56 protein-coding genes (1 of these 56 only partly in view) are annotated in these 55,824 nt (G+C 67.6%); 28 read left to right on the top strand and 28 right to left on the bottom strand.

The features are described from left to right. The 7 genes from PCQ86_RS17665 to PCQ86_RS17695 all read right to left on the bottom strand — a co-directional run. Positions 1-1,096, bottom strand: partial view of a protein-glutamate methylesterase/protein-glutamine glutaminase gene (locus tag PCQ86_RS17665; protein WP_011806873.1) — the 5' portion only. The gene continues 17 nt to the left of window position 1, outside the view; 1,096 of the gene's 1,113 nt are visible here — the first part of the coding sequence; its start codon is at positions 1,094-1,096; its stop codon lies off the left edge, out of view. A 37-nt stretch (positions 1,097-1,133) separates the two neighbouring features. Continuing rightward, positions 1,134-1,871 carry a chemoreceptor glutamine deamidase CheD gene (gene cheD / locus PCQ86_RS17670; protein WP_196994917.1) on the bottom strand — a complete coding sequence of 246 codons (738 nt, stop codon included), beginning with the start codon at positions 1,869-1,871 and terminating at the stop codon, positions 1,134-1,136. 39 nt (positions 1,872-1,910) lie between these two features. Next, positions 1,911-2,804 (bottom strand): CheR family methyltransferase, encoded by an 894-nt coding sequence (locus PCQ86_RS17675; protein ID WP_172208667.1) that lies wholly within the window; start codon positions 2,802-2,804, stop codon positions 1,911-1,913. Positions 2,805-2,852: 48 nt separating this feature from the next. Next, the gene (locus PCQ86_RS17680) at positions 2,853-3,341 is read right to left on the bottom strand and encodes a chemotaxis protein CheW (protein ID WP_011806876.1); all 489 of its coding nucleotides are present in this window, start codon (positions 3,339-3,341) and stop codon (positions 2,853-2,855) included. A 33-nt stretch (positions 3,342-3,374) separates the two neighbouring features. Then, the gene (locus tag PCQ86_RS17685) at positions 3,375-5,507 is read right to left on the bottom strand and encodes a chemotaxis protein CheA (RefSeq protein WP_270174338.1); all 2,133 of its coding nucleotides are present in this window, start codon (positions 5,505-5,507) and stop codon (positions 3,375-3,377) included. A gap of 51 nt (positions 5,508-5,558) precedes the next feature. Continuing rightward, positions 5,559-5,921 (bottom strand): response regulator, encoded by a 363-nt coding sequence (locus PCQ86_RS17690; RefSeq protein ID WP_011806878.1) that lies wholly within the window; start codon positions 5,919-5,921, stop codon positions 5,559-5,561. Positions 5,922-5,989: 68 nt separating this feature from the next. Continuing rightward, entirely contained in the window at positions 5,990-6,436 is a 447-nt protein-coding gene (locus tag PCQ86_RS17695) for a hypothetical protein (protein ID WP_015914337.1), read from the bottom strand. A gap of 149 nt (positions 6,437-6,585) precedes the next feature. On the opposite strand from PCQ86_RS17695, the gene PCQ86_RS17700 reads away from it, so the two are divergent. Both PCQ86_RS17700 and PCQ86_RS17705 read left to right on the top strand, forming a co-directional pair. Further along, a complete protein-coding gene (locus PCQ86_RS17700; RefSeq protein WP_270174339.1) occupies positions 6,586-7,707 on the top strand; it encodes a hybrid sensor histidine kinase/response regulator in 1,122 nt (373 codons plus the stop codon). Beyond that, positions 7,704-8,333, top strand: a complete 630-nt coding sequence (locus tag PCQ86_RS17705) for a response regulator (protein WP_252101919.1) — start codon at positions 7,704-7,706, stop codon at positions 8,331-8,333. Before PCQ86_RS17700 ends, PCQ86_RS17705 begins: the two co-directional genes overlap by 4 nt. A 98-nt stretch (positions 8,334-8,431) precedes the next feature. On the opposite strand, the gene fliR is transcribed toward PCQ86_RS17705, so the two are convergent. From fliR to fliF, 13 genes are all read right to left on the bottom strand, one after another. Then, the gene (gene fliR / locus PCQ86_RS17710) at positions 8,432-9,202 is read right to left on the bottom strand and encodes a flagellar biosynthetic protein FliR (protein ID WP_011806882.1); all 771 of its coding nucleotides are present in this window, start codon (positions 9,200-9,202) and stop codon (positions 8,432-8,434) included. A gap of 5 nt (positions 9,203-9,207) precedes the next feature. Further along, entirely contained in the window at positions 9,208-9,477 is a 270-nt protein-coding gene (gene fliQ / locus PCQ86_RS17715; RefSeq protein ID WP_015914340.1) for a flagellar biosynthesis protein FliQ, read from the bottom strand. A 10-nt stretch (positions 9,478-9,487) separates the two neighbouring features. Then, positions 9,488-10,243, bottom strand: coding sequence for a flagellar type III secretion system pore protein FliP (fliP, locus tag PCQ86_RS17720; RefSeq protein ID WP_011806884.1), 756 nt, complete (start codon positions 10,241-10,243; stop codon positions 9,488-9,490). Continuing rightward, positions 10,236-10,598, bottom strand: coding sequence for a FliO/MopB family protein (locus PCQ86_RS17725; RefSeq protein WP_270174340.1), 363 nt, complete (start codon positions 10,596-10,598; stop codon positions 10,236-10,238). The genes fliP and PCQ86_RS17725 overlap by 8 nt, the downstream gene beginning before the upstream one ends. A gap of 7 nt (positions 10,599-10,605) precedes the next feature. Further along, positions 10,606-11,055, bottom strand: coding sequence for a flagellar motor switch protein FliN (fliN, locus tag PCQ86_RS17730; RefSeq protein ID WP_270174341.1), 450 nt, complete (start codon positions 11,053-11,055; stop codon positions 10,606-10,608). After that, positions 11,045-12,049, bottom strand: coding sequence for a flagellar motor switch protein FliM (gene fliM / locus PCQ86_RS17735; protein ID WP_011806887.1), 1,005 nt, complete (start codon positions 12,047-12,049; stop codon positions 11,045-11,047). Before fliM ends, fliN begins: the two co-directional genes overlap by 11 nt. A 15-nt stretch (positions 12,050-12,064) precedes the next feature. Beyond that, the gene (locus PCQ86_RS17740; RefSeq protein ID WP_088888282.1) at positions 12,065-12,637 is read right to left on the bottom strand and encodes a flagellar basal body-associated FliL family protein; all 573 of its coding nucleotides are present in this window, start codon (positions 12,635-12,637) and stop codon (positions 12,065-12,067) included. Between the two features lie 215 nt (positions 12,638-12,852). Then, on the bottom strand, positions 12,853-14,160 hold the full coding sequence (locus PCQ86_RS17745; protein ID WP_270174342.1) for a flagellar hook-length control protein FliK: 1,308 nt from the start codon (positions 14,158-14,160) through the stop codon (positions 12,853-12,855). A 2-nt stretch (positions 14,161-14,162) separates the two neighbouring features. Further along, positions 14,163-14,627: a flagellar export protein FliJ gene (fliJ, locus tag PCQ86_RS17750; RefSeq protein WP_103738844.1), complete on the bottom strand. Its 465-nt coding sequence runs from the start codon at positions 14,625-14,627 to the stop codon at positions 14,163-14,165. Between the two features lie 27 nt (positions 14,628-14,654). Further along, on the bottom strand, positions 14,655-16,058 hold the full coding sequence (gene fliI / locus PCQ86_RS17755) for a flagellar protein export ATPase FliI (protein ID WP_270174343.1): 1,404 nt from the start codon (positions 16,056-16,058) through the stop codon (positions 14,655-14,657). Then, entirely contained in the window at positions 16,048-16,782 is a 735-nt protein-coding gene (locus PCQ86_RS17760) for a FliH/SctL family protein (protein WP_270174344.1), read from the bottom strand. The genes fliI and PCQ86_RS17760 overlap by 11 nt, the downstream gene beginning before the upstream one ends. A gap of 9 nt (positions 16,783-16,791) precedes the next feature. After that, a complete protein-coding gene (gene fliG, locus PCQ86_RS17765; RefSeq protein ID WP_011806893.1) occupies positions 16,792-17,787 on the bottom strand; it encodes a flagellar motor switch protein FliG in 996 nt (331 codons plus the stop codon). A gap of 33 nt (positions 17,788-17,820) precedes the next feature. After that, positions 17,821-19,515, bottom strand: coding sequence for a flagellar basal-body MS-ring/collar protein FliF (gene fliF, locus PCQ86_RS17770; RefSeq protein ID WP_270174345.1), 1,695 nt, complete (start codon positions 19,513-19,515; stop codon positions 17,821-17,823). 173 nt (positions 19,516-19,688) lie between these two features. Here fliF and fliE point away from each other — a divergent pair, with 173 nt between their 5' ends. Then, positions 19,689-20,000: a flagellar hook-basal body complex protein FliE gene (gene fliE / locus PCQ86_RS17775; protein ID WP_270174346.1), complete on the top strand. Its 312-nt coding sequence runs from the start codon at positions 19,689-19,691 to the stop codon at positions 19,998-20,000. Between the two features lie 182 nt (positions 20,001-20,182). Here fliE and PCQ86_RS17780 read toward each other — a convergent pair whose 3' ends face one another. From PCQ86_RS17780 to PCQ86_RS17795, 4 genes are all read right to left on the bottom strand, one after another. Beyond that, positions 20,183-20,482 carry a flagellar protein FliT gene (locus PCQ86_RS17780; RefSeq protein WP_015914351.1) on the bottom strand — a complete coding sequence of 100 codons (300 nt, stop codon included), beginning with the start codon at positions 20,480-20,482 and terminating at the stop codon, positions 20,183-20,185. 3 nt (positions 20,483-20,485) lie between these two features. Further along, entirely contained in the window at positions 20,486-20,926 is a 441-nt protein-coding gene (fliS, locus tag PCQ86_RS17785) for a flagellar export chaperone FliS (protein ID WP_270174347.1), read from the bottom strand. Between the two features lie 65 nt (positions 20,927-20,991). Then, positions 20,992-22,440, bottom strand: coding sequence for a flagellar filament capping protein FliD (fliD, locus tag PCQ86_RS17790; RefSeq protein ID WP_270174348.1), 1,449 nt, complete (start codon positions 22,438-22,440; stop codon positions 20,992-20,994). A 230-nt stretch (positions 22,441-22,670) separates the two neighbouring features. After that, positions 22,671-24,152, bottom strand: a complete 1,482-nt coding sequence (locus tag PCQ86_RS17795) for a flagellin (protein ID WP_270174349.1) — start codon at positions 24,150-24,152, stop codon at positions 22,671-22,673. A 333-nt stretch (positions 24,153-24,485) separates the two neighbouring features. Between PCQ86_RS17795 and PCQ86_RS17800 the strand changes: the two genes are divergently transcribed. The 10 genes from PCQ86_RS17800 to PCQ86_RS17845 all read left to right on the top strand — a co-directional run bounded on the left by PCQ86_RS17800 (position 24,486) and on the right by PCQ86_RS17845 (position 35,646). Next, positions 24,486-25,961, top strand: coding sequence for a flagellin N-terminal helical domain-containing protein (locus PCQ86_RS17800; protein WP_270174350.1), 1,476 nt, complete (start codon positions 24,486-24,488; stop codon positions 25,959-25,961). 206 nt (positions 25,962-26,167) lie between these two features. Continuing rightward, complete coding sequence (motA, locus tag PCQ86_RS17805) at positions 26,168-27,028, top strand: flagellar motor stator protein MotA (protein ID WP_270174351.1); 861 nt, start codon at positions 26,168-26,170, stop codon at positions 27,026-27,028. Between the two features lie 26 nt (positions 27,029-27,054). Further along, the gene (gene motB, locus PCQ86_RS17810) at positions 27,055-27,996 is read left to right on the top strand and encodes a flagellar motor protein MotB (RefSeq protein WP_270174352.1); all 942 of its coding nucleotides are present in this window, start codon (positions 27,055-27,057) and stop codon (positions 27,994-27,996) included. A gap of 61 nt (positions 27,997-28,057) precedes the next feature. Further along, entirely contained in the window at positions 28,058-28,444 is a 387-nt protein-coding gene (gene cheY / locus PCQ86_RS17815; RefSeq protein ID WP_011806904.1) for a chemotaxis response regulator CheY, read from the top strand. 2 nt (positions 28,445-28,446) lie between these two features. Further along, positions 28,447-29,076, top strand: coding sequence for a protein phosphatase CheZ (locus PCQ86_RS17820; protein WP_270174353.1), 630 nt, complete (start codon positions 28,447-28,449; stop codon positions 29,074-29,076). 222 nt (positions 29,077-29,298) lie between these two features. Beyond that, on the top strand, positions 29,299-30,471 hold the full coding sequence (locus PCQ86_RS17825; RefSeq protein ID WP_270174354.1) for an EscU/YscU/HrcU family type III secretion system export apparatus switch protein: 1,173 nt from the start codon (positions 29,299-29,301) through the stop codon (positions 30,469-30,471). After that, on the top strand, positions 30,468-32,552 hold the full coding sequence (flhA, locus tag PCQ86_RS17830) for a flagellar biosynthesis protein FlhA (protein ID WP_088888272.1): 2,085 nt from the start codon (positions 30,468-30,470) through the stop codon (positions 32,550-32,552). The genes PCQ86_RS17825 and flhA overlap by 4 nt, the downstream gene beginning before the upstream one ends. Continuing rightward, positions 32,549-34,141 carry a flagellar biosynthesis protein FlhF gene (flhF, locus tag PCQ86_RS17835; protein WP_270174355.1) on the top strand — a complete coding sequence of 531 codons (1,593 nt, stop codon included), beginning with the start codon at positions 32,549-32,551 and terminating at the stop codon, positions 34,139-34,141. The genes flhA and flhF overlap by 4 nt, the downstream gene beginning before the upstream one ends. Continuing rightward, the gene (locus PCQ86_RS17840; protein WP_270174356.1) at positions 34,131-34,928 is read left to right on the top strand and encodes a hypothetical protein; all 798 of its coding nucleotides are present in this window, start codon (positions 34,131-34,133) and stop codon (positions 34,926-34,928) included. The genes flhF and PCQ86_RS17840 overlap by 11 nt, the downstream gene beginning before the upstream one ends. Before the next feature lie 4 nt (positions 34,929-34,932). Continuing rightward, positions 34,933-35,646, top strand: a complete 714-nt coding sequence (locus PCQ86_RS17845; protein ID WP_011806910.1) for an RNA polymerase sigma factor FliA — start codon at positions 34,933-34,935, stop codon at positions 35,644-35,646. 210 nt (positions 35,647-35,856) lie between these two features. Here PCQ86_RS17845 and PCQ86_RS17850 read toward each other — a convergent pair whose 3' ends face one another. From PCQ86_RS17850 to flgA, 3 genes are all read right to left on the bottom strand, one after another. Beyond that, positions 35,857-36,204, bottom strand: a complete 348-nt coding sequence (locus PCQ86_RS17850) for a hypothetical protein (RefSeq protein WP_103739125.1) — start codon at positions 36,202-36,204, stop codon at positions 35,857-35,859. A 57-nt stretch (positions 36,205-36,261) separates the two neighbouring features. Continuing rightward, entirely contained in the window at positions 36,262-36,585 is a 324-nt protein-coding gene (gene flgM / locus PCQ86_RS17855) for a flagellar biosynthesis anti-sigma factor FlgM (RefSeq protein WP_196994899.1), read from the bottom strand. A 93-nt stretch (positions 36,586-36,678) separates the two neighbouring features. Next, the gene (flgA, locus tag PCQ86_RS17860; RefSeq protein ID WP_220638065.1) at positions 36,679-37,431 is read right to left on the bottom strand and encodes a flagellar basal body P-ring formation chaperone FlgA; all 753 of its coding nucleotides are present in this window, start codon (positions 37,429-37,431) and stop codon (positions 36,679-36,681) included. Between the two features lie 226 nt (positions 37,432-37,657). On the opposite strand from flgA, the gene flgB reads away from it, so the two are divergent. The 15 genes from flgB to PCQ86_RS17935 all read left to right on the top strand — a co-directional run bounded on the left by flgB (position 37,658) and on the right by PCQ86_RS17935 (position 54,221). Continuing rightward, positions 37,658-38,074, top strand: a complete 417-nt coding sequence (gene flgB, locus PCQ86_RS17865) for a flagellar basal body rod protein FlgB (protein ID WP_041836110.1) — start codon at positions 37,658-37,660, stop codon at positions 38,072-38,074. Between the two features lie 22 nt (positions 38,075-38,096). Further along, positions 38,097-38,501, top strand: a complete 405-nt coding sequence (gene flgC, locus PCQ86_RS17870) for a flagellar basal body rod protein FlgC (protein WP_011806915.1) — start codon at positions 38,097-38,099, stop codon at positions 38,499-38,501. 21 nt (positions 38,502-38,522) lie between these two features. Continuing rightward, the gene (locus PCQ86_RS17875) at positions 38,523-39,173 is read left to right on the top strand and encodes a flagellar hook assembly protein FlgD (RefSeq protein ID WP_270174357.1); all 651 of its coding nucleotides are present in this window, start codon (positions 38,523-38,525) and stop codon (positions 39,171-39,173) included. 28 nt (positions 39,174-39,201) lie between these two features. Further along, the gene (locus PCQ86_RS17880; RefSeq protein ID WP_270174358.1) at positions 39,202-40,818 is read left to right on the top strand and encodes a flagellar hook protein FlgE; all 1,617 of its coding nucleotides are present in this window, start codon (positions 39,202-39,204) and stop codon (positions 40,816-40,818) included. 26 nt (positions 40,819-40,844) lie between these two features. Continuing rightward, entirely contained in the window at positions 40,845-41,585 is a 741-nt protein-coding gene (gene flgF, locus PCQ86_RS17885; RefSeq protein ID WP_103738056.1) for a flagellar basal-body rod protein FlgF, read from the top strand. Between the two features lie 18 nt (positions 41,586-41,603). Continuing rightward, complete coding sequence (gene flgG, locus PCQ86_RS17890) at positions 41,604-42,386, top strand: flagellar basal-body rod protein FlgG (RefSeq protein ID WP_011806919.1); 783 nt, start codon at positions 41,604-41,606, stop codon at positions 42,384-42,386. 23 nt (positions 42,387-42,409) lie between these two features. Next, positions 42,410-43,126, top strand: coding sequence for a flagellar basal body L-ring protein FlgH (locus PCQ86_RS17895; protein ID WP_270174359.1), 717 nt, complete (start codon positions 42,410-42,412; stop codon positions 43,124-43,126). Beyond that, positions 43,127-44,107 carry a hypothetical protein gene (locus PCQ86_RS17900; protein ID WP_088888266.1) on the top strand — a complete coding sequence of 327 codons (981 nt, stop codon included), beginning with the start codon at positions 43,127-43,129 and terminating at the stop codon, positions 44,105-44,107. Positions 44,108-44,284: 177 nt separating this feature from the next. Next, complete coding sequence (locus PCQ86_RS17905; RefSeq protein ID WP_011806922.1) at positions 44,285-45,409, top strand: flagellar basal body P-ring protein FlgI; 1,125 nt, start codon at positions 44,285-44,287, stop codon at positions 45,407-45,409. Positions 45,410-45,491: 82 nt separating this feature from the next. Further along, complete coding sequence (gene flgJ, locus PCQ86_RS17910) at positions 45,492-46,436, top strand: flagellar assembly peptidoglycan hydrolase FlgJ (RefSeq protein WP_270174360.1); 945 nt, start codon at positions 45,492-45,494, stop codon at positions 46,434-46,436. A gap of 26 nt (positions 46,437-46,462) precedes the next feature. Next, positions 46,463-48,481: a flagellar hook-associated protein FlgK gene (gene flgK, locus PCQ86_RS17915; protein ID WP_270174361.1), complete on the top strand. Its 2,019-nt coding sequence runs from the start codon at positions 46,463-46,465 to the stop codon at positions 48,479-48,481. An 11-nt stretch (positions 48,482-48,492) separates the two neighbouring features. Next, positions 48,493-49,755 (top strand): flagellar hook-associated protein FlgL, encoded by a 1,263-nt coding sequence (gene flgL, locus PCQ86_RS17920; RefSeq protein WP_270174362.1) that lies wholly within the window; start codon positions 48,493-48,495, stop codon positions 49,753-49,755. A gap of 88 nt (positions 49,756-49,843) precedes the next feature. Next, positions 49,844-51,085, top strand: a complete 1,242-nt coding sequence (locus PCQ86_RS17925; protein ID WP_270174363.1) for an HDOD domain-containing protein — start codon at positions 49,844-49,846, stop codon at positions 51,083-51,085. Positions 51,086-51,155: 70 nt separating this feature from the next. Beyond that, positions 51,156-52,562, top strand: coding sequence for a sodium-dependent transporter (locus PCQ86_RS17930; RefSeq protein ID WP_172208735.1), 1,407 nt, complete (start codon positions 51,156-51,158; stop codon positions 52,560-52,562). Between the two features lie 180 nt (positions 52,563-52,742). Next, on the top strand, positions 52,743-54,221 hold the full coding sequence (locus tag PCQ86_RS17935; RefSeq protein WP_270174364.1) for a nitronate monooxygenase: 1,479 nt from the start codon (positions 52,743-52,745) through the stop codon (positions 54,219-54,221). A 49-nt stretch (positions 54,222-54,270) separates the two neighbouring features. On the opposite strand, the gene PCQ86_RS17940 is transcribed toward PCQ86_RS17935, so the two are convergent. Then, positions 54,271-55,728: an aminotransferase-like domain-containing protein gene (locus tag PCQ86_RS17940; RefSeq protein WP_270174365.1), complete on the bottom strand. Its 1,458-nt coding sequence runs from the start codon at positions 55,726-55,728 to the stop codon at positions 54,271-54,273. Positions 55,729-55,824: the final 96 nt, after the last annotated feature.

A 55,824-nucleotide genomic window follows, 5' to 3' on the forward strand; every position in this document is an offset into this window, starting at 1 on the left:
ACCGGTCGGTGGAACCGCGCAGGCGCGCAATCAGCGCCTGTGCAATCTGCGACAGCGGCAGCACCTCGTCGGCAGCGCCATGGGCGATGGCCTCGCGCGGCATGCCGAAGACGATACAACTGGCTTCGTCCTGCACGTAGTTGTAGCTGCCTGCGTCGCGCATCTCACGCATGGCAGCAGCGCCATCGCCGCCCATGCCGGTGAGCATGATGCCGTAGGCATTGCGCCCCACCACGGCGGCTGCCGACTTGAACAGCACCTCCACCGAAGGCTTGTGCCGGTTGACCGGCGGGCTGTCATCCACCACCGCTACATAGTTGGCGCCGCTGCGTGCCAGGTAGAACTGCCGCCCCCCCGGCGCAATATAGGCATGGCCGGGCAGAATCCGCTCGCCGTTCACCGCCTCTTTGACCGTGATCTGGCACAGGCTGTTGAGCCTCGCTGCAAAACTGGTGGTGAACCCTGGCGGCATGTGCTGGGTGATCACGATGGCCGGAGAGTCCGCCGGCATATGGATCAGGACCTCGCGGATGGCCTCGGTGCCGCCGGTCGACGCGCCAATGCAGATCACCTTTTCGGTAGAGACGCGCCCCAGCAGAGCCGACGCCGTGGGAGCGGGGGCCGCCGCGGGAGCGGCACCTGCATCGGGGTGGACAATGGCGGCAGCGCTGCGCGCGGGGGCGCGCCGCACATGGGCCACGGCCGCAACGCGGATCTTGTCCACGATCTGAGCCGCCAATTCGTTCAGTCCGCTGGACAGCCCCACGCGTGGCTTGGCGACGAAATCCACGGCCCCCAGTTCGAGCGCCCGCATGGTCACTTCGGCGCCGCGCTCGGTCAGGGTCGAGATCATCACCACGGGCATCGGCCGCAGGCGCATCAAGCGCCCCAGGAAGTCGATGCCGTCCATGCGCGGCATCTCCACATCGAGCGTGATCACGTCGGGATTTTTCTCGCGGATCATCTCGCGCGCAATCAGCGGGTCGTTGGCCGTGCCGATGCACTCCATGTCGCTCTGGCGGTTGATGATCTCCGACAGCAGGCTGCGCACCAATGCCGAATCGTCCACCACGATCACCCTGATCTTGCCGCTCATGCCTTTCAAATCCTTGCTGTGTTGTTAGTGCCGCCGATCAGAACAGATCCACGGAGCCTCCGCTGGTGGCGCGCGCCACGGTAGCTGCGTTGCCGCGCACCACTTCCTGCTCCAGCGTTTCGGGATGGGCATGCGCCAGGCGCTTGACCATCACCTTGCCCGTCACCGGAAAGAACACCACTTTGCGCGGATAGATGTCGAGCACGTCCTCCGACACCACCGGAATGCGCTCCGTAGCCAGATAGTCTTGCACAAAGCGGGTGTTGCGCTCGCCCACGTTGAGCGTGGTGAAGTTGTGCATCACCTGGGCACCGCCGAAGATCTTGGCCTGCAGCGTCTCGCGGCGAGCGCCCAGCTTCATCATCTCATTGATGAGCAGTTCCATGGCGTAGGAACCGTACCGGCCCGACGCATCGGCGCTGTCCCCCTCGGGCAGCATGAAGTGGTTCATGCCTCCCACGCGCATGCGGCTGTCCCACAGGCAGGCGGCAATGCACGATCCCAGCACCGTCATGATGGCCAGGCTGTCGTGCGAGACAAAAAACTCGCCTGGCAAGACCTTCACCGCGTTGTGCTGGAAATGGTGATCGAAAAAGAAGAACGATGCCTCACCCGGCCTGCGCGGACAGGCCTTGAGCTCCTGGAGCGTCATGGCAGGCGCGGTACCTGCGGAGGCATTCACAGGCAGAGGCGTGATGCGGGGCGTGCGCCGGCGCTCCAGGCCCCCGCCCGGCAAGGCAGAGGGCCGTGGATCAGCTCCGGGTGTGATGCTCATGGATGGCCAGCGCCTCGCGGTAGGTCAAAAATGCCCGCATCAGATGCGTTCGTACACCGTCTTGCCCCGCAGGGCAAAAAGGTCGCGCGAATCGCTGAAGTTCTCGGCATGTCCCACGAACAGCATGCCGCCGGGCTTGAGCACACGGTGGATGCGCTCCAGCACCCGTCGCTGGGTGGGGCCGTCAAAATAAATCATCACGTTGCGGCAAAAGACCACGTCGAAGGGCTCGCGGAACGGCCAGTCGTCGCGGATCAGGTTCACGCTCAGGAACTCGATGGGTTTGCGCAACTCGGGGCGCACACGTGCCAGCCCGGCGTTGCCGCCCTTGCCGCGCAGAAAGAAGCGCTGCAGACGCTCTTGGCTCAAGCCCTTCAGACCGTCGAGGCGATAGACCCCGCGGGCGGCCGTGGCCAGCACCCGCGAATCGATGTCGCTGGCCGTCAGCTTGAAAGACGCGTTGTTGCCCAGGGTTTCCAGGACGGTCATGGCGATCGAGTAAGGTTCTTCGCCGGTCGAAGCCGCATTGCACCAGATGTTCCATGGCCCGGCAGAGCGCATGCGCAGCAGCGACGCCAGGATCTCGAAATGGTGTTGCTCGCGAAAGAACGCCGTGAGGTTGGTGGTCAGGGCGTTCACGAACTCCTGCCACTCCGGCCCGTCGTGGCCTTCCAGCCAGCTCAGGTACTCATGAAAGCTGTCGTACCCGGTATCGCGCAAGCGGCGCGACAGGCGGCTGTACACCATGGCGTGCTTGCCATCATGCAGGCTGATGCCGGCGCGCTGGTAGATCAGGGACTGCACCCGCGCGAAGTCCTGATGGGTCCAGGCGAACTCGCGCCCTTCGCCACTCTCGGCCACGGGAGCAGCAGCCCCCGCAGCGGGGCGGGCCGGGCGCCGTGGCGCGGCGGTGGGGCTGGCGGTCAGGCTCATGGCGCGCTCGTCAACGTGTGTATAGCGGGAAGGCTGCGGCTCGCCGCATCAGTCCCCGGCCATGGCAAGGCCCATGTCCATGCCGGCCATGAGTTTTTCAATGTCCAGCAGGATGAGCATGCGGTCGCCCACCGAGCCAAGCCCGCGGATGCACTGCGCGTCGATGGAGCTCTCGATGTCCGGGGCCGTGCGTACCTGCTCGGGCGTCAGCTCCATCACGTCGCTCACGGAATCCACCACGATGCCCACCACCCGCTCGCGCAGGTTCAGGATGATGACGACCGTGAAGCTGTTGTACTCGGCCTGCGCACAGTTGAAGCGCAGCCGCATGTCCACGATCGGCACGATGGTGCCTCGCAGGTTGGTCACCCCTTTGATGAAAGCCGGCGCATGGGCGATGCGCGTGGGGTTTTCATAGCCGCGGATTTCCTGCACCTTGAGGATGTCGATGCCGTATTCCTCCTGGCCCAGGCGGAACGTCAGGTATTCCCTCGCGCCCGCAGCCGTGGTCTCTGCGCCCTTGTCCACCAGACTCATGCCCTCACTCCTCGTCGTTCAGCGTTTCGCAATTCAGTGGCGCGCACGGCGCACCAGGGCAGCCGTGTCCAGAATCAAGGCCACGGTGCCATCCCCCAGAATGGTGGCGCCCGACACGTTGGGCACCTTGCGGTAGTTGGTCTCCAGGTTCTTCACCACCACCTGATGCTGCCCCAGCAGTTCGTCGACCAGCACCGCCACGCGGCTGCCATCGGCCTCCACCACCACCATGATGCTGCTGGTGGAATTCGCGTCGGGGCGCGGCACCTGGAAGATCTTCTCCAGCGCCACCACGGGCATGTATTCGTCGCGCACCTTCACCAGTTGGGAGCCCTGGGCCACGGTGTTCACTTCGCCACCGTTGACCTGGAACGACTCCACCACCGACGACAGCGGCAGGATGTACACCTCGTCGCTCACGCCCACCGACATGCCGTCCATGATGGCCAGCGTCAGCGGTAGGCGCACGGACACACGCATGCCGTAGCCTTCAGCGGAATCAATCTCCACCGAACCGCCCAGCGCGGTGATGTTGCGCTTGACCACGTCCATGCCCACGCCGCGGCCCGAGACATCGGTCACCACATCCGCCGTGGAGAACCCGGGCGCGAAGATCAGGTTCCAGACCTCGCTGTCGGGCATGGAGTCGGAAACATCCAGCCCACGCTCGCGCGCCTTCTTGAGGATCTTCTCGCGCGACATGCCCTTGCCGTCGTCGCGCACCTCGATCACGATGGAGCCCCCCTGGTGCGATGCCGACAGCGTGATGGTGCCGTGTTCTGGCTTGCCCGCAGCCAGGCGGTCGGCGGGCATCTCGATGCCGTGGTCGCAGCTGTTGCGCACCAGGTGGGTCAGCGGGTCGGTGATCTTCTCGACCAGGCTCTTGTCCAGTTCGGTCGCCTCGCCGTGGGTGACGAAATCCACCTTCTTGCCCAGCTTGCCCGCCAAGTCACGCAGCATGCGCGGGAATCGGTTGAACACGATCGACATGGGAATCATGCGGATCGACATCACGGATTCCTGCAGGTCGCGCGTGTTGCGGTCCAGGTCGGCCAGGCCTGCCAGCAGTTGCTGGTAGACGCCCGCATCCAGGCCACGGCTGTTCTGCGCCAGCATGGCCTGGGTGATGACCAGTTCGCCCACCAGGTTGATGAGCTGATCCACCTTGCTCACCGCCACGCGGATGGTGGACGATTCCATGGAGGCCTGCGCGCCGCCCTTGGCCTCGGCGGAGGCGGCACGCGCGGCGGGCCGCTCAGCAGCACTGGCCGGTGCGGCGGCAGGAGCGGCCTCGACAGGCACGCCCGGCGCGCCGGCAAAGAAGCCGTACGGCTCGGCCAGGGCCGCAGCGGATGGCTCCAGCGGCTCATGGGCCTCTTGCGCGGCAGGCGCCGCGGAGGTCGCCGCGTCGTGGATGGCCACCTGCTCCTTCGCCACATGGAATGCGAACAGGTCCAGCAGATCCTCGTCCGTGGACGTGGTCTGCACTGCGAACCGGCGCATGCCGGGGCGGTCTTCCGGCAGATCGTTGATGCTGCCCAAGCCCGGGATGTCGCGGAACAGGTCCTTGATCGCATCGGCCAATGTCACCTGGGCCAATGGACCGATGTGGATCTCCAGCGAGCGAGCGCCGCCGGGGACCGCCGCAGCGGGCACCACCGGCGCCACCGCGGGCGTGGGCGCAGGTGCCGCAGCAACCACAGGCGCTGGAGCGGGTACCGCTGCGGCGGGCGCTGCCGCTGGCACGGCGCCGGCTGCCAGTTCGCTGATGCGGCGCACGAGGTCATGCGTGGAAACCGCCTCACCCTGCCCGCCCGCCTGATGGCGTGCCAGCAGGCTGCGCGAGGCGTCCGCCGACTCCAGCAGCACGTCCACCATCTGCGGGATCAGCTGCAGTTCGTGGCGACGCAGCCGGTCCAGCAGCGATTCCATTTGGTGCGTGAGTTCCGCCACATCCGAAAAACCGAAGGTGGCCGAGCCGCCCTTGATGGAATGCGCGCAGCGGAAGATGCCGTTCAGCTCTTCGTCGTTGGCGGCATCCACGTCCAGGTCCAGCAACATCTGCTCCATCTGGTCCAGGTTCTCGCCGGCCTCTTCGAAGAAGATCTGATAGAACTGGCTGAGGTCAAAGTCCGCGCCTGCGCCCTCTTGGTAGGTATCCGCCATGGTCCCGAGTTCCTGTGTGCTACGTCGTAGGTGTTGGTGTGGCCGGCGCGATCAGCGGATGACCTTTTGGATCACTTCGATGAGGCGCGTGGGGTCGAACGGCTTGACCAGCCAGCCGGTGGCGCCCGCGCTGCGGCCGGCCTGCTTCATCTGGTCGCTGGATTCCGTCGTGAGGATGAGGATGGGAATGCTCTTGAAGCGCGGATGCTCGCGCAGCTTGCGCGTGAGGCCGATGCCGTCCAGGCGCGGCATGTTCTGGTCGGCCAGCACCAGATGGATGTCGTGGGTCTCGGCCTTTTCCAGCGCGTCCTGGCCATCCACCGCTTCCACCACGTGGTACCCCGCTCCGGTGAGCGTGAAGGAAACCATTTTCCGCATGGACGGAGAATCATCGACCGCAAGAATGGACTGCATGTAAAGCTCCAACGACTTTTGATTTGAATAAGGTTAATGGGTTGGGAGATACGGGAACCGCGCCTGGATCAGAACAGCTCGATCGAGCCGGCCTCCATCTCGCTTTGCGTGACAGGGTTGGGCCGATCGGGCACCACGCCCTCCAGCGGCGCGGCGTCCTCCCCCTCTTCTTGTCCCATGGTCTCGGCCGCCAGGCGAAAGGCGCATCCCTGCAACACCTTGGTAGTGTGGATGATGAGCTGGGTCGCCATGTCGTGAAACTGCAACTCCGTCACTGCACTGCGCAAGGCGGTGCGCAAATCGGCCAGCTCTGCCGACGCGCCGATGAGCTCATCCGTCAGCGAGGCGTTGGCCTCGCCGAAACGCGCGAGCAGGTTCTCGGTGGCGTGGTTGAGCAGCCCTTCCAGCCGGTGCAGGTCGTGCATGGCCATCAGCAGGGAATCCTGCAACTCGGCCGCCACCATGACGGGCACCTGCACGGCAGGCCCATCTGGCGTATTTAGCGTAGATTGCATCGTTTCTCCATTGCTGCTGGCGCACAGCCGGCGGCACCATCGTCCGGGGCCCAATCCTGCCGCCTGTGCTGCAGCATTACGGCATCCGTTGTACCGCGCCACAGGCTGGAATGACCGTTTCGGGCCCAATTTGTTCCAATATGTATCCTATGATACCCACTCCCACCGATCTTGAGGTCCCGAAAAGACCCGTGCGAGTGCTGCATCTCGAGGACTCAACCGCCGACCACGCGCTGGTGCGGCTGACGCTGCGGCGCGCCGGGCTGTCCCATGAGATCCACCAAGTGGACTCCCTGGAGGCCTTCACCGGGTGGCTGGAGCGGGAATCGTTCGACGTGATCCTGGCGGACTACCGCCTGCCCGGCTTCACGGCGCTGGATGCCTGGCGCATCGTGGACCAATGCCCGGGGCACCCGCCCTTCGTGCTGTTGTCCGGCGCGATCGGCGAGGCTGCGGCGGTGGACGCCATGCGGCTGGGCTTTGCCGACTACCTGCTCAAGGACGACATGGCGCGCCTGCCGCATGTGCTGGCGCGAGCGATGGAGGTCGCGCAGGCCCGCCGCGCGCGCGAGGAGGCCGCGGCCGAGTTGGCCGAGTCCCGGCAGCAGTTGGCCGACCTGGCCGAGCACCTGCAGACCTCCATCGAGGAGGAGCGCGCCGCCATCGCGCGCGAGATCCATGACGACATCGGCGGCGCTCTGGCCGCGGTGAAGTTCGACCTGGCGTGGATCGGCCGCCACGCCGGTGAGGACGGCCTGCGCGAGCATGCCAGCACCGCCACCGAGATGCTGCAGCACGCCATCGACGCGGCACAGCGCCTCATGATGAACCTGCGCCCGCCCGTGCTGGACCAGGGCCTCGTCGCCGCCGTGCGCTGGCTGGCCGAGACCTTCGAGCGCCGCACGCGCATCCCCGTGCGCGTCACCGCCAGCCGCGAGGCGCTGGACGTGCCGCCCGCGCTGCAACTGGTGGCCTACCGCACCGCGCAAGAGGCGCTGACCAACGTGCAAAAGCACGCGCAGGCCGGCCACGTGCGCATCGATCTGTCGGACCACGAGGACGTGCTGACGCTGGAGGTGGCCGACGACGGCCGCGGCATGGCGCCCGAGATGCGCAAGAAGCCCCGCTCCTTCGGCCTGCAGGGCCTGCAGGAGCGCGCGCGGCGCGCGGGCGGCTGGCTGGACATCAGCAGCCGGCCGGGGCATGGCACGTCGGTGATCATGACCGTGCCGCTAACATCGCCCGCAGGCAAAGCAGGAGATGTGCAGTGATCCAGGTGGTGCTATGCGATGACCATGCCGTGCTGCGGCGCGGCATACGCGACACGCTGACCGAGTCGCCCGATATCCACGTGACCGGCGAGGCCGGCAGTTATCCCGAGTTGCGCGAGGTGCTGCGCACGGCCGCCTGCGACGTGCTGCTGCTGGACCTGAACCTGCCCGGGCGCAGCGGCCTGGAGGTGATGGCCAGCGTGAAGGAGACGCACCCGGACATCAAGGTGCTGATCGTCTCGATGTATCCCGAGGACCAGTACGCGCTGCGCTGCCTGAAGGCCGGGGCGCACGGCTACGCCAACAAGGCGGGCGACCCGGTGCAGCTCATCGCCGCGGTGCAGACCATCGTGCAGGGACGCAAGTACCTCACGCCCGAGGTGGCGCAGTTGCTGGCCGACAGCCTGGCGCAGCCCACGCTTGAGCTGCCGCATGAATCGCTGTCGGAGCGCGAGCTGCAGACGCTGGTGAAGATCGCCTCGGGCAAGCGCCTGTCGGACATCGCCGAGGAGCTGATGCTCAGCCCCAAGACCGTGAGCGTGTACCGCGCGCGGGTGCTGGAAAAGCTCAAGCTGGCCAACAACGCGGAGCTGACGGTGTACGCGATCCGCAATCGGTTGGTATGAAAACAATAGCTACTACCGCTTGATACACAAGCATTTCAATATATTTTGATATTGGGAATGGCTTGCAGCAAGCGCTGGCAGCTCTCTTTTTTGACCGGCTAACGCGGCGCGGCGAACAGGTCGATGGACTGCTGCAGCAGCGCCAGCATGGGTTGCTCCAGCATCGGCAGCGTGGCCGTGATGCCCAGCATGCCCACCGTGAGCGTGACCGGGAAGCCCACGGCATAGATGTTCATCTGCGGCGCCACGCGCGAGATGATGCCCAGGGTCAGGTTCACAAACAGCAGCAGCGCAATCATGGGCAGCGCGATCCACAAGGCGCTGGAGAACAGCGACGCGCCCAGCTCGTGCAGCCGCATCTGCCCGATGGCCTGCAGAAAGTTGCCGCCCACGGGGAAGCTGTCGAAACTCTTGACCACGGCCATCAACACCATCAGGTGGCCGTTGATCACCACGAACAGCAGCATGGAGATGTTGCCGAAGAAGCGCGCCACCGCGCTCACCTGCGCATTGCTCGCGGGGTCAAAGAACGAGGCAAAGTTCAGGCCCATCTGCAGGCCGATGATTTCGCCGGCCAGTTCCACGGCCGCGAACACCAGACGCACCGCAAAGCCCATCGCCAGGCCAATCCCCACCTGCTGCACCACCGCGCCCGCAGCCTCGCGGCTATTCAGGCTGATGACCGGCTGCTCGGGCAGCACAGCCTGCGCGCACACCGCCACCAAAAAGGCCAGCCCGATGCGCGTGCGCACCGGGATCACGCGCATCGAGAACACCGGCGCCGACGTGAACAGCGCCAGCACGCGCAGGAACGGCCACAGCACCGGCGACAGCCAGGCCATGATCTGCGCCTCGGTGAAAGTGATCAAGATGCCTACCCGACGACGGACGGAATGGCCTCGATTGTGCGGCGCAGGAAGTCCACCAGCGTGGTCAGCATCCACGGCCCGGCGATCGCGAACACCACCACGGCCGCGATCAGCTTGGGCACGAAGGCCAGCGTGGCCTCGTGGATCTGCGTCACGGCCTGGAAGATGCTCACCAGCAGGCCCACGGCCATCACCACGCCCAGCACCGGCATGGAGATCATCAGCAGCAGGGTGAGCGCATCGCGGCCCATGGTGAGCACGAACTGGGAGGTCATGCGGAATCCTTCACGTCGCGAAGCTCGCGGCCAGCGAGCCAATGAGCAGGTTCCAGCCATCGGCCAGCACGAACAGCATGAGCTTGAACGGCAGCGCCACCAGCACCGGCGACAGCATCATCATGCCCAGCGACATGAGCACGCTGGAGACCACCATGTCGATGATCAGGAACGGAATGAAGATCATGAAGCCGATCTGGAAGGCCGACTTCAGCTCGCTGGTCACGAAGGCCGGCACCAGCACGCGCAGCGGCGCGGTCTCGGCCGTCACGCCCTCGTCCAGCTTGGCCAGGCGTGCGAACAGCGCGAAGTCGGACTGGCGCGTCTGCTTGAGCATGAAGCCGCGCATGGGCGCCTCGGCCTTCTGGATGGCCTGCTCGAAGGTGATGGCGTTGGTGGTGTAGGGCACGTAGGCCTCCTGGTACACCTTGTCCAACGTGGGCCCCATGACGAACAGCGTGAGGAACAGCGACAGGCCGATGATGACCTGGTTGGGCGGCGCGGACTGCGTGCCGATGGCCTGGCGCAGCAGCGACAGCACGATCACGATGCGCGTGAAGCCCGTCATCATGAGCAGCACGGCCGGCAGGAACGACAGCGCCGTGAAGAACAGCAGCGTCTGGATGGGCACCGAGTAGCTCGTGCCGCCCGGCCCCGAGCCGATCACCAGCGGCAGCGCGCCCGCGGGCTGCTGCTGCGCCCAGGCGGCGCCCGCCAGCAGCAGGCCTGCCGCACCGGCCGCAATGCCGCGCACGGCCTTATGCATGGCCGGCTCCGCCCGCATGCGCCGGCTGTACGGTCTGCGCGCGCGCGGCCGCCATCTCGGCGGCAAACGAAGGCGCTGGCGCCGACCCCGGCGCTGCAGCCGCCGGCAGTACATGCAGGCAGTTGATCTGCTGCGCGGTCACGCCCAGCACCAGCAGTGTGCGCTGCTGCGGCGGGCCGACCTCCACGGTCACCACGCGCTGCTGCGGCCCCACGGCCACCGCCGAAAGCACACGCGAGGCGCCTCCCGCATGGGCCTGCAAGCCGGCTTGGCGCTGCTGCAGCCGGCGAATCAGCCACGGCAAGGCCGCCAGCGCGCCGACGAACAGCACCACCAGCAGCAGCGTCTGCGTCATACCCACGCTATCCACGGCTGACGCGGCGCAGCCGCTCCGAAGGCGTGACCACGTCGGTCAGGCGGATACCGAACTTGTCGTTCACCACCACCACTTCGCCCTGGGCGATGAGGTAGCCGTTGACCAGCACGTCCATGGGCTCGCCGGCCAGCGCGTCCAGCTCCACCACCGAGCCCTGGGCCAGCTGTAGGATGTATTTGATCGGCACCTTGGTGCGGCCCAGTTCCACCGACAGCTGCACCGGAATGTCCAGCACCATGTTGATGTCGTGCACCTGCGGCTCGCCGCCGGCGGCATAGGGGCGCGCGGGCTCGCCCGACAACGGGCCTCCCTGCTCGGCATCGATGGTCTGCCCGTCGACGCGCTTTTGCTCTTCCAGTGCCTCGGCCCAGCCGGCAAACGGGTCGTCCGCAGCGGACCCGCCAGAGTTGTCGTTGTTGTCGGATTCAGTTGACATTCTTTTCTCCCATCCAGTGCGCTTCGGCACCGCGCAGGCATTCCTCGATGCGGATCGCGTACTTGGAGTTGTGCGTGCCGTACTGGCACTCGAAAACGGGCACCCCCTCGATGGAGGCGCGGATGCGCGGCTCGCGCTCCAGTTCGATGAAGTCGCCCGGCTTCATGGCCAGCAGTTGCTCCACCGTGGCGTCGGCGCGCGCCAGCTCGGCCACCAGGGTGACCTCGGCGGCCTGGATCTCGCGCGTGAGCACGCGCACCCAGCGCCGGTCCACCTCGATCGCGTCACCCTGCACCGACGAGTACAGCACGTCGCGGATGGGCTCCAGCGTGGCATACGGCATGCAGATGTGGATCGCGCCGGCCAGGTCGCCGATCTCCAGCTGGAAGGCGGTGGACACCACGATCTCGCTGGGCGTGGCGATGTTGGCGAACTGCGGCTGCATCTCCGAGCGCTGGTAGGCCAGCTCCAGGGGGTAGATGCCTTGCCAGGCCTTCTTGTACTCTGCGCAGATCACGTCCACCAGGCGGTTGATCACGCGCTGTTCGGTGGCCGAGAAGTCACGCCCTTCGATGCGGGTCTGGAACTTGCCCACGCCGCCGTACAGCGTGTCGATGATGCCGAACACGAGCGACGGTTCGCACACGACCAGGCCGCTGCCGCGCAGCGGACGAATAGCGACGATGTTGAAGTTGGTCGGCACCACCAGCTCGCGCAGGAAGGCGCTGTAGCGCTGCACCGACACGGTGCCCACGGAGATCTCAGGGCTGCGGCGGATGAAATTGAACAGGCCGATGCGGAAGTTGCGCGCAAACCGCTCGTTGACGATTTCCATCGTCGGCATGCGGCCGCGCACGATGCGCTCCTGGCTGGAGATGTCGTAGTTGCGGACGGCGCCGGCCTCGATCTCCTCCTTGACGGTCTTCTGGCTTTCGCCCGTCACGCCCTCCAGCAGGGCATCGACTTCTTCCTGGGACAGAAAGGACTCACTCATGGCTGCAACCTTTCCTCACTGGATGATGAAGCTGGAGAACAGCACCTGCCGCACCGGATTGGTGTCGGCGCGGGGACGGGGTTCTTCTTCTTCGACATCCTCGTCCAAGGGATCGCGGCTGGCCGAGCGCTTGCGCGGCTTGGGCACGCTGTAGCCCAGCGGGCGCGACACTTCTCGGCGGATGTCCACCGCCAGCTTCTCCTTGCCCTCGCGCGTCAGCAACTCGTCGGTCGTACGCTGCGACAGCAGCAGCAATACGCCGCTGCGGATGGTGGGCATGTAGGCCTTTACCTGGTCCGCCGTCTTGCCGTCGGCCAGCTCCAGCGTGATGCCCACCTGGGCAAAGCGGTCGCCACCGGGGTCGGCCAGGTTGACCACCATGTTGTCCATGGGCAGGAAGGTGGGAGGTGTCTTGGGCGTGCCTGCCTGGGCGACCGCCCGGCCGCCGCCCTCCTCGTCCTCGGCCGCGTGGCGCTGGGACAGCATCATCCAGGCTGCGGCGCCGCCCGCCACCAGCACCAGGGCGAGAACGGCCAGGATGATGATCAGTTTCTTGCTTTTGGCCGGGGCAGCAGTGTTGTCGGACACGTTGGGGCTTTCTTGCGCAACAAGGGCAGGGGAAGTGGGCTGCGGGCGGCGGGCCGAAAGGCCCTTCCCCGCAGTGATGGCCGATTATTGAACGCCCCGGCACCCGCGAAAGCCCGAATAAGCGCCCAAAACCCGGGTTTTCAGCCGCATGCGCCCGGTGCGCGCCGCTGCCGCCGGTGCCCCCGGTGCGGCACAGGGGCCATCCGGGGGATGCGTCAGACGAAGATATCCACCGAGCGCTCGGCCACGCCCCGTCCGCCGCCGGCCTGCCCCGCAGGCGCGGCGGCCTGCACGGCGGCCTGGCGCGCGCCCGGGCGGCCCTCGTCCCGCCGGCCCTGCCGGTCGGCGGCACCGCCACCCGCCGTGTCCACCGTCACGCCGGCGAGCTGCAGCCCCTCGCGCTGCAGCATCTCCCGCAGCTGGGCCGTGCTGCCGTCCAGCCACTGGCGCGCATCGGCTTGGTCGCTGCGGAAGGTCACATGCGTCTCGTCGCCCGTGAGCGCCACCCTTACCTCCACGGGCCGGCCATCCTGGTCCAGCGTCAGTTCGGCATTCTGGGTTTTCTGGTGCACCCAGTAGGCCACCTGCTCGGCCAACTGATCCGCCAGGGCGTCCTCTGCCCCGGCCATGCCCGCCAGCGTGGCGTCGGCCGACTCCAGCCCGGCCCCCTCGGCAGGTGACCTGAAAGGCTCCGCGCCCGAAGTGCCCGCGGCAGCGTCCGCACCCCGCAGTCCCGCGGGGGTGGCGGCCCCGCCCGCGCCCGCCGCTGCGGAGCCAGGTGCGGCGCCCGAGATGCCCGCGGGGGCTGCCTGCGCAGCCATCCATTCGCCGGGCTGGGCCTGCAACGGCGCACCAGCGACCGGCACGGCGTCGCGCCGCTGCGCGGTCGCATCCACGGCCTGGGACACCTGCGCCGCAAGGTGCGACACCGCATCCGCTGCGTGTTGCAGACCAGAGCGCGCCGCATGGACACCGGCGCGCAAGGCATCCCCTGCGGCGCTGGCGGCGTCCTGTGCCGCAGCCTGCAGTGCCATGCCTTGCGCGCGCCAGGCTGTGCCGCGGCCCGCGGCGCTGCCGGGCCCCGCCATGGAGGCCCCGCCCTGCAGAGCCGCCCGCTCCACTGCGCCGTCCAGCAGGGCGGTCTGCCCCACCAGCGTATCCTGCCCCGCGCGCACCAGGCCCAGGCCCAGGCGGCCGGCCAGGGCATCCGCCTCGGCTGCGATCGACTCACCCGTCCGCTGCGCGAGCGCGGCTCCCGGCTTAAAACCCGCCGCCCAGGCTGCCAGCGCGCCCGCGTCCGGCAGCGCCTCGGGCGACTGCAATGCCTCGCCAGCCACCGCCAGCGTGTCCAGCACCGTGGCCGCGCCCTCGCCGCCGCCCAGAGCGGCCAGCAGCAGGGCAAAGCCGTCGCCCTGCGCTGCCGCCTGGTCGTCGGTGGCACCGCCTGCCTTGGAGGCGCCCCGGGCGCCGCGCGCCTCGTGCGCAGCCGGGGAAGGCGAGGAGGAAATACGGGTCTGTTCCATGGTCAATACTCCTGATCCTGCGGGGAGCGTGCCCCCCGCCCGGCGCGCAACGCGGCGCGCTCATCGGTTTGTTTCTGCTCACGGCGCTGCTGCTGTAAGGCCACCTCGGCGCGCCGCCGCTCCAGCACCTTGCGCAGGCTGGCCAGGCGCAGTTCGGCCTCCAGCAGCGCCTGCCGGGCCTTGTCCACACGCACGTCCTGCCCGCTCACCACGCCCGTCTGCAGGCCGATGGCATGGTCCAGCCGGCCCATGAATTGGTAGTGGTGGTACATCACCTCGGGTTGCATGGCGCTGTCGGCCTTCATGCCCCAGCGGCCTTGCGTTTCCGCGGCGTAGCCCGTGAGCTGCTCCAGCTGCGCCTGCGCGGCATGGCGCGCGTCCTGCACGTTCTTGAGCGCCTGGCGCGCGGCGTCGCGCCGGCGTTCGGCCAGCTCCACCGCCACCTCGAAGGCCTTCAGCGACGACATGCGGCGTGCCCTTCCATCGCCCTAGCCTCACGCGCCTTCCAGCGCCTGGCCCATGGCGGCGATGCTGTCGTCCATGGGGGCGGCCTCGAACATGCTCTGCTGCAAAAAGGCGGTCATGCCCGGCTGCAGGCGGATCGCCTCGTCCAGCTGCGGGTCGGATCCGCTCATGTATGCGCCGACCTGGATCAAATCGCGGCTCTTTTGATAGCGCGAGTACACCGCGCGGAAGCCGCGCGCCAGCTCGAAGTGCGCGCGCGGCACGACGTTGTGCATCACGCGCGAGGCAGATTGCTCGATGTCGATGGCCGGGTAGTGCCCGCTTTCGGCCAGCGCGCGCGACAGCACGATGTGCCCGTCCAGAATCGCGCGTGCTGCGTCGGCGATCGGGTCCTGCTGGTCGTCGCCCTCGGACAGTACGGTGTAGAAGGCGGTAATGGAGCCCACGCCGTTCAGTCCGTTGCCGCTGCGCTCCACCAACGCCGGCAGCTTGGCGAAGCAGCTGGGCGGGTAGCCCTTGGTGGCCGGGGGCTCACCGATCGCCAGGGCGATCTCGCGCTGCGCCATGGCGTAGCGCGTGAGCGAGTCCATGAGCAGCAGCACATGCTGGCCCTTGTCGCGGAAGTGCTCGGCAATCGCCGTGGCATAGGCCGCGCCCTGCATGCGCAGGAGCGGCGGTGCATCGGCCGGTGCGGCCACCACCACGGCGCGGCCGCGGTCCTGCACGCCCAGGATGTCTTCGACGAATTCCTTGACCTCGCGCCCGCGCTCACCGATCAGGCCGACCACGATCACGTCTGCCTGGGTGTAGCGGGCCATCATGCCCAGCAGGACGCTCTTGCCCACGCCCGAGCCGGCGAACAGGCCCAGCCGCTGGCCACGGCCCACGGTGAGCAGGGCATTGATGGCGCGCACGCCGGTGTCCAGCGGCTCGCGCACCGGGTCGCGCTCCATGGCATTGATGGGGCGGCGGTCCATGGGCTGCGCCGTCACCTGCGCCAGCGGTCCCGCATGGTCCAGGGGGTTGCCCTGCGAATCCACCACACGGCCCAGCAGGCCGTCACCCATGGGAAGAAGCAGTGCGCCCACGCCCGCGCCGGCTTCCTCCACCGGCGCCGCGCCCAGCTGCAACGCCGGGACGTAGGCGGGAGCCGGCATCACGCTGGCGCCGCTAGACAGGCCATGGATGTCTCCCGCGGGCATCAGGTAGGCCGTGTCGCCCGCGAACCCCACCACCTCGGCCAGCACTGGCTCCTGGCCGTTCATCTGCACCTGGCACTGCGACCCCACGGGCACGCGGATGCCGGTGGCTTCGAGTACCAGGCCGGTCAGGCGGGTGAGCGTGCCGCGCGTCTCCAGCGGCTGCTCCGGCGCCAGGCGCGCGCGCGCCTGTGCCAGGAAATCATCCCAGGCGCGGGCCGGCTCAATCGCCATGGTCCACGTCCTTCCAGGCCGCGGTCAGACCCAGCGCGGCAATGGCGCGGCGCCAGCGCTTGTCCAGCGACCCGTCCACCACCATGCCGCCCGACTCCACCTGGCAGTCGCCAGGCTCCACGGCGGTGTCGGCCAGCCACTGGATGCGGCCGGCGGGAAACTCCTCGCGCAGCGGCTGCTCCAGCGCGGCCCAGTCGCCCGGGTTCAGGCGCACGGTGGCGGGCCGCGCCTCGCTGACCAGCATGCCCAGCGCCTCGCGCACCACGGGCAGTACCGCCTGGGGATTGCCCGCGACCTCCTGGCGCACCACCTGGCGCGCGATGTCGCAGGCCAGTTGCAATACCTCCTGCGCCATGCCCTGCTGCATGCCGGTGAAGCTTTCTTCCAGCGCCTGGGCGAGCCGGGCCAGCCGCTCGGCGCCTTCGCGCCCCTGGCCGGCCACGTAGTCGTCCATGCGCTGCTGCCACTGCAGCCGCGTCTGCTCCTGGCCTTCGGCCAGGCCCTGGGCATAGCCCTCCTCGCGCGCCTGCTGCACCAGGGCCTGGTGCTGCGCCTCGTCGATGCCAGGCTCCACGGGCGCCGCCTCGGGCTCCAGCACCGGCGGCTCGGGCGCCAGCGGCTGGCTGCCCGGGGGAAACTCCACGTCACCGAACTCCCAACGGGTGACGTCGCCCACCTCTTCGCGCGGGATGAAGCGGGTGTAATAACGCAGGGACCGGGTCATTGATCAGTCCTACACAAAGGCGTCGTCGCCGCCGCTGGCCAGCGCGATCTGGCCCTCGTCGGCCAGGCGCCGCACCGTCTTGAGGATTTCCTTTTGCTGCGCCTCCACCTCGGACAGGCGCATCGGGCCGCGCGACTCCAGGTCTTCGCGCAGCGCCTCTGCGGCGCGCGAGGACATGTTGGACAGAATCTTGTCGCGCACCTCGGGCTGCGCCCCCTTGAGCGCAACCACCAGGGTCTCGGAAGCCACTTCGCGCAGCACGGTCTGGATGGCGCGGTTGTCGAGCTTGACGATGTCGTCGAACACGAACATCTTGTCCATGATCTTCTGGGCCAGGTCCATGTCGTAGCCGCGGATGGACTCCAGCACCGCCGCATCCATGCCCGAGCCCAGCAGGTTGATGATCTCGGCCGCCGCCTTAATGCCGCCCAGCGAGCTCTTGCGCACCTTGTCGCCGCCGGCCAGCACCTTGAACAGCACCTCGTTCAGGTCCTTCAAGGCCGTGGGCTGTATGCCCTCCAGCGTGGCGATGCGCAGCATCACTTCGCTGCGCTGTCGCTCGGTCAGGTGCATCAGGATGGCCGAGGACTGCTCCGCGTCCAGGTGCACCAGGATGGCCGCGACGATCTGCGGATGCTCGTTGCGCAGCAGCTCGGCCACCGACAGCGGATCCATCCACTTCAGGCTTTCGATGCCCGACACGTCGCCGCCCTGCAGGATGCGGTCGATCAGCAACGCGGCCTTGTCGTCGCCCAGGGCGCGCTTGAGCACGGCACGCACGTAGTTGCTGGTGTCGGACACCAGCAGGCTTTGCGCGGCCGCGTCGCTGGTGAAACGGTTGAGCACCTCGTCCACCTTCTCGCGGGAGACGGTGCGCATGCGCGCGATGGTCTCGCCCAGCTTTTGCACTTCCTTGGGCGACAGGTGCTTGAAGACCTCGGCGGCCTCTTCCTCGCCCAGGGACATCAGCATGATGGCGGCGTCGTTCAGGCCTTGCTCGTCCATGACAGTCTCGTGATTCGGTGCGGGCCGGCGGCGTCAGTCGCCATTGACCCAGGTTTTGAGGATACTGGCCACGGCGACGGGGTTGTCGCGGGCCAGTTGGCGCGCCTCTTCCAGGCGCAGTTGTTCCGCCGTGGGCTGCAGCTCTTCGGGTTGCGCAGGCCCCGGCAGGCCGGGGCGCTGCAATTCTTCGGAGGCGATGGCACTCAGCTGCGCCCCCGCCGGCTGCTGCGCCGCCATCTGCACGGCGCGGGCGCGGGCCTTGAGCGCCGGGCGCAGCAGCCCCAGCAGCAGGATGGCCGCGGCCAGCGAGATGCCCAGCGGCCAGCCCAGCGTCTTGGCCAACTCGATCGTTTCGGGCTGCTTCCACAGCGGCAGTTCGCCCGGGGGGACCTCCTCCACCAGGAAGGGGGCATTCATGAGGTTGACGGAATCGCCGCGCTCCTTGTTGAAGCCGATCGTCTCGCGCACCAGCGCCGTCATCTGCTCCAGCTGTTCAGGCGTCAGCGCCTTGTTCACCGCGGGCTTGCCCGGCCCTTCGCTCACGGGCTGGTAGTTCACCACCACGGCCGCGTTCACACGCTTGATGGCGCCGGCACCGCCGCGCGTCACCTGGGTGGTCTTGTCCACCTCATAGTTGGTGATGGACTCGCGCTTGGCCTGGCCCGCAGCGCCGCTGCCCGGCGCACCGCCGGCCGCCGTGGGCGCGGGGTTGGCGCCGTTGATGGGAGCCGCGGAGGCCTGCGGCGGCTGGTTGGTCACCGCGCCAGGCACGCCCGTGGGTGGCTGCGCGCCGGGCGTGCCGCCGCTTTCCACCACCTGCTGGCTGCGCACGGCGCTGGCATCGGGCGCCAGGTTGGGCTTGTGCTGCTCGACGGTGGACTCGGTCTGGTTGAAGTCCACTTCGGCGGTCACCTGGGCCTTCACGTTGTTCTTGCCCACGACGGGCTCCAGCAGGTCCAGGATGCGGCGTGCGTACTGCTGCTCGATCTGCTGCACATAGGCCAGTTGCTGCGCGTCCACGCCGGCGCCGGCCATGTCGGGCGTCTGCGACAGCAGCTTGCCGGTATCGTCCAGCACGCTCACGGCTGAGGGAGCGAGTTCCGGCACGCTGGAGGCCACCAGGTGCACGATGCCTGCGAGCTGCGCGCGGTCCAGGAAGCGCCCGGGGTACAGGCTGAGCAACACCGAGGCCGAGGGCTTTTGCTGCTCGCGGAAGAAACCGTTTTGCTGTGGCAGCGCCAGGTGCACGCGTGCGCTCTGCACCGAGGCCAGCGCCTGGATCGAGCGCGTCAGCTCCCCCTCCAGCCCGCGCTGGAAGTTCAGGCGCTCCTGGAACTGGGTGACACCGAAGCGGTTGGTCTCCATCAGCTCGAACCCGGTCACCGATCCCTTGGGCAGGCCCTGCGTGGCCAGGCGCAGGCGCACGTCGTGCACGCGCTCGGCCGGCACGAGGATGGCACCGCCCCCTTCGGTGTACTTGTAAGGCACATTCATCTGCGACAGCTGCGCCACGATGGCGCCGCCGTCCTTGTCGTTCAGGCCGGAGAACAGCACCCGGTAGTCGGGCTGGCGGCTGTAGAAGAATGCGGCCAGCAGCGCCGCGACCAGCAGCGCTGCCACCCCCCCCAGGCGCAGGCGTGCGGCACGGTCGAGCGAGGCCAGCCGCTGAGGCCAGCCAGGGCTGGCGACGGGAGGCGGAGCGACGGGAACTTCGGCAACTGCAGACATCGGGTTTTCCACAAAAAGACGGGCGCCAGGCGAGGCTCTGGCGTGCGGCGATTATGGAATCCGCCCCGTCCGCCGTTCAGCCGATAAAGCGTGGCTTTGGCCATCATTTCCCGCCTCTGCGCGCCCCACGGCGCCCTACGATTGCGCCATTCCTGACATTTCCCGATCCCACCATGGACCTGCGCATCAACAGCACCCAGTTTCCCCTCACCGGCACCCAGGTGGCGCGCCGCGTCACCGCGCCGCAGGAAGGCGTGCGGGAGGCCGGCTTTTCCTCGGCGTTCAAGAACGCGCTGCAGTCCGTGAGCGCAGCGCAGGACCAGGCCAGCGGTCTGCAGCGCGAAGTGCAACTGGAAAACCCCAACGTCAGCATCGAGGAAACCATGGTCGCCATGCAGAAGGCGCAGATCGGCTTCCAGGCCACGCTGCATGTGCGCAACCGCATGGTGCAGGCCTACACCGACATCATGAACATGCAGGTGTAAGGCGCGCATCGACGCGACTTTAGCTCATGATTTAATAGCTGCTAGCGCTTAATGGATAAGCGCTAGAGGCATATTTCGCATATAAAAAAGCCGGCCACCTTGCGGTGCCGGCTTTTTGCGTTGCCCCTGGAGCCCCCCCGCCCGGCGCCACCACGCCGCAGCCAGGGAAGGAAAGCACAACGTCAGTGCATCATCTGCGGCTGCCCGTCGAACAGGTGCTCGAACTGCGCCAGCCAGGGCTCGGCCAGGCAGCGGATCTGGGCATCGTTGCGCAGGATGCGCTGCATGATGCGGGCCTTCTCCTTGCGGTGCTCAGGCGCCAGTTCCTGCTGCTGCGACTGGTAGCGCAACTGCTCGATGAGCACCGCGCAGGTGCCCTCGTAGCGCACCACGCCGTCCCAGTCCTTGAGCTTGGCCGCCTCCAGCATCTTGGCGCTGCTGTCCTCGATGGCCTTGTAGTAGTCAATCAGCATGTCGGGCATTCTTCAGGCCTCCGCCAGCGCGGGCTGCGCCACGTCGTTGGCCGCCTCGGTACTCTTCTTCATCTCTTTCCAGGCCAGCGCGATCGGCTCGATCAGGCGGGCCACCTCCTGCATCTTGGCGTCGTCGTTGCCGGCATTCGCCTCGACAAGTCGGCGCAGCGCGTAGTCGTACACCGCCTCCAGGTTCGCCGCCACCTCGCCGCCGGACTCGCGGTCCAGCGCGGTCATCAGGCCCTCTTCCAGGATACGCACCGCCTTGGAGATGCTGTTGCACTTGGTCAGCACGTCGCTGCGCGCCAGCGCGCCACGGGCGGTGGCCACGGCACTCAGCACGCCATCCAGCAGCAGGCTGACCAGCTGGTGCTGGTCGATCGTGTGCATGCTGGTTTCGACGTTGATCCGCTGGTAGGCGGACGCTGCGCGGGGGTTGAGGGCACTGAACATGGCGGTAATCCTTGAGCTGGCTGCTATTCAATTTATCGGCATCGCGCCGTCAAACTGAAGCGCTTTCAGCCCGAGGACTTGTTCCAGGTGGTGACCTGCTGGGCGATGTAGGCGTTCAACGCATTGAGCGACGCCATCTTCGTGTCCAGCGCCGTGTAGCGTTGCGTCAGGCTCTTTTCCAGGCGGTCGGCGCGGTCGGTGATGCGCTCGATCTCCTTGGCGTTGAGCTTGAGTGCGCTCTCGTACAGCTTGGTCTTGGAGGCAAAGAACCCGTCCGTGTCGAGCAGCTGGGACGTCATGGCCTTGAACTTGCCGGCAAAGCCGTCTTCCACGCGCCCGCCCTCGGGCCCGCGGAAGAACTCCTTCACGGCGTCGGGGTCTTCCATCGCCTTGTTGAATTTCGTGGCGTTGAGCTCCAGAGAGCCGTCCGGCGAAACGTTGCCCAGCCCCAGACCACCCGCGGACACCACGCCGACGGCCGACAGGTTGCGCAACGCACCCGAGCTGTTGACGGACTGCAACGCCATGCGCAGCGTGTTCTGCAGGGCCAGCACGGTGGAGTCCCCCTGGAGCAGGCCGGCGGTCTGCGTCTCTTTGTCGTACTTGGTGCTTTCGTTGAGCGCGCTGTTGACGGCGTTGTACGCGGCAACGAAGGCCTCGATGTTCTTCTTGACCGCCGAAGTGTCCTTCTCCACGGTCAACGTCACGGCCTCCGTGGTGACCTTGTTGGCCGTGAAGGTCACGCCCGCCACGGTGTCGGCGAACGCATTGGTCGCGGAACTGACGGCGATGCCGTTCACCGTGGCGTTGGCATTGCGTGCGTATTCCGTGGTCATTCCAGTGGACAGGCGCGACAGGCCGGCGCCGTCGGCCAGGTTGCCGTCCGCGTCGGCCACGCTCAGTTGGAACCCGGCCGCCTCGCCGGTGGTCTTGCTGCGCAGCAGCAGCCGCTCGCCCGACGCGTCGTTCAACACCGTGGCGGTCACCCCGGCCTTGGACCCGTTGATCTTGCTGGCCACGTCGGCCAGCGTGTCGGTGGCGCTGATCTCGAGGTTGACCGCCTCGCCGCTACCCGCGGTGAATGCCTTGGGATCGCCCGCCCAGGTTCCCGTGGCCAGCGTCAGCGTGCCCGCACCCACCGGCTGCTTGGTGGGCTGCAACGCGGCCGACATGGACGACTGGGCCATCGCCAGGTTCTGCACCTGCACACTGAAGGACGTGACCGCTGCGCCGCCCACCGCGCTGACGGATACCGCGTCGGCATTGGAGGAAGTGGCCTTGACGCCATTCCACCCGGTGACGCTGGTGAGTTTGCTGGCCGCATCCGCCAGCGTGGACACCAGCGACTTGAATTGGCCGAAGGTAGACACCTTGGCACTGGTGAGCGCCGCCTGCTGTTGCAGGCCGTTGGTCTTCGTGATGGGCAGCTTGACGGCATCTACCGACGCCTTGATCAGCCCATTGACGTCCACATTGCCGCCCAGGCCGATACCGATCGAGGAAAAACTTGCCATGACCATCTCCGTATGCATGCAAACCGGCATGCGTGCCGGTAACGCCAGAAATTATCAAGCCGAAGGGCCCTGTGCGTCTCGTTGAATAGGACGGAAGAATCCTGCTAATCCCGCACGTCACGCTCGCCATGCCACCCCACAAGCGGGAAAGCGCGGCCGTGAGAATCTCACTGCCGCGCTCGGGGAGAGATGCGGGAACGAATCCCGCGTCTCACCTGAAGGCTGCCGTATCAGCGCAGCAGGGCCAGCACGCCCTGGGGCAGCTGGTTGGCCTGGGCCACCATGGCGGTGCCGGCCTGCTGCAGGATCTGGGTGCGCGACAGATTGGCCGTTTCGGCCGCGAAGTCGGCGTCCTGGATACGGCCACGCGAGGCGGACATATTTTCGGAAGAAGTCTGCAGATTGTTCACGGCGGTCTCGAAGCGGGACTGCAGGGCACCGAAGCTGGCGCGCTGGCCGTTCACGGCAGCCAGGGCCGAGTCGATGATCTTCAGGGCCTTGGTGGAGCCTTCCACGGTAGAGACATCGATCGTATTGACAGACTTCAATGCAGATGCCTTAGTCGCCAAAGTGGCCACAAATGTAGAGGTGCCGTCCAGCGAGAACCCCTTATCGGAAGTGAACTCCACCGTGCCGCGCGATACACCCGTGCCACCGTTAGCGGCAACAGGTAGCGCCGTGGCTGCAAACTTGAACGAGCCATCGGTCGCTGCCGCAGTGGCGACTGCATCAAGCGAAGCCAAACTCAAGGCGCCACCACCAGTCGCGGGACTGCTATTCGTAATGTCGATATTGGCACCAGACTCGTTGGTAAGAACAATGCCATCCCCGCCAGCATTCACCTTGGCAGTAATACCAGTTTTCGAGGACACATCATTGAACGCCTTGACAGCCTCAGAAAAGTCTTTCGCGTCCTTGGCATTGAATGTGATGGTCGACGCCGTAGTCGTGTCGTCCCCTTTGACCGCCAAGGAGAATGAACCGGCAGTGGTGATCTTGATTTCGGACACGTTGCGTGCCGTAGCCGTCACGCCGGTCTTTGCCGACTGCGCATTTACCGCTGCCGCCACTTTTGCAGCCGTGTCACCCGAATCCACATTGGCGGTTGCAGACTCAAGCCCATTGATTACCACCGTTTGAGCCGTGCCGCTTGTAGCAGCCGTAGCAGTAGCCTGCACAGCAGCAGAAGTATTCAAATTCGCACCATACGTCGTCGTACGGAAGTTGCCGGTGGTGGCCGTGATCGTCTGATTGGCGTTGGCACCCACCTGGAAGGTGGCCGAGCCGAACGAGCCGTCCAGCAGCTTCTGGCCGTTGAACTCGGTGGTCACGGAGATGCGGTCCAGTTCGGACAGCAGCTGGCCCACTTCAGCCTGGATGGCCTTGCGGTCGGAGGCGCTGTTGGTGGCGTTGGCCGACTGCACGGACAGTTCGCGCACACGCTGCAGGATGTCGCCGGACGCCTTCAGTGCGCCTTCAGCCGTCTGGGCCAGCGAGATGCCGTCGTTGGCGTTGCGCACGGCCTGGTTCAGGCCGCGGATCTGGCTGGTGAAGCGCTCGGAGATGGCCAGGCCGGCGGCGTCGTCCTTGGCGCTGTTGATGCGCAGGCCCGACGACAGGCGCTGGATGGAGGTGTTGAGGGAGGCCTGGCTCATGCCCAGGTTGCGCTGGGCGGTCAACGAGGCGACGTTGGTATTGATGGTCGATGCCATTGCAAATCTCCTGAAAGAACTGACTGAATAAGGCGTTACCGCCATCTGGGCCCAGAACCGTCTGGCCTCAGGGTTCACAGGGCCCCCATGGGCGCCTTGTTGAACGGCGGGTCGTCACTTCTTGTTTCAAACGGCCCGTTGAATGTGTTTTCGGGCTGTGGCTGGAAAACTTTAGGGACAAACGCACGGACTGGACGGTTTTTGCGCCACTTATCGCGGCAACGCCCCTACGCCGGCTCTCCACAATCTGCCCATCGTTCCCGCACAGTCCGCCGGAGGGGCCACGCTTAAGCCGGCAGAAATCATCGTTTCCAGCCACGCAGGAGTTCCGCCATGGCAGCTACCATCAATACCAACGTCGCCTCGTTGACCGCCCAGCGCAATCTGGGGGTCAGCCAGGGTTCGCTCAATACCTCCATCCAGCGCCTGTCGTCGGGTCTGCGCATCAACAGCGCCAAGGACGACGCCGCCGGTCTGGCCATCTCCGAGCGCTTCACCAGCCAGATCCGCGGCCTGAACCAGGCGGCACGCAACGCCAATGACGGTATCTCGCTGGCGCAGGTGGCCGAAAGCGCCCTGGCGGGAGCGGGCAACATCCTGCAGCGCGTGCGTGAACTGTCCGTGCAGTCGGCCAACGCCACCAACAGCGCCTCCGACCGCAAGGCCCTGCAGGCCGAAGTGGGCCAGCTGCTGTCCGAGTTGGACCGGCTGGCCGTGACCACCGAGTTCAACGGCCAGAAGCTGCTGGACGGCTCGTTCGGCTCCGCCACCTTCCAGGTGGGCGCGAATGCCAACCAGACCATCACCGCCACCACGGGTAACTTCCGCACCACCACCTACGGCGCGCAGTTGAAGCAGTCCGCCCCAGTGGTTGTCACTGCCACCAATACCCCTACGCCGCTGACCGGCACGTTCGACGTGGCGGGGCTCCAGACCAAGACTATCAACCTCACCGCTACGGACACCCTGGCGACAGCGGCAGCCAAAATCAATGCGGCGTCGGAAGCCACCGGAGTGACGGCGTCCGCACGCAACCAGGTCGAGCTGACGACCTTTGTGGCCGGTGGTTCCTATTCCCTCGCCGTGGTGGGCGACAACGCCACCGCGGCAAACGTCACCTTCAGCGTCAGCACCGCAGGCGCAACCGCGGCAGGCCTGGCCGAGGGCATTAAGGCCTTCAATGACGTGTCCTCCCAGACGGGCATCACCGCCAAGCTGAATGCGGACGGGGACGGCATCATCCTGATCAACGAGTCGGGGGCCGACATCCAGATCCAGAACAATTCCGCGGCCGGCAACACGCTTGCCGTCGGCGCCTACGATGCCGTGACGTCTGCCAGCTCGGGAACCCCAACTTTTGTGGCCGGCGTGGCCGCCGCGCCGGCGGGAGGGTACGCAACGGCCCGCGGTTACCTGGAAATGAACTCCGACAAAGGCTTCTCCATTGGGAACCTGACCGGCACGCCCCCCGTCACGGCAACGCCTTCCACGCTAAACTCCGTCAATACCATTGACGTGTCCACCGTGGACGGCTCCACCAAGGCGCTGAAGATCATCGATTCGGCCCTGGCGGCCGTGAACGGCCAGCGCGCCAGCTTCGGCGCCTTGCAGGCCCGCTTCGAGACGACGATCGCGAACCTGAACACCTCTTCGGAGAACATGTCCGCCTCGCGTGGCCGCATCCAGGACGCCGACTTCGCCGCCGAAACGGCCAACCTGTCGCGCACCCAGATCCTGCAGCAGGCCGGCACCGCCATGGTGGCCCAGGCCAACCAGATCCCGCAGGGCGTGCTGGCCTTGCTGAAATAAGGCGGTCGGTTACTGCTTCCAAAATAAGAGCTGTCAGCGCCCTGACCGTGGGCACTACAGCTCTTTTTCATAGGAATCACCGACCCTTGACAAGGGAACCCGGTCAAGCCGGCTTCATTTTTCTCGCGACAATCCGATACAAAAGTCATTCCCTTATGCAAGGCTGCGGGGCTCCCATGCCCGCTTTGCCCGTTTAGAACCCCAGCATGCTCGTCATCCTCGGCTACCTCATCACCTTCGGCTGCGTCTTCGGCGTGTTCGTCGCCCATGGCGGCAACGTTCAGGTGCTGCTGACGGCCCTGCCCTTTGAAATGATCACCATCGGCGGGGCCGCGCTGGGCTCATTCATCGTGACCAACCAGCCCAAGGTGCTCAAGGCCACCATGGCCACCCTGCCCCAGGTGTTCAAAGGCAACAAATACACCAAGGCGCGCTACATGGAGCTGATGGCCATGCTCTACGAGATCCTGCAGAAGGCCCGCAAGGAAGGGCTGATGTCGATCGAGCAGGACGTGGAGTCGCCCAAGGAATCAGAGCTGTTCAAGAAATTCCCTACCGTGGGCAGCGACCCGCACGTGATCGAATTCACCACCGACTACCTGCGCATGATGGTCTCGGGCAACCTGAACGCCCACGAGATCGAGGCGCTGATGGACAGCGAGATCGAGACCCACCACGCCGAGGCGCACGCCCCCGTGGCGGCGCTCACGCGACTGGCCGGCGCCCTGCCGGCCTTCGGTATCGTGGCCGCGGTGCTCGGGGTGGTGAACACCATGGGCTCGGTGGGCCAGCCGCCCGCCGTGCTGGGGGGCATGATTGCGTCGGCGCTGGTGGGCACCTTCCTGGGCATTCTGCTGGCCTACGGCGCGGTGGAGCCGCTGGCCGGGCTGCTGGAGCAAAAGGCCGCTGACGCCGCCAAGGAATACGAGTGCATCAAGTCCACCCTGCTGGCCAGCATGCAGGGCTACAACCCCGCCACCTCCATCGAGTTCGGCCGCAAGGTGTTGTTCTCCGGGGACCGCCCGGGCTTCGTCGAGCTGGAAGCCCACGTCAAGGGCAAAAAGTGACGCGCCACGCCTGAACCGCCTTTGCCATGGCCGAAAAGAAGCTCCAGCCCATCATCATCAAGCGCGCCAAGAAGCGCCCCCATGCGCCGCACGGCGGCGCATGGAAGATCGCCTACGCCGACTTCGTGACGGCCATGATGGCCTTCTTCCTGCTGATGTGGCTGCTGGGCTCCACCGCCAAGGGCGAGCTGCAGGGCATTGCGGCCTACTTTTCGTCGCCGCTCAAGGTGGCGATGCAGGGCGGCGACGGGGCGGGCAACAGCTCCAGCGTGATCCCGGGTGGCGGCAACGACTTGTCCAAGGTGCACGGGCAGGTGCGCCGCTCCAATGCCGACAGCTCCACCAACATGCGCTCCAGCGTGGAGGCCTCGCGCGCCGAGCGTGCCCGGCAGGACGCACAGCGCATCAAGGCGCTGCAGACCAAGATCGAGGCAATGATCACCGAGAGCCCTCGCCTGAACGAATACCGTTCGCAGATCCGGCTGGACCTGACGCCCGACGGCCTGCAGATCCAGATCGTGGACGATCAGAACCGTCCGATGTTCGACAGTGGCAGCGCGCTGGTCAAACCCTACATGCGCGACATCCTGCACCAGATTGGTGCAGCTTTGGGCGGGGTAGAAAACCGCATCAGCCTTTCCGGCCACACGGATGCCGTGCCCTATGGCAACGGCGACCGCGGCTACAGCAACTGGGAGCTGTCGGCCGACCGCGCCAACGCCTCGCGTCGCGAACTGGTGGCCGCGGGCATGCCCGACGCCAAGCTGGGCCGCGTGGTGGGCATGGCCGCCAGCGATCTGCTGGAGCCCCAGAACCCCCGCGCCGCCGTGAACCGGCGTATCACCATCACCGTACTCACCCATGAAGCCGAAGAGCGGCTCATGGGTAAAAAGAACATGGTATTTCCGTTACCGTCGCCCGTGGCAGAAAAGCAGGACAATCCAGCTTCCTCATCGCCGAATCAGTAACAACTTGTCACGTTGCTGATGACTTACGACAATAGCCCCATATTCACCGAAAGGGTCCTTTGTGTCCTCCGCCCTTCGCTTTCTGATCGTTGACGACTTTTCCACCATGCGGCGCATCGTCCGCAACTTGCTCAAGGAAAGCGGTTTCGCTGATGCCGACGAGGCCGAAGACGGCGTGGCGGCACTGAACAAGCTGCGCAACGGCAAGTTCGACTTCGTGGTCACCGACATCAACATGCCGAACATGAACGGCTTCCAGTTGCTGGGCGAGATCAAGAAGGACGACAAGCTCAAGCACCTGCCCGTGCTGATGGTGACGGCCGAGGCGCGCAAGGAAGACATCGTCGCCGCCGCCCAGGGCGGCGCCGCCGGCTACATCGTCAAGCCCTTCACCAAGGCCACGCTGGAAGAGAAGGTCAACCTGATCCTCAAGAAAATGGGGCTGTGAGCATGACGGCGGCAGAAAACGGCGCGCCAGCCGACGGGACAGACGACGTCCACCACAAGATAGGCCAGCTCACGCGGCAACTGCATTCCGCCCTGAACGAGCTCGGCTACGCGGACCAGTTGCGCGGCACCATGGGTGAGCTGCCCGATGCGCAAAGCCGCCTGTCCTACATCGCCCGCTTGACAGGCGAGGCGGCCGAGAAGGTGCTGGGCCGGGTGGAGCAGGCCAAGTCGCTGCACGACCACGTGGCCTCGGAAACGCGCCGCGTGGTCACCTCGCTGGTGGCCGACCCCGTGGCCGCGGTGGCCAAGGGCGAGATCTACAACTTCCTGACCGATGTGGAGCGCGCCACGCAGGAGGCCGACAGCCACCTGACCGAGATCATGATGGCGCAGGACTTCCACGATCTCACCGGCCAGGTGATCGCGCGCGTGGTCAACCTGGCGGCGACGATCGAGCAGCAGCTGGTGCAGTTGCTGATCCAGACCGCGCCGCCGCAGGCGCAAACACCCATCGCGCCCGAGCCGCGGCGCGACCAACTGCAGGGGCCCGTGGTCAATCCCGAGTCCGCACCCGACGTGGTGACCAGCCAGTCGCAGGTGGACGACCTGCTGGCCAGTCTGGGGTTCTGACGCGGCCGGGCCCGGGCAGGAGCCCGGTGCATGACATAAAAATCAGCCAAATCAGGCCCTCACGCCCACTGGGCAAGCGCAAACAGCTATTTTTTTAATAGCAAACTAATCGTCAGCGCACCCGCCGCCACCGCCGCGAATAACGCCGGCGCAACCCCTTTATTCGGGCTTTAGCTTTCGCCCCGGCTCCCGACAATGGCGTGACCCAGCAGTCACGCCGCCATGAGCTCGAGCCAAGACAAAAACCTCCCAGCAACCGAGCGCAAGCTCCAGAAAGCGCGCAGCGACGGCCAGGCCGCGCGCTCGCGGGACCTGTCGCACCTGGCCATCCTGGGCATGGGCGCGCTGGCGCTGCTGGTGCTCGCGCCCTGGTTCGTGGAATACCTGCAGCGCGCGATGCGCCAGCAGCTCGCATTCAACGCGGCCACTGTGCAGGCGCCCGGCCACATGCTGGAGCGCCTGCAGACCATGGCGGGCGTGGGCCTGCTGGCCAGCGCCAGCTTCGCCGCGCTCACCGGCGGCGCGGCGCTGCTGAGCGCCGTGGGCGCCGGCGGCTGGGTGTTCAGCTTCAAGCCCATCACGCCGCAGTTCAACCGGCTCAACCCGCTGACCGGCTTCACCAACCTGTTTTCCAAGCAGCAACTCGCCAACGTGAGCAAGATGGTGCTCATGACCGGCATCCTGTCGTTCGTGGCCTGGAACTTCATGGGCCAGAGCATCGAGAAGATGGCCGCGCTGGTGCTGCAGCCTTCGCCCATGTCGCTGCGCCACGTGGGCGACTGGATCGTCTCGGGCACCAGCCTGCTGCTGCTGGTGGTGTTCCTGTTCGCCGTGGTGGACGTGCCGCTGCAGGCGTTCTTCTTCAAGTCGCGCCTGAAGATGTCACACGAGGAAGTCAAGCAGGAGCACAAGGAATCCGACGGCAACCCGCAGCTCAAGGGCCGCCAGCGCCAGCGCGCGCGCGAGATCGCCGACGGCGCCAGCATCACCGCCGTGCCCAAGGCCGACTTCGTGGTCATGAACCCCACGCACTACGCCGTCGCCCTGAAGTACGACGACGCCACCATGGGCGCACCCCAGGTCGTCTCCAAGGGCACCGACCTGCTGGCCTTCAAGATCCGCGAAGTGGCCCAGGCGCATGGCGTGCCCGTGCTGCAGTCGCCCATGCTGGCGCGCGCGCTGTATGCGCACGCCGAGCTGGAGCAACCGATTCCCGCACAGCTGTACACCGCCGTGGCCCAGGTGCTGGCCTACGTGTATCGCCTGAAGGCCGCGCTGCGCGGCGATGGCCGCATGCCCGAGGCCCAGCCCGATCCCTACGTGCCGCCCGAGCTTGACCCCCACAACGCCCACCACACCCTGCGCCCCGCACCCGCCACAGGTAACGCAAGATGACGTCCCCCTCGATCCATTCCGTCCGGCAATGGGCCGGCAACCACGGCCCGGCACTGCAGGGGCTGTCGGCCCCGCTGCTGGTAGTGGCCATCCTGGCGCTGATGGTGCTGCCCGTGCCGCCCTGGATGCTGGACACCTTCTTCACCCTCAACATCGCCGTGGCGCTGATGGTGATGATGGTGGCCGCGTACATGATCAAGCCGCTGGACTTCGCGGCCTTCCCTTCGGTGCTGCTGCTCACCACGCTGATGCGCCTGTCGCTGAACGTGGCGTCCACCCGCGTGGTGCTGCTGGAAGGCCACACCGGCCCGGGCGCGGCAGGCGCGGTGATCGAGGCCTTCGGCCACTTCTTGATCGGCGGCAACTTCGCCGTGGGCCTGATCGTGTTCGCGATCCTGGTGGTGATCAACTTCGTGGTGGTGACCAAGGGCGCGGAGCGCATCGCCGAGGTGTCGGCCCGCTTCACGCTGGACGCCATGCCCGGCAAGCAGATGGCCGTGGACGCCGACCTGAACGCCGGCCTGATCGACGAGAAAGAAGCCAAGCGCCGCCGCGCCGAGGTGCAGGAAGAAGCCAACTTCTTCGGCTCCATGGACGGCGCGAGCAAGTTCGTGCGCGGCGATGCCGTCGCCGGCATCCTGATCCTGATCATCAACATCGTGGGCGGCTTCGCCATCGGCATGCTGCAGCATGGCCTGTCGGCCAACGATGCCGCCAACAGTTACATCCTGCTGGCCGTGGGCGATGCGCTGGTAGCCCAGATTCCCGGCCTGCTGATTTCCGTCGCAGCCGCGATGGTGATCTCGCGCGTGGGCAAGGACTCCGACATGGGCCAGCAGATCGTGCAGCAGTTGCTCATGTCGCCACGCGTGCTGGGCGTGACCGCGGGCGTGCTGATCCTGCTGGGCCTCATCCCCGGCATGCCGCACACCGTGTTCCTGGTCATGGGCAGCCTCCTCGGCTACGGCGCCTGGATGCTGCTGCAGCGCCAGCGCCGCCCCGCCCCGGTGGAAGAAGCCCCCGCGCCCGTGAGCGACGGCGAGGCCAGCTGGGACGACCTGCAGCCCGTGGACCTGCTGGGCCTGGAGCTGGGCTACCGCCTGATCGCCTTGGTGGACAAGAGCCGCCAGGGCGACCTGCTCACGCGCATCAAGGGCGTGCGCCGCAAGTTTGCGCAGGAGGTGGGCTTCCTGCCGCCAGCCGTGCATGTGCGCGACAACCTGGAGCTCAAGCCCAGCGCCTACCGCATCACGCTGCGCGGTGTGGTGGTGGGCGAAGGCGAGGCATTCCCCGGCATGTACCTGGCCATCAACCCCGGCGGCATCTCCACGCCGCTGATCGGCACTCCCACCACCGACCCCGCCTTCGGCCTGCCCGCGCACTGGATCGACGCCGCGCAGAAGGAAGCGGCACAAATGGCGGGCTTTACCGTGGTTGATTCGGAAACCGTGATGGCGACCCATTTGTCACACTTGATGCAAGTGCACGCCGCCAAGCTCCTGAGCCGCACCGAGACGCAGCAGCTCGTGGAGCATGTGACCCGGCTGGCACCCAAACTCATCGAAGAAGTCGTGCCCAAGATGGTGTCCATCACAACATTCCAGAAAGTGCTGCAGCTGTTGCTGGAGGAGTCCGTGCACATCCGCGACATCCGCACCATCATCGAGACGCTGGCGGAACACGCCGGCAGCACGCAAGACCCCGTGGAACTGGCGCGCCGCGTGCGCATCGCCCTGTCCCCCGCCATCGTGCAGCAGATCTACGGCCCCACGCGCGAGCTCAGCGTCATCGCCATCGAGCCCGGGCTGGAGCGCCTGCTGATGCAGGCCCTGGGCAATGCCAGCGGCCCGGCGCTGGACCCCGGCGTGGCCGACCTGCTCACCCACAAGGCCGCCGAAGTCGCCCTGCAGCAGGAAGAGCTGGGCATGCCCGCCTGCCTGCTGGTGCCCGACCAGATCCGCAACGCCATCGCCCGCCTGGTGCGGCGCGTGGCTCCCCGCTTGCAGGTGCTCGCCCACAGCGAGATTCCTGAGACCCACACCATCCGCATCGGCCCGATCCTCAAAGGTGCATCCGCATGAACATCAAACGCTTTACCGCTCCCACCGCACGGGAGGCCCTGGCCAAGGCGCGCATGGCCTTCGGTGACGGCACGCTGATCCTGTCCAACCGCCCCACGGCGGGCGGCGTCGAGGTGGTGGCCACGGCCGAGGACGCGCTGTCGTCCCTGCACGGCGGTGCCGAGCCGGCACCCAACCGTCTGCAGGAGCGCGCCGACGACCTGGCCGCGAGCCAGCCGGTGCGCATGTCCCAGACGCAGCCCCATGCAGCCCCTGTCCCGCAGCCCGCACGCCAGCCGGCGCCCGCGGCACGCAGCACCGTGGCGCACGACACCGAGCAACTGGCCATGAGCACGCTGTCGTTCCAGGACTATGTGCGCGAGCGCATGCTGCGCCGCCGCCACGAGGCCCTGAACGGCACGAGCGCCCCCGCGCCGCTGAACGAGCGCGCCGCGCTGGAGCGCGGCCTGCCCGAGCCACGCTTCGAACCCCGCGCCGAGCGCCTGCCCGAGCCACCCGCGCCACAGCCCGCGAATGCCCCGGTGGCACGCCACAACCCATTGCGGCCCATGCATGCCGCCCTGGGCGCCGAGCAGCTCACGCCGCGCCGCGCCGAGGCGCCCGCCACAGCCGCGCCCACGCTGGCGGCCGGCCTGGGACAGCAGAACCTCATGAAGGAACTGCAGTCCATGAAGGAGCTGATCGAGGACCGCTTCAACACCCTGGCCTGGCTGGGCCAGGCCCGCCAGAACCCGATCCAGTCCACGCTGATGCTCAAGCTCATCCGTGCGGGCTATTCGCCCGCCCTCTCGCGCGCGGTGCTGGAACACCTGCCCGAGCATCTGGGCGCCCAGGACGCCGTGCGCTGGCTCATGGAAGTGCTGGAGCGCAACCTGCGCACCGACGCGCAGACGCTGCCGCTGTACGAGGAAGGCGGCATCTTCGCCATGGTGGGCGCCACCGGCGTGGGCAAGACCACCACCACCGCCAAGCTGGCCGCCTTGTGCGCGCGCATCCACGGCCCCGCCAGCGTGGGCCTGATCACGCTGGACACCTACCGCGTGGGCGCGCACGAGCAACTGCGCTCCTACGGCCGCATGCTGGGCGTGGTGGCGCACCTGGCGCACGACCGCGCGGCGCTGCAGGACCTGCTGGGCCTGCTGTCGTCCAAGAAGATGGTGCTCATCGACACCACGGGCGTGGCCCCGCGCGACCCGCGCAAGCGCGACCTGCTGGACGTGCTGGCGCTGCCCGGTGTCAAGCGCCTGCTGGTGCTCAACGCCAGCAGCCACGGCGATACGCTGGACGACGTGCTCACCGGCTTCAAGACCACCGGCTCGCAGCAGGCCATCCTGTCCAAGGTGGACGAGGCCGTGAAGCTGGGCCCCGCCATCGATGCGCTGATCCGCCACCAGATGGTGCTGCGCGGCGTGACCAACGGCCAGCGCGTGCCCGAGGACTGGGAAGCGGCCGACGCCCGCAAGCTGGTGAGCGCCTCCATGCGCACGAGCGTGAAGTCGGCCTTCGACCCCAAGGCCGCCGAGTTGAACTTCTTCTTCTCGCACGCCACGGAAACGGCCGATGAGCGGGGGATGGCCGATGTTGCTTGATACCGCTTTGCACCAGGCCGCGGGCCTACACAGCTACACCCCCCAGCAGGACCTGCGCCTGCTGGCCGTGCTGAGCCAGCCGGGCAACGGCCCGTGGCTGGAAATGCTGTGGCAGCTGTGCTCCAGCCTGCAGCGCCTGGGCTACCCCGTCGTGGTGCTGGACGGCACGGCGCTCGAGAGCCCGCACATGCCCGGCCTGGACCAGCTGCTGCACCCGGCTCCCTGGAACGGCGCGCAGACGCTGGCCTCCGCCACCGGCGCGTCGCTGGCCGTGGTGCCCGCGGCCCGCGGGCTGGCCCGCCTCGCGCAGCAGTCCGAACACCATGGCGCCGCCGTGCTGCAGCGCCTGCAGCCCTTGTTTCGCGCCTACGCGCTGGTGGTGCTGCATGCGCCGCCCGAGCAACTGGCGCCGCTGCTGCGCGGCAGCGCCAGCGTACCGCTGATCATGACCGGCCCCGGCGCGCAAGGCATGGTGCGCAGCTACCGCCAGCTCAAGCACATGGCGCTGCACGCCGGCGTGCGCTGCACGGTGGCGTCCATCCTCGCGCCGCAGGAGCCTGTGCAGCACCGCCAGACCGCCGAGGCGCTGGACACGCTGCAGCGCAGCGCGCGCACCCACCTGGGCCTGCAGGTCCACACCACCACCGTGGCCGCCGCACGCGCGCAGGACATCCAGCGGCTGGCCTTGCAACTGCTGGAAAACGCATGCACCATTGACGCTGCCATGCCCCTGCTGCCCCCGCACAGCCTGTGCGCCTCCCTCTCGCCCCTGGACCGGAGCCACTGACCCGATGTACACCGCGAAAGGCCAGCTCGACCGGGACGCGCTGTTCCACCAGCACGTGCCCCTGGTGCGGCGCATCGCCCACCACATGATCGCCAAGCTCCCGCCCAACGTGGAGCTGGACGACCTGATCCAGGTCGGCATGATCGGTCTGAACGACGCGCTCTCGCGCTACGAAGTCGCGCAGGGCGTGCAGTTCGAGACCTTTGCCAGCCAGCGCATCCGCGGCGCCATGCTCGACGAGCTGCGCGAGGGCGACTGGATGAGCCGCAGCTCGCGCAAGAGCCAGAAGGACATCGAGCATGCCCTGCACCGCGTGGAGCAGCGCCTGGGCCGCAGCCCCATCGAGTCCGAGATCGCCGCCGAACTGGGCATGAGCCTGGAGGACTACCAGGCCCTGCTGAGCAAGGTGCGCGGCACGCAGCTGGTGTACCTGGAAGACTTTCACCACGATGACGAGGACGAGGGCTTCCTGGACCGCCACGTGGCCGACGAGGGCGCCGATCCCATGGCCGTGCTGCGCGACCAGCGCCTGCGCGCCTCGCTGGTCGAGGCCATCAAGGCCCTGCCCGAGCGCGAGCAGTACATCATGGGCATGTACTACGAGCACGACATGAACCTGAAGGAAATCGCCGCCGTCCTGGGCGTGACCGAATCGCGCGTGTGCCAGCTGCACAGCCAGGCGATTGCGCGGTTGCGGACGAAGATGCGGGGGCACTGATTTTTTGGATGAAATAGCTGTTTTGCGCTTGCTGGACAAGCGCGGGCAGCTATTTTTTTGAGCTTGTGGTGCGGCTTTTCATGGCGCGGGCCGGGATATGCGCTCGCCGGGGCGGATCCCGGGCAACAACATCAAACCCCCAGAGCCAATCAAAAAAGATAGCTGCCAGCGCTTATCCCATAAGCCCCAGCCAGCAATTCGGGCTAAAAGTCACCCCGGTGCCCGATAAATCCGCGCCCCCGCGGCGCCGGACGAAGGCCCATAAGTCACCCCCTCCACCGGCGGCAGCAGCGACGCCACCTGTCGCTCGGTCAGCGCCATCACCCGCGCCAGTTGGTCGCGCACCAGCGTCAATTGCCGGCCGATGGTCTGCACGCGTTGCGCGGCGGCGGGCTCCAGCGCGCCCGCCACAGGCGCCAGCGCCTGGGCCAGCGCCATGGCAGCGCCGCGCAGCTGCACCGCAGTGTCTTCAAAAGTCTGGGGGTTGGAAGCAAGAAGCGCAGCCTGCATGTCCTGCAGCTGCGCTTCGATGGAGGTGAGGGTGTCGTCGAGTGACATGGGGTGCAAGTCTAGAGCCTGTCACCCCGGCGGGCCAGCCGGGCCCAGGAGGGCGGGTCAGCCCCGCGAGTGGGACAGGGTTTCGTAGGCGCTGGACAGCAGCTTGTCGGCCACGGCTTCGGCGTCCACGCGGAAGGTGCCTTTTTCGATGGCGGCCTTGATCGCTTTGACCTTGGCGGTGTCGAAGTCGGCCGTGGACTTGGTGGCGTCCACCCCGCGGGCGGCGGCCGACAGCGTGACGGGCACGCCTGCGGCGGCGCGCGTCGCGCCCTGGGCCGCTTCTTCAGCGGCCGGCGCAGGTGCGGCGGCCTTGGCCTGCTGCTTGTTGGCAGCGGCCTTTGACAGCGCAGTCGCAGTATCCGGGTTGTGTCCAATCTTCATCGCACTCTCCACCACCCCTGTGAGATGTGGGGCCAGTAGCCATGTTTTCGGCCGGCAGGGAGCAGACTTTAGCGCTTTGTGGTGCTTCGCGGCTCACAAAGTGGCCTCTATTGTCCCATCCTCAAGCACAGTACCCCCAATAATGCGCCCATTAGCCATGCGAACGCGCACATTCTGTCCTTGAGCGCCCGCGCTCATGGCCTGGCCCGAGGAGGTGACCGCATAACCCGGCCCCTGCACCACCACGCGCACCGCAGAGCCAGCCTTGAACAGGTCGGGGGCGCGCACCATGTTCTGGCGCAGCGCCTGGCCGGCGGACAGCGGACGGGTGGCGGTCTGCCCCACCCAGTCCTTGCGGTTGGCCACGATGGCCGCGGGTTCTGCGGCCCAGTCCACCTCGGCCTCGATGGCATCTTGCTCGCTCAGTACTGCGCCGGTGCCCACATTGCCGGCCAGCACCCAAGCGGGGCCGAAAGCCTTGACCGTGATGGGCAGGAACACGTTCCAGCGGGTGGGGCCGTCCACGCAGCGCAGGCCCAGGCGGGTGCGCCCCCACAGGCGGGCACCAGCGGGCAGATAGGGTTCCACGCGCGCGCAGGGCGCCAGGCGCAGGCGCGAATCCAGCGTGCCCACACTGACTTCCATGCGCAGCGGCAGCCCCCCAGCCTGCGCCTGGGCCAGCGCATCGTCCAGCCAGTGCTGGGTGATCGAGCCCAGCTCGGCGGTCTGATCGCCTCCCTGCTGGGCATGGGCGGGCAGCGCCAGGGCAGAGCCCAGCGCCAGCGCGCCGCCCATCAGGAAGCGAAGGCAGGCAAGGCGGGATGAGCGCAGGATAGGAAGCGGCATGACGGGACTCCAACGGGTCTGACGGCGGTCCGGCACAACGGGCCCCGGACGCCTTTTCACACCTGCCACTGTAGGCCGGCCACCGCATGCGCCAAGCGCGGAACAACGGGCCAATCCCAGCGCTCTTCGCGCTTTAGAAAAACGGGGCGATTTCCATAATCGACGCACGCCACAAGCCCCCTGGGCCATGGCGGCCGAACCCCTTTTTTTACACGCCGAGGCCCACATGCTCGACAAGATGACCAACCGCCTGGACTTTCACGGAAGCGCCTTGCTGCTGCGCTCGGAGCGCCAGCGTGCCATCGCGAGCAACATCGCCAACGCGGACACGCCCGGCTACGTGGCGCGCGACTTCAAGTTTGCCGATGCCATGCGTGCCGTGAACGAAGCCCAGGCCCCCAGCCCCCTGCGCAGCCAGAGCGTGAGCGACCCGCGCCACATCCCGCTGCCGGCAGCCGCCAGTGGCAGCTCGGACAGCACGCTGGGCTATGCCCTGCAGACCCAGCCGAGCCTGGACAACAACACCGTGGACATGGACCGCGAGCGCGCCGCGTTCGTGGACAACGCCGTGCGCTACGAGGCCACGCTGCGCTTCATCAATGGCCAGTCCAAGACCATGCTCAGCGCCATCCAGGGCCAGTAATCCCGAAAGAGAGCACCCGCCAATGTCCATGTTCTCCATCTTCAACGTCTCGGGCAGCGCCATCAGCGCACAGTCGCAGCGGCTGAACGTCGTGGCCAGCAACCTGGCCAACGTGGACGCCGTGGCCGGCCCCGACGGCCAGGCGTACAAGGCGCGCCAGGTGGTCTTCCAGACCGCGCCCATGGGACCCGAGAGCGCCGCGGGCGTGCGCGTGTCGTCCATCCAGGAGAGCGACCAGCCCGGCCGCCGCGTGCACGACCCGGCCAACCCCATGGCCGACGCCGAGGGCTACGTGACCCACTCCAACGTGAACGCCGTGGAGGAGATGGTCAACATGATCTCGGCCTCGCGCTCGTACCAGAACAACGTGGAGGTCATGAACACGGCCAAGACGCTGCTGCTCAAGACCCTGCAGATGGGCCAGTAAACCGCCCTCCGAAAGCACGCCATGATCCTCAACCCCATCGGCACCACCGCCACGACCAACACCGGCGCTTCGGCCAACGCGACCAACGACCCCGCGGCCATGCAAGACCGCTTCCTCAAGCTGCTGGTCGCGCAGTTGAACAACCAGGACCCCATGAACCCCCTGGACAACGCGCAGATGACCACGCAGATGGCGCAGATCAACACCGTCACCGGCATCCAGACGCTCAACCTCACCATGCAAACCATGGCCGAGGAGTTCTCGACCATGCAGCAGATCCAGGGCATCTCGCTCATCGGCCGCTCGGTGCTGACCGAGGGCGACCGCCTGAGCGTCAGCGACGGCAAGGGCAAGGGCTACTTCAACCTGGACAACACCGCCACCGACGTGCAGGTGGACATCGTCACGCCCGGCGGCGTGGTGGTGGACACCGTGGACCTCGGCGCACAGGACAAGGGCCGCCGCTCTTTCGAGTGGGACGCTGCCGGCTCCAGCGGCAACGCCGCCGACCTGCGGTTCCGCGTGCGGGCCACGTCGGGCGAGACGGCGGTCACCGCGACGGGGCTGTCCGAGGCGCAGGTGGTCGCCACGGGCTCCAACGCCGGTGCGCTGACGCTCACGCTGGACAACGGCGACATCGTCAACTACTTCCGCATTCACAGCGTGCTCTGAGAGCCGCGCTTTCCTTCAGGAGAACACCATGGGTTTCCAGCAAGGCCTCTCGGGCCTGAACGCGTCGGCCAAGAACCTCGATGTGATCGGCCACAACATCGCCAACTCCAACACCACGGGCTTCAAGGCCTCGCGCACCGAATTCGCGGCCATGATCGCCTCGGCCATCGGCGCGGCCAGCGGCACCAACTCCGGCATTGGCGTGGAGGTCTCGGCCATCGCACAGCAGTTCAACCAAGGCAACCTCACCGTCACAGGCAACAGCCTGGACGTGGCCATCAACGGCAACGGCTTTTTCACGCTGCAGATGCCGGATGGCTCGCGTGCCTACACGCGCGCCGGCAACTTCAAGCTGGACAACGTGGGCAACGTGGTCACCAATGACGGCGCCCAGGTCATGGGCTACCCCATCGACCCCGTGACCGGCCTGCGCACCTCCAGCACGGCCGTGCCGCTGACCTTCCCCACCACGGCGCCCATCCCGGCCCGGCAGACCACGGCCATCAAGACGGCCTTCAACCTCGATGCCCGCACGCCCAATGCCAAGGGCGATTCCAGCGCTACGCCGCCCGTGCCCGAAACGCCGCGCACCACCTACGGCACCTCGCTGAACGTATACGACAGCCAAGGCGTGGCCACACCTCTGAGCTTCTACTTCGAAAAGAACGGCGCCAACACCTGGGACATCTACAACCAGCTGAACGACCTGACCACCACACCGCCAACCATCCCACCCGTCGCCGGTCGTGTGATTTTCGACAAAGCGGGAGCGATTACGGCGAGCCTTGAGCCGAGCGACCCGACTAAGAATGGCGGGACAGCCAAGACAGACTACCCTACTTCATTCAAGTTTCATTTCTACGGCCCCGATGCTCAAGGCGTTTACGCCATCCGCGAGGCTACGGTGAGTGCGAGTAGTCCGGACGCCGCCTGGGACTTCTCCTACTCTGACAGCCCCACCAATAGCGTGGTTGCCTCTGCCCGTCTCCGGGAGGACCTGATTACTCGTGACGCAACCACCGGTAACTGGACACTCCCTGCGCCCGTTCCAGCGTCGCGCGGAACAGCAACCGTCACACCCGCAGACCTCAAGACGGCTCCAGCAGCAGCCAAGCAGTCGTTCGAGCTGGCACTCATGGTCAACCCTAGTCCCGCCAACCCCAACAGCCCCACCGCACCGGGCAGCAACCCCGCGCCAAGCGAGTTCCCTGTCACGCTGGACTTGAACAATGTCACCCAGTTCGGCACCAAGTTCGCCGTTTCCGAGCTCTCACAGGACGGCTACACCTCAGGCGAGCTCACGGGCATCAATGTCGAGAACAACGGCATGATCATGACCCGCTATTCCAACGGCGTCACGCGCGCCGAGGGCCAGGTCGCGCTGGCGAGCTTTCGCAACACGCAGGGCCTGGCGGCCGTGGGCGGCAACAACTGGGTGGAGACCTACGAATCGGGCCAGCCCGTGCTGGGTGCGCCCACGGATGGCAACTTCGGCGCGCTGCGCGCCGGCGCCCTGGAAGACTCCAACGTGGACCTGACGGCCGAGCTGGTCAACATGATGACCGCCCAGCGCGCCTACCAGGCCAACGCCCAGACCATCAAGACGCAGGACCAGGTGATGTCCACCCTCGTCAACCTGCGCTGATAACCCACTGACGCCGAGGCCACGCCATGGACCGCATCATCTACACCTCCATGACCGGCGCGAATGCCGCCGCGCACCGGCAGGCGGTGCTGGCCAACAACCTGGCCAACGCCTCCACCACCGGCTTTCGCGCCGAGATGTCCAACTTCCGCTCGGTGCCGCTGCAAGGCGGCGGCTCCACGACGCGCGTGTTCGCGCTGGAGGCCACCTCGGGCCATGTGGACACACCCGGCCCCGCGCAGACCACGGGCCGTCCGCTGGACGCCATGGCCGTGGGCAATGCCTGGTTCGCCGTGCAGGGGCTGGACGGCGTGGAAACCTACACGCGCGCCGGGTCCTTTCAGGTCACTGCCGCCGGACAGCTGGTCACCAGCACCGGCATGGCCGTGCTCTCGGACGGCGGCGCACCCATCGACGTGCCCCCTAATGCCGAAGTGACGCTGGGCGCCGACGGCACCATCACCGCCCGCCTGGCGGGCGAAGTACCCCAGCCCGTGGCCCGCCTGAAACTGGCCACGCCCGCGGCGGACAACCCGCTCACGCGCGGCGACGACGGGCTGTTCCGCACGGCCGGCGGCGACCCGCTGCCCGCCGACCCCAACGCGCGCCTGCGCTCGGGCGTGCTGGAGGGATCCAACGTGAACCCGGTGGAATGCATGGTCGGCATGATCGCCGCCGCCCGCCAGTTCGAACAACAAATGCGCCTGCTGCAGACCGCCGAGAGCGACGACAAGAGCGCAGGCCAGCTGCTGAGCCTCAACGGCTAACCCTGAAGGACTACCGCCATGATGAATTCGCTGTGGATCGCCAAGACCGGCATGACCGCCCAGCAGACCCAGCTGGATGTGATCTCGCACAACCTCGCCAACGTGTCCACCACGGGCTTCAAGCGCAACAACGCGGTGTTCGAGGACCTGATCTACCAAAACCTGCGCCAGGTCGGCAGCCAGACCACCGAGGAGAACCAGTTGCCCACGGGCCTGCACCTGGGCCTGGGCGTGAACGTGGTCGCCACCAGCCGCAACTTCACGCAGGGCAGCCTGCAGCAGTCGGGCAACAGCCTGGACGTGGCCATCGACGGCAACGGCTTCTTCGAGGTCCAGTTGCCCGACGGCACCACCGGCTACACGCGCGACGGCGCGTTCAAGCTCGACTCGCAGGGCCGCGTGGTCACCTCCAGCGGTCTGCCCGTGGCGCCCGGCATCACCGTGCCGGCGGACGCCAAGAGCATCAGCATCAGCGAGCGCGGCATGGTGAGCGTGACCGTGGCGGGCAACCCCAACCCCCAGCAGATCGGCCAGCTGGGCATGTCCAGCTTCATCAACTCCGCAGGCCTGGAGCCTGTGGGCCAGAACCTGTACCGCGAGTCCGCCGCCTCCGGCGCGCCGCAGCAGGCCGAGCCGGGCACCAACGGCCTGGGCATCATCAAGCAGGGCTTCCTGGAGAACTCCAACGTCAACGTGGTGGAGGAACTGGTCACCATGATCCAGACCCAGCGCGCCTACGAGATGAATTCCAAGGCTATCCAGACGTCCGACCAGATGCTGGCCAAGCTGTCGCAGCTGTGAGCCGCACGACAAGGAACCCTGCCATGACCACCTCCCTCCTGCGCCTTCTGGCAGCGGCCACCGCTGCCGCGCTCGCCGCTGGCTGCGCCAGCATCAACCCTCCCCCGCCGGTGGACGTGCTGCCCACCACGCCGCCCCCGATGGCCGCCCTGCCGCGGCCCGCCGGCCCAGCCTCGGGAAGCCTGTTCCATGCCGCCAGCTACCGGCCTGCTTTCGAGGATCAACGCGCGCGCCTGGTGGGCGACATGGTCACCATCGAGATCCTGGAGAGCATCGACGCCAAGCAGGACACCAAGTCCAACGTCAACCGCAACGGCGACACCAAGGGCAGCATCACGGCGCTGCCGCTGCTGGCCCCCTCCACGGTGGGCAAGCTGGCCGCGCGATCGGGCCTGGGCGCGGGCTACGAGAACACCTTCAACGGCAGCGGCAACACCGCCAGCAAGAACGAGTTCAAGAGCAACATCACCACCCTCGTCACCGAAGTGCTGCCCAACGGGCACCTGGTCATCACCGGCGAGAAGCAGGTGGGCGTGAACCGCAGCGTGGATGTGCTGCGCTTCTCGGGCATCGTCGATCCCCGCCACCTGCGCCGCGGCCAGCCGGGCCATCCGGGCAGCGTGATCGACTCGCGCTACGTGGCCAATGTGCGCGTGATCTCGCGCGGCCTGGGCGAGCAGGCCGAGGCCCAGGCCATGGGCTGGCTGGCGCGCGCGTTCAACACCATCAGCCCGTTCTAAATGACGCTGCAACGCTTGTGGGCAGGTGCCCTGCGCGCGGCCGCGCTGGTGGCGGCACTGGCCTGCGCTCCGGCAGGCGCGCAGGACTTCCGCGACCCGGTGGACCAGCCCTTCACCGTGTGGCCCAACATCCCGGTGATCCGCGCCTCCGACCTCGGCGACTACGGCCAGGACCGCCAGATCATTGCCGACCTGCATGCCGACAAGGCCGACCCCGCCAAGGTGGCCGCCGCGCTGCAGGCGGTGGACGGCCTGCAGGCCCACCACGAGCGCGCGGCCCTGGCCGAGCTGGGGCGCAGCCTCAACGTACAGCTGATCGCCGAGCTGGACCGGCAGGCGCGGCGCATCAACACGCGCAACCCCAAACTGCGCTTCGACTTCGCCGACATCACCCCCGAGCAGCTGCAGCGCCCCTCCGCACGGGACGACCTTCCCAGCCGCGTGGGCCGCATCACGCTGGCCGCCTACATCACCTACACGCGGCTGGACGGCGCGCTGGTGCAGGCCACGGCCACGCTGGTCAAGCTGCGCAGCGGTGCGTCGCAGAGCTTCACCGCCACGGCGCCCGCGCCGCTATTGGCCGAGGCGCTGGCGCGCGACCTGTTCGACTACTTCCAGGGCACGCGCTTCACGGCCCACCAGAACCCGCTGGGCAGCGCGCAGTGGCTCACGGCCGCGCCGGGCCATGCCGACCGGCTGGTGTCGCGCGACGCGGCCTTGCGCTACTGCCAGTCGCAGAACGCCGCGCTGCCCACGGCGGCAGAACTGGAAACCGCCGAGGCCGCGGGCTTCTACGGCGGCGGCGTGGCCCTGCAGCCGGCCGGCGTGTACCACGTGCAGGCGGGCCTGTACGACACGGCGCTTGCGCACGACGGCGCGGGCCGCGCGCGGCCCAACCACCTGGCCAGCGTGCCCAACGGCTACTACTACTGCATCCGCCATGCCGCAGCGCCCGCCAGGGCCGCGCGCACGCGCAAGTAAACTATTACTTTTATAGCTACTAGCGCTTGATGGTAAAGCGCTGGAGGCCAATTTTGCTATCAGCGCTGCGCCACCGGCAAGCCACGCCGCACCCGCCGCCCCAGCGCCGATAAACGCCCCAAAAGCCCCCGCTTTTCCGCGCATTGCCCAAAGGCCCGGCTGCCCACAATCGGGGGCATGAAAGCCTTGCCCTACTCCCGCATCGTCCATTGCCTGGTGGCCCTGGCCACCGCCCTGGGCCTGGCCGCGCCCGCGCAGGCCGTGCGCCTGAAGGAAATCGCGGCCGTGCAGGGCGTGCGCAGCAACCAGTTGTCCGGCTACGGCCTGGTGGTGGGCCTGGACGGCACGGGCGACCAGTCCACGCAGATGCCGTTCACCGCGCAGGCCATGTCCAACTACCTGCAGCAGGCGGGCATCAGCCTGCCGCCGGGCACCACGGCGCCACAGCTCAAGAACGTGGCCACGGTGGTGATCACGGCGCAGTTGCCCGCCTTCGCCCAGCCGGGGCAGATGATCGACGTGGCGGTGTCCTCCATCGGCAACGCCAAGTCGCTCAAGGGCGGCACGCTGATCGCCACGCCGCTGCGCGGCGCGGACGGCGAGATCTACGCCCTGGCGCAGGGCAACGTGGTGGTGGGCGGGGCGGGCGCATCGGCCGGCGGCAGCAAGGTGCAGATCAACCACCTGAGCGCCGGACGCATCCCCGATGGCGCCCAGGTCGAGCGCGCCGTGCCCACGCCGCTGCACGACAGCGACACCATCACCCTGGGCCTGAATGCCTCGGACTTCCAGGCCGCGCGCAAGGTGGCGCTGGCCATCAACGCCCGCTCGGGCCCGGATACCGCCGTGGCGCTGGACGGGCGCACCGTGCAGGTGCGCGCGCCGCAGGACCCCGGCGCGCGGGTGAATTTCATCGCCGAGCTGGAGGAGCTGCAACTGCCCGACTCCACGCCCGCGGCCAAGGTGGTCATCAACGCGCGCACCGGCTCCATCGTGCTCAACCAGGCGGTGACGCTGGGCCCCTGCGCCATCGCGCACGGCAACCTGTCCATCACCATCAGCACCACGCCAGTCATCAGCCAGCCCAGCCCGCTGTCGCGCGGCGTGACCGTGGTGGCGCAAAAGAGCGACATCGCCATCCAGCAGGACGGCGGCAAGGTGATGCAGGTGCCCGCCTCGCCGCAGCTGGCCGACGTGGTGCGCGCGCTCAACACGCTGGGCGCCACACCGCAGGACCTGCTGGCCATCCTGCAGGCCATCAAGGCCGCAGGCGCTCTCAACGCCGAGCTGGAGGTGATCTGATGCCGCTCCTGCGCGTCCTTCCCCGCGGCGGCGCCGCTTCCATTCAAGGTCCATGCCGCGTGCGGCGCGACGGGAGGTGGACATGAGCCTTTCGCTCCCCAATGCAGGCACACCGTCCGCACGCCAGGCGCTGGCCGTGGACGGCCGCGCACTCAACAGCCTCAAGGCGCAAGCCAGCCAGGGCGACGCCCAGGCCACCCAGGACGCCACGCTGGAGGCGGCCAAGCAGCTCGAATCCCTGTTCATGCGCGAGCTCATCAAGAGCATGCGCGAGGCCACGATGAAGTCCGGCCTGCTGGAGGGCGCCGAGGGCAACCTGGCCAGCGACCTGTTCGACCAGCAGCTGTCGGTGCAGATGGCGGGTCAGCCCGGTGGGCTGGCCGAGGCCATCCAGCGCCAGCTCTCGCGCCAGTTGGGCGGCGACGGCCAGACCACGCTGGTGCCGGGCTCCACGCTGAGCATGGACGTCGCGCTGCGCAAGGCTGCGCCTGCCGACAATCCGCGCGCGGCGTCGCCCAAGGGGCGTGACGACTTCGTGCAGCACCACCGCGCCGCGGCCGAGCGCGTGGCGCGCAGCAGCGGCATCCCCGCCAGCTTCATGCTGGGCCAGGCCGGGCACGAGACAGGCTGGGGCAAGGGCGAGATCCGTCACAAGGACGGCAGCAACTCCTTCAACCTGTTCGGCATCAAGGCCGGCAAGGGCTGGACCGGCAAGGTGGCCGAGGTGACCACCACCGAATACATCAACGGCGCGCCGCGCAAGGTGGTCGCCAAGTTCCGCGCCTACGACTCGTTCGAGGAGTCGTTCCGCGACTACGCACGCCTGATCAACGACAACCCGCGCTACGAGAAGGCGCGCGAGAAGACCCATTCCGCCGTCGCCTACGCCACGGAGCTGCAGAAGGCCGGCTACGCCACCGATCCGCAATACGCCGCCAAGCTCAGCCGCGCCATCCAGAGCACGCTGGGCGTGGCGCGCACCCCCAGCGCGCCCGTGCTGGCCCAGGCATCCGGCACGCAGGCCTGAACCCATAAGAACCAACGCACTGAACCATGAGTCTTCTGAACGTCGGCGCCCGCGCCCTCCTCTCCAACCAGGTCGCCTTGCAGACCACCGGGCACAACATCGCCAACGTCAGCACGGCCGGATATTCGCGCCAGAACGTGGCGATGGAGACCGTGCAGGGCCAGTTCACCGGCTCAGGCTACATCGGCAACGGCGTGCAGGTGGCCACCATCCTGCGCAACCACAGCGAGCTGCTGACGCGCCAGGCCGCGGCCGCCCAGGCGGTACAGGCGGGCGACACGGTGCGCGCCGAGCGCCTGGGGCAGCTGCAGGACGTATTCCAGGGGGGCACCAGCGGCCTGGGGGCAGCCATCACCGACATGCTGAACTCGCTGGCCGATGTGGTGGCGTCGCCCACCGACATCACGGCACGCACCGTCACGCTCACCCGCATGGACGAGATGGCCGCTCGCATGCGCAGCAGCGCGGAGCAGCTGCACGAAATCGCCTATTCGGTCAATGAACAGTTGCAGAACGACGCCACGCGCATCAACTCGCTGGCCAAGAGCATCGCCGACGTGAACGAGCAGATCGCCCGCGTCAAGGGCAACGGCCAGACTCCCAACGACCTGCTGGACAAGCGCGACCAGCTGATCCGCGAACTCAACCAGTTCATCCAGACCACGCAGATCCCGGCCGACGATGGCACGGTGGGCGTGTTCATCGGCGGCAGCCAGGCGCTGGTGCTGGGCGGCAAGGCCAGCGAGGTGCTGGTGGCGGAATCCCAGCAGTTCCCGGGGAGCCAGCTCACGCAGCTGTTCTTCAAGCCCGCGGGCGGCGCGCCCGTGGAGTTGAACGAGGGCATGCTGGGCGGCGGCGAAGTGGCCGGCCTGCTGCGCTTTGCCAACCAGGACCTGGCCGAGGGCCGCAACCTGCTGGGGCGCATGGCGCTGGCCATCGGCCGGACGATGAACTACCAACAGGGCATGGGCCTGACACTGGACGGACAGGCCGGCAAGCCACTGTTCTCCGAACCCGATAAGGCGCCGGGCTATACCAGCGGAACGGCACAAGGATTCATCGATTTTCAAACGCCTTTGGGCACCTCCGAGTTCGCCGCATCGGACTACGAGGTGCGGTTTACGGGGGGACCCACTCCCACTGGCGAGGTTCCAGGGCAAATCATTCGGCTATCCGACGGCAAGACCATCAACGTAGCGAATCTGATGGCCTCAGCGGGTACACAAATGGACGGGCTAACCTTCAAGTTCAGCACCGCGGGCGCCGTCAACGAGCGCGTGCTATTCAAGCCCTTTGCCAGCGCCGCGGCCAACATACAGGCACTGGTGTACTCGCCGCGCGAGCTGGCTGCGGCAAACCCCATCAGTTCGGCCATGGGCACCTCCAACGCGGGCTCGCTGCAACTGGCGGAACTGAAGGCCACTGGCCAGCATTGGGATGCGACTGCAGGCAAGGTGGTTGCCACTGGCGTGCTCAATCTCCCACCCGCTGGAGGGGTGCAGCTCACGTACCGCGACGGGCCACCCTCAGGATTTGTCATCACGGGTACCAATGATCAGCCGCTGAACCTTCCTCCGCCAGCACCCTACACCCCGGGTACGACCGTCGTTCCCTATGTGCCAGGAGAGCCGCTTCGGATCGACGGCTGGTCCATCACTCTGCAGGGCACCCCCAAGGACGGGGACACGGTAACCGTTGGGGATGCCAAGCTCAGTGGCGACTGGTACACCCGCAACGCCGGCAACGCATCGGCCCTCATGGCGCTGCGCGACGTGAAGATGTTCGACGAGTCCACGCTGTCCGACGGCTACGCCGGGCTGATGGCCCAGGTGGGCACGCGCACGCAGAGCGCCCAGTACGCGGCCAAGCTCTCGGACTCCATCGCCAGCAATCTGGAAGCCAGCCGCACGGCCGTCTCCGGTGTGAACCTGGACGAGGAGGCCGCGCGGCTGATCCAGTACCAGCAGGCCTACCAGGCATCCGCCAAGATGCTGCAGATCGCGCAGAACATTTTCGACAACCTGATCCAGTCCATGGGCCGCTGAAAGGAACCGCCATGAGCAGCTCTTTCTATCGCGTCAGCACCGCCAACATGTACGACGCCACGCTGCGCAACCTGAGCGCGCGGCAAAAGACCCTGGTGGACCTGCAGGAGAACCTCACCGCGGGCAAGCGCGTGGTGCGCCCCAGCGACGACCCCGTGGCCGCCGCCCAGGCCGAGCGCGCGCTCACGCGCATCAGCCGCATCCAGACCGAGCAACGCGCGCTGGACGTGCAGCGCAACGCCATCGCGCAGGCCGAGTCCACCCTGGGCGACGCCGTGGGACTGGTGCAAGAGATTCGCCAGCTGGTCGTGGCCGCTGGCGGCGGCGCGCTCAAGCCCGAGGACCGCAAGACCTACGCCAACCAGATCCAGAGCCTGCGCGAGCAGCTCACGCAGGTGATCAACCGCAAGGACACCAACGGCGTGCCGCTGCTGGGCGCGCTGGGCAGCGCGCTGGAGCCCTTCACCGGCCCGCTGCTGAGCAACCCCGACTACCTGTTCGCCGGACTGCCGGGGCAGGCAGCCAGCGGCGGCACGTCGATTCCCACCACCGTGGACGGGCATGCCGCGCTGATGTTCGACCCGGTGCGCGACGGCGTGTACACCGCCACCGTCACGCGCGGCGCGGGCAGTTCCCTGGTAACGAGCGCCATCACGACCTCCAACCGCGAGGCACTGGACGGCGCGCAGTATGCGCTGGCCGTGAACACCGTCACGGTGGACCCGGTAGCGGGCACCACCGTCGTCGACTACACGCTGACCAAGACCGCCAAGGACGGGACGGTGACCACCTCGAACGTGACCACCGCGCCCGTCAAGACCGGCCAGCCCATTCCCATCACCATCAACGAGGGCCCGGACACGGTCATGTCGTTCAGCCTGACGGGCACGCCCGCGGCGGGCGACAGCGTTGCCCTGCAGCCCAGCTCCAGCCTGATGGGCACCATCGACAGCGCGATCCGCGGGATCACCGACGCCACCGACAGCGTGGCCGCGTCCCAGGCCGTCGGCCAGGCCCTGGCCAACATCGACGCCGGCATGGAACGCCTGCACAACATGCGCGGCTATGCGGGCGAGCTGCTCAACCGCGCCGACCGCATCACCGGCGACCAGGACAAGCGCTCGATCCAGCTCGAAGCCGACCGCTCGCGCGCGGAGGACCTCGACATGGTGCAGGGTATCTCGGACTTTCAGAACGCCAGCGTGGGCTACGAGGCCGCGCTCAAGTCCTACGCGCAGGTGCAGCGCCTGTCGCTCTTCAATTTCATCAGCTGACGCCGCGCACGCAGGGTTTCGCCACGTGCGCGCCCGCGCGACTGGCGTGACAATGGCCGGCATCCCGCTCTGACCACATTTCTACCCCATGGTCCAATCCGTTCTTGGCAGCCTGGTGCTGGGCTACCGGCCCCTCTGGAATGCCGCGCGCCGGCTGGCCGGCATCCAGCTGTACGTTCACAGCGAGGGCGCCACCCTGGTGGATGCGCCGCACCTGCTGCGCACCATCCAGGAACTGTGGACCTCCAGCTCGCCGCCGCTGCTGCTGTCCGCTCGCTCGCAGCAGCTGCTGGTGGACCTGCTGGAGCATGCCCCTCGCGGCGCGCCCTGGATCGAAGTGCCCCAGGCCTGGCTGGACGTGCCCGCGATCCGCGAGCGCGCGCGCCAGGCCCACGCCCGCGGCCTGCGCCTGGTGTGGCGCGGCGAGCTGGACCACCTGCCCGACGCCGACACCGCGCGGCTGTTCGACAACAGCCTGCTGCACCTGTCCAGCAGCGACGCCGTGCAGGCCCTGCAGGCCGCGGCTGCGGGGCGCAGCGATGCCAGCCCCCGTGCCGCCGGCCAGCGCAGTCCGCTGATCGCCGGGCAGGTGTATGACAACGTGGCCAGCCGCGCGCTGCTCACGCACTGCCTGGACGAAGGCGGCGCGCTGGCCGTGGCCGGCTGGCCCGTGGAGGACGTGCTCTACAACCTGCGCCATCGCCAGCCCCAGCCCGCGCACGAGGTGGTGCTCAAGCTCATGAAGGCCATCGACGACGAGCAGTCCATCGACCGCTTCGAGCAGATCCTGGGCGAGGATCCGCTGCTGGCCTACCGCTTCATGGTCTACACCAACTCCGCTGCGCTCGGCCTGTCCACCGGCGTGGATTCGCTGCGCCGAGGTCTGGTGATGATGGGCTACGGCTCGCTGGGGCGCTGGCTGGCCGACCAGTTGCCGCACGCTGCCACCGAACCCGATCTGCGCCCCATCCGCGCCAGCATGGTGCTGCGCGCGCGCCTGACCGAGCACCTGCTGGACGCTGGCGTGGGCAAAGACCTGCGCCGCGAGGTGTACCTGAGCGGCCTGTTCTCGCAGCTGGACGAGGTGCTGCGCGAGCCTCTGGGCACCATCCTGCGCCGCGTGCCGCTGTCCGAGCGGGTGTACGACGCGGCCGTGCTGCGCACCGGCCCCTACGCCCCCAGCCTGGAGATGGCCTGCGCGCTGGAGAGCGACGACGCGGGCGCCATCCGCCAGCTGTGCGAGACGCATGAGCTGGAGCTGGAATACGTCAACCGCGCGCTGCTGCGCGTGCTGTCCGAGCTGGTGGTGGAGCGCCCGCACGCGCACTGATGGCGACTCACGGCCCGTGGTGTTTTTGGGCCGTAGCGCACAATCCAGGCGCGCAGACCACTATCAAATCATGAGCAAATCCGGCCCTTCAAGCACCGACGCCTCCCGCGCCCACGCAGCCACCAGCCGCGGCGCCTTCTCCTCCAGCCTGGGCGTGCTCGCCGCCACGCTGGGTTCCGCCGTCGGGCTGGGCAACATCTGGAAGTTCCCCTCGCTCACCGGCGCCAACGGCGGCGCGGGCTTTCTGCTGATCTACCTGCTCTCGACGCTGTTCATCGGCCTGCCGCTCATGGTGGCCGAGATCGCCATCGGCCGCCAGGCGCGCGCCAATCCCATCTCTGCGCTGCGCCAGCTGCAGCCCCGCGGCGCGCCGTGGTGGTTGATCGGCGTGGCAGGCATGGCGGCGGCGTTCCTGATCATGGCGTTCTATTCCGAGGTCGTCGCCTGGGTGTTTGCCTACGTGGCCAAGGCCCTGTCGGGCAGCCTGCTGTCCAGCGACCCGGTGCAGACGCAGGCCAGCTTCGATGCCCTGGTGCGGGACCCGGTGCAGGCGCTGCTGTGGCAGTGGGTGGTGCTGGCCTTCATCGGCGGCATCCTGCTGCTGGGCGTCACCCGCGGCATCGAGGCGGCCACCAAACGGCTGATGCCGCTGCTGTTCCTGCTGCTGGTGCTGCTGGGCGGCTACAGCCTGACGCTGCCCGGCGCGGGCCAGGCGCTGTCGTTCCTGTTCGCGCCCGAGTGGCACAAGATCACGCCCGCGGTGGTGCTGACCGCCATGGGCCTGGCGTTCTTCAAGCTGTCCATCGGCATGGGCACGATGATGACCTACGGCAGCTACTTCACCGCCGAGCAGAACATCCCGGCCACCGCCACGCGCGTGATGCTGGCCGACCTGTCGGTGTCGCTGCTGGCGGGCATGGCGATCTTCCCCGCGGTGTTCAGCTTCGGCTTCCAGCCGTCGGCGGGGCCATCCCTGGTGTTCATCACGATCCCCGCGGTGTTCGCGCAGATGCCGGGTGGCTCGGTGCTGCTGGCGGCGTTCTTCCTCCTCACCGCCATCGCCGCGACGGGCGCCATGCTCTCCCTGATGGAGGTGCCGGTCGTCATCCTGCACGAGCGCTGGGGCCTGAGCCGGCCCCGGGCCACGCTGCTCACGCTGCTGATCCTGGGGCTGCTGGGCGCGGGCTGCGCCCTGAGCCAGAGCACGCTGGCCGCCTTCCAGCCGGGCGGGCGCACCCTGTTCGACTGGGCGGACTACCTCTCGTCCAACCTGCTGCTGCCCGCGGGGGGCATCGCCATCGCGCTCTTCGTCGGCTGGGCCTGGGGCGAGCGCGCATTCGCGGCGCAACTCTCCAACCACGGGCAGTTGGGCAACCAGGGGCTGGCCCGCGTCGTGAGCCTGCTGCTGCGCTGGGTCACGCCGGTGCTGATCCTGCTGGTCATGCTCGCGGGGCTGGGGGTGTTCTCCGGCGCGTGACGGCGCGGCACCTCGGCGTTTTGAGCTAAAACACCGCGCAACCCTTTCCTGGCGAGCGCAAGCAGCTAGTTTTTTCATAGCGCACGCCATCCATGGCGCCGGCATGGCCTTTGCGCCGTGCGTGGCGCAGGACGCATGATGGCCGGCTCTTCCATAGCCGCCAGCCCACAGGAGAACCCCATGCACGACGCCCCGCCCGCCACCCCCCTGTGCCGCCTGCTGGGCTGCCGCCTGCCGCTGGTGCTCGCGGGTATGGGCGGCGTGTCGCGCAGCGAACTGGTGGCTGCGGTGACCGAGGCCGGCGGGTTCGGCTTCCTGGGCATGGTGCGCGAGCCGCTGGCGCTGATCGAGCGCGAGGTGGCGCAGGTGCGCCAGCGCACGGCCTTGCCCTTCGGCGTGAACCTGATCCCCGCGGCCACGCCCGCGCCCCTGCTGCGCGCGCAGGTGGACCTGCTGATCGCGCTGCAGGTGCCCGTGGTCAGCCTGTTCTGGGACGTGGATGCCGGCGTGATCGCGCGGCTGCGCGCAGCGGGCATCACCGTGGTGCACCAGATCGGCTCCGCCGCCGAGGCGCTGCAGGCGCAGGAGGCCGGCGCGCAGGCTCTCATCGCGCAGGGCGTGGAGGCCGGCGGCCATGTGCGCGGGCGCCAGCCGCTGGCCGAGCTGTTGTCCGAGGTACTGGCGATGGCCAGCGTCCCCGTGGCCGCCGCGGGCGGCCTGGCCGATGGGCAGGGCGTGGCGCATGTACTGGCCCAGGGCGCGCAGGCCGCGGTGCTGGGGACCGCCTTGATGGCCACGCACGAGTCCTTCGCCCACGACGCGCACAAGCAGCGGCTGGTGGCCGCGCAGGCCGGCGACACTGTGCTGACCGAGGACTTCCACATCAACTGGCCGCCCCACGCCGCGGTGCGTGTGCTGGCCAACAGCGTCACGCGGCGCGAGCGCGGCGACCCGTTCGCCGCCACAGGCGACATCCAACGCACGGTGATCGGCGACGAGGAAGGCCGGCCCATCTACCTGTTCAGCACCGACTCGCCGCTGCGCTCCATGACCGGCGACTTCGAGGCCATGGCGCTGTACGCCGGCCAGGGTGTGGGGCGCATCACGGCCATCGAACCCGCGGGCGAGCGGCTGCGCCGCATCGCCGCCGAGGCCGCCGCACACCTGCGGCTGCTGAACGACACGCCCGTGGCCGTGGCGTCGCCCGTGTGCTACGCGGGGGATGCGGAGCGCGAGCGCCACGCCCCACTCATCGCGCGGCTGGACGAGCTGCTGGAGGCCGAGCGCGCCGGCGCGCGCGTGGCGCTGCGCAGCCGCACCGAAACCGAGGACGAAGCGCTGCGCGCGCTGATCGACGCCATCCACCGCGACGAAGTGAAGTGGTGCGGCATGCTGATGCGCGCCATCCGCACGCTGGAGGGCACGCCCGGCAGCCGCACGGGCGACTTCTACGACAAGGCCATGGCCGTGCCCGACCTGCGCGAGCGCCTGGCCTTCCTCAACCGCGGCCAGGGCTGGGTGGCCAAGAAGCTGCGTGAACTGCTGCCGCTGGTGGACGATGCGGGCATCCGCGCCGGGCTGCAAGAGATGCTGCAGGCACACGTGGACAACCTGGACAAGGTGAACACCGCCTTGGGGCTCACGCCGCCGCGGCGTTGACGCCAGCGCTACGTAAAAGAGAGCTGCTTGCGCTTGCCCATCAAGCGCTTCAGCCCGATTGGACCACTCTCTTCCACGTACGCCAGAACGCCGGGTCCTGCGTGGTGCAGAAGTTGATGCGCATCAGCGTGCAGGGGCGGCGCGTGGCGTGGAACAGTGCGCCGGGTGCGATGAGGTAGCCCTCGTCCAGCATGCGCTGGGCCAGCATGTCGGTGTCCACGCCGGTTTCCACCCAGCCGAACATGCCCGCGGGCTCGGCGGCAAAGCTGCAGCCCGCCTCCAGCGCCAGTTGCACGCTGCGCGCGCGGGCCTGCGCCAGGCGCAGCCGCATGCGGTCGGCATGGCGGCGTAGCTGGCCCTGCTCGATGCACAGCGCGAGGGCCTTTTCCAGCAGCGAGGGCGTGGTCAGCGTGGACAGCAGCTTGGTGTCCAGCAGTCGCTCCACCAGGTCGGGCGGCGCGGCCAGGTAGCCCACGCGCCAGTTGGGCGCCAAGATCTTGGCGAAGCCGCTCACGTAGATGGTGCGGCGCAGCCCGTCCAACGCCGTCAGGCGCGTGGCGTGGTCGGCGGCGATGTGGCCATAGGTGTCGTCCTCGACCACGTGGAAGTTGTACTGCTGCGCCAGCTGCAGCACCTGGTGCGCGCTGCCCGGCGACAGGCTGTAGCCCGTGGGGTTGTGCAGCACGCTCACGCTCACGAACAGCTTGGGCGCATGCAGCTCGCAGTAGCGCGCCATGACGGCGAGGTCCGGCCCCTCGGGGCCGCGCGGCACGGGCAGCACGCGCATGCCCAGCGCGTCCAGGCGCGCGAACTCCACCGACCAGCCGGGCTCCTCCACCATCACCGGGTCGCCCGCCTTGAGCAGCGTGCGGCTCACGATGTCCAGCGCCTGCGTGGCGCCCACGGTGGTCATGATCTGATCGGGCTGGGCGTGGATATTGATGTCGGCCATGCGCCGTGCCAGCGCCTCGCGCAGCGCGGGCTCGCCCATGGGCTCGCCGTAGCTCAGCGAGCCGTCGCGCAGCGCGCTGCTGCCGGTGATCTTGCGCACCGCGGCGCCCATGAAGCGCGCCTCGTCCAGCCAGCCGATGGGCAGCACGCCCGCACCGGGCTGGGGCTTGCTCGACGCCTGGTGGAACATGCCGCGGATCAGCGCCGTGGCGTTGATGTGCGAGCCCGACAGGCGCATGCCGACACCGGTCAGCGGCGACACATTTTTTGCTCCTTTTGTAGGAGCTGTCAGCGCTTGCCCATCGGGCGTCAGAGCCTGTTTTTGCACAAAATCGCGCACGAAGAAGCCACGCTGGCGCCGTGCCTCTACCAGCCCCTGGGCCAGCAGCTTGTCGTAGGCTGCCACCACGGTGTAGGGGCTCACGCCCTGCTGGCGCGCGCATTCGCGCACCGACGGCAGGCGCGCGCCCGCGGGCAGCAGCCGCGCGCGGATGCGCTCGGCAAAGCGCTCGGCGAGCTGTTCGGTCAGGGTGCGGTCGGGGGTGCGGGTCAGCATGGAGGCGTTTCCTGAGCCGGCACTGTGCCAATGCAATTGCCGATACAGTGCATGAAATTGTGGGGTTTGACTGTATTGGTACTGTAATGGACTTTG

It is taken from the genome of Diaphorobacter sp. ED-3, from assembly GCF_027625375.1.
Classification (GTDB): domain Bacteria; phylum Pseudomonadota; class Gammaproteobacteria; order Burkholderiales; family Burkholderiaceae_C; genus Diaphorobacter; species Diaphorobacter nitroreducens.

Coding starts and splice junctions, on each gene's coding strand:
- cheD (WP_196994917.1), bottom strand. CDS start 1,871: ATGAGCATCACACCCGGAGCTGATCCACGGCCCTCTGCCTTGCCGGGC.
- PCQ86_RS17675 (WP_172208667.1), bottom strand. CDS start 2,804: ATGAGCCTGACCGCCAGCCCCACCGCCGCGCCACGGCGCCCGGCCCGC.
- PCQ86_RS17680 (WP_011806876.1), bottom strand. CDS start 3,341: ATGAGTCTGGTGGACAAGGGCGCAGAGACCACGGCTGCGGGCGCGAGG.
- PCQ86_RS17685 (WP_270174338.1), bottom strand. CDS start 5,507: ATGGCGGATACCTACCAAGAGGGCGCAGGCGCGGACTTTGACCTCAGC.
- PCQ86_RS17690 (WP_011806878.1), bottom strand. CDS start 5,921: ATGCAGTCCATTCTTGCGGTCGATGATTCTCCGTCCATGCGGAAAATG.
- PCQ86_RS17695 (WP_015914337.1), bottom strand. CDS start 6,436: ATGCAATCTACGCTAAATACGCCAGATGGGCCTGCCGTGCAGGTGCCC.
- PCQ86_RS17700 (WP_270174339.1), top strand. CDS start 6,586: ATGATACCCACTCCCACCGATCTTGAGGTCCCGAAAAGACCCGTGCGA.
- fliQ (WP_015914340.1), bottom strand. CDS start 9,477: ATGACCTCCCAGTTCGTGCTCACCATGGGCCGCGATGCGCTCACCCTG.
- fliP (WP_011806884.1), bottom strand. CDS start 10,243: ATGCATAAGGCCGTGCGCGGCATTGCGGCCGGTGCGGCAGGCCTGCTG.
- PCQ86_RS17725 (WP_270174340.1), bottom strand. CDS start 10,598: ATGACGCAGACGCTGCTGCTGGTGGTGCTGTTCGTCGGCGCGCTGGCG.
- fliN (WP_270174341.1), bottom strand. CDS start 11,055: ATGTCAACTGAATCCGACAACAACGACAACTCTGGCGGGTCCGCTGCG.
- fliM (WP_011806887.1), bottom strand. CDS start 12,049: ATGAGTGAGTCCTTTCTGTCCCAGGAAGAAGTCGATGCCCTGCTGGAG.
- PCQ86_RS17745 (WP_270174342.1), bottom strand. CDS start 14,160: ATGGAACAGACCCGTATTTCCTCCTCGCCTTCCCCGGCTGCGCACGAG.
- fliJ (WP_103738844.1), bottom strand. CDS start 14,627: ATGTCGTCGCTGAAGGCCTTCGAGGTGGCGGTGGAGCTGGCCGAACGC.
- fliI (WP_270174343.1), bottom strand. CDS start 16,058: ATGGCGATTGAGCCGGCCCGCGCCTGGGATGATTTCCTGGCACAGGCG.
- PCQ86_RS17760 (WP_270174344.1), bottom strand. CDS start 16,782: ATGACCCGGTCCCTGCGTTATTACACCCGCTTCATCCCGCGCGAAGAG.
- fliG (WP_011806893.1), bottom strand. CDS start 17,787: ATGGACGAGCAAGGCCTGAACGACGCCGCCATCATGCTGATGTCCCTG.
- fliF (WP_270174345.1), bottom strand. CDS start 19,515: ATGTCTGCAGTTGCCGAAGTTCCCGTCGCTCCGCCTCCCGTCGCCAGC.
- fliE (WP_270174346.1), top strand. CDS start 19,689: ATGGACCTGCGCATCAACAGCACCCAGTTTCCCCTCACCGGCACCCAG.
- PCQ86_RS17780 (WP_015914351.1), bottom strand. CDS start 20,482: ATGCCCGACATGCTGATTGACTACTACAAGGCCATCGAGGACAGCAGC.
- fliS (WP_270174347.1), bottom strand. CDS start 20,926: ATGTTCAGTGCCCTCAACCCCCGCGCAGCGTCCGCCTACCAGCGGATC.
- fliD (WP_270174348.1), bottom strand. CDS start 22,440: ATGGCAAGTTTTTCCTCGATCGGTATCGGCCTGGGCGGCAATGTGGAC.
- PCQ86_RS17795 (WP_270174349.1), bottom strand. CDS start 24,152: ATGGCATCGACCATCAATACCAACGTCGCCTCGTTGACCGCCCAGCGC.
- PCQ86_RS17800 (WP_270174350.1), top strand. CDS start 24,486: ATGGCAGCTACCATCAATACCAACGTCGCCTCGTTGACCGCCCAGCGC.
- motA (WP_270174351.1), top strand. CDS start 26,168: ATGCTCGTCATCCTCGGCTACCTCATCACCTTCGGCTGCGTCTTCGGC.
- motB (WP_270174352.1), top strand. CDS start 27,055: ATGGCCGAAAAGAAGCTCCAGCCCATCATCATCAAGCGCGCCAAGAAG.
- PCQ86_RS17820 (WP_270174353.1), top strand. CDS start 28,447: ATGACGGCGGCAGAAAACGGCGCGCCAGCCGACGGGACAGACGACGTC.
- PCQ86_RS17825 (WP_270174354.1), top strand. CDS start 29,299: ATGAGCTCGAGCCAAGACAAAAACCTCCCAGCAACCGAGCGCAAGCTC.
- flhA (WP_088888272.1), top strand. CDS start 30,468: ATGACGTCCCCCTCGATCCATTCCGTCCGGCAATGGGCCGGCAACCAC.
- flhF (WP_270174355.1), top strand. CDS start 32,549: ATGAACATCAAACGCTTTACCGCTCCCACCGCACGGGAGGCCCTGGCC.
- PCQ86_RS17840 (WP_270174356.1), top strand. CDS start 34,131: ATGTTGCTTGATACCGCTTTGCACCAGGCCGCGGGCCTACACAGCTAC.
- PCQ86_RS17845 (WP_011806910.1), top strand. CDS start 34,933: ATGTACACCGCGAAAGGCCAGCTCGACCGGGACGCGCTGTTCCACCAG.
- PCQ86_RS17850 (WP_103739125.1), bottom strand. CDS start 36,204: ATGTCACTCGACGACACCCTCACCTCCATCGAAGCGCAGCTGCAGGAC.
- flgM (WP_196994899.1), bottom strand. CDS start 36,585: ATGAAGATTGGACACAACCCGGATACTGCGACTGCGCTGTCAAAGGCC.
- flgA (WP_220638065.1), bottom strand. CDS start 37,431: ATGCCGCTTCCTATCCTGCGCTCATCCCGCCTTGCCTGCCTTCGCTTC.
- flgB (WP_041836110.1), top strand. CDS start 37,658: ATGCTCGACAAGATGACCAACCGCCTGGACTTTCACGGAAGCGCCTTG.
- flgC (WP_011806915.1), top strand. CDS start 38,097: ATGTCCATGTTCTCCATCTTCAACGTCTCGGGCAGCGCCATCAGCGCA.
- PCQ86_RS17875 (WP_270174357.1), top strand. CDS start 38,523: ATGATCCTCAACCCCATCGGCACCACCGCCACGACCAACACCGGCGCT.
- PCQ86_RS17880 (WP_270174358.1), top strand. CDS start 39,202: ATGGGTTTCCAGCAAGGCCTCTCGGGCCTGAACGCGTCGGCCAAGAAC.
- flgF (WP_103738056.1), top strand. CDS start 40,845: ATGGACCGCATCATCTACACCTCCATGACCGGCGCGAATGCCGCCGCG.
- flgG (WP_011806919.1), top strand. CDS start 41,604: ATGATGAATTCGCTGTGGATCGCCAAGACCGGCATGACCGCCCAGCAG.
- PCQ86_RS17895 (WP_270174359.1), top strand. CDS start 42,410: ATGACCACCTCCCTCCTGCGCCTTCTGGCAGCGGCCACCGCTGCCGCG.
- PCQ86_RS17900 (WP_088888266.1), top strand. CDS start 43,127: ATGACGCTGCAACGCTTGTGGGCAGGTGCCCTGCGCGCGGCCGCGCTG.
- PCQ86_RS17905 (WP_011806922.1), top strand. CDS start 44,285: ATGAAAGCCTTGCCCTACTCCCGCATCGTCCATTGCCTGGTGGCCCTG.
- flgJ (WP_270174360.1), top strand. CDS start 45,492: ATGAGCCTTTCGCTCCCCAATGCAGGCACACCGTCCGCACGCCAGGCG.
- flgK (WP_270174361.1), top strand. CDS start 46,463: ATGAGTCTTCTGAACGTCGGCGCCCGCGCCCTCCTCTCCAACCAGGTC.
- flgL (WP_270174362.1), top strand. CDS start 48,493: ATGAGCAGCTCTTTCTATCGCGTCAGCACCGCCAACATGTACGACGCC.
- PCQ86_RS17925 (WP_270174363.1), top strand. CDS start 49,844: ATGGTCCAATCCGTTCTTGGCAGCCTGGTGCTGGGCTACCGGCCCCTC.
- PCQ86_RS17930 (WP_172208735.1), top strand. CDS start 51,156: ATGAGCAAATCCGGCCCTTCAAGCACCGACGCCTCCCGCGCCCACGCA.
- PCQ86_RS17935 (WP_270174364.1), top strand. CDS start 52,743: ATGCACGACGCCCCGCCCGCCACCCCCCTGTGCCGCCTGCTGGGCTGC.
- PCQ86_RS17940 (WP_270174365.1), bottom strand. CDS start 55,728: ATGCTGACCCGCACCCCCGACCGCACCCTGACCGAACAGCTCGCCGAG.